The organism is Rhodococcus daqingensis (assembly GCF_042665615.1).
GTDB lineage: Bacteria > Actinomycetota > Actinomycetes > Mycobacteriales > Mycobacteriaceae > Rhodococcus_G > Rhodococcus_G daqingensis.
On sequence record NZ_JBHTCS010000001.1, the window covers coordinates 111902 to 168608 of the forward strand.

The 56707-nt window shown below is 69.0% G+C and carries 53 protein-coding genes and 1 pseudogene (1 of these 54 only partly in view); 22 read left to right on the forward strand and 32 right to left on the reverse strand.

What is annotated here, in order from left to right; genetic code table 11:
* Positions 1-11: 11 nt before the first annotated feature.
* From ACFQS9_RS00565 to ACFQS9_RS00575, 3 genes are read left to right on the forward strand one after another with little or no spacing between them, the layout of a single operon-like run.
* A complete protein-coding gene (locus ACFQS9_RS00565; protein ID WP_378400469.1) occupies positions 12-1451 on the forward strand; it encodes a purine-cytosine permease family protein in 1440 nt (479 codons plus the stop codon).
* The gene (locus ACFQS9_RS00570) at positions 1448-2536 is read left to right on the forward strand and encodes a C45 family autoproteolytic acyltransferase/hydolase (protein WP_378400472.1); all 1089 of its coding nucleotides are present in this window, start codon (positions 1448-1450) and stop codon (positions 2534-2536) included. Before ACFQS9_RS00565 ends, ACFQS9_RS00570 begins: the two co-directional genes overlap by 4 nt.
* A gap of 35 nt (positions 2537-2571) precedes the next feature.
* Positions 2572-4203, forward strand: a complete 1632-nt coding sequence (locus tag ACFQS9_RS00575; RefSeq protein ID WP_378400475.1) for an amidohydrolase — start codon at positions 2572-2574, stop codon at positions 4201-4203.
* Here ACFQS9_RS00575 and ACFQS9_RS00580 read toward each other — a convergent pair.
* Positions 4200-4823, reverse strand: a complete 624-nt coding sequence (locus ACFQS9_RS00580; protein ID WP_378400477.1) for a TetR/AcrR family transcriptional regulator C-terminal domain-containing protein — start codon at positions 4821-4823, stop codon at positions 4200-4202. The two genes, ACFQS9_RS00575 and ACFQS9_RS00580, sit on opposite strands and share 4 nt — an antisense overlap.
* A gap of 120 nt (positions 4824-4943) precedes the next feature.
* On the opposite strand from ACFQS9_RS00580, the gene ACFQS9_RS00585 reads away from it, so the two are divergent.
* The 3 genes from ACFQS9_RS00585 to ACFQS9_RS00595 all read left to right on the forward strand — a co-directional run bounded on the left by ACFQS9_RS00585 (position 4944) and on the right by ACFQS9_RS00595 (position 8420).
* On the forward strand, positions 4944-5927 hold the full coding sequence (locus ACFQS9_RS00585; RefSeq protein ID WP_378400479.1) for a nitrilase-related carbon-nitrogen hydrolase: 984 nt from the start codon (positions 4944-4946) through the stop codon (positions 5925-5927).
* Positions 5927-6949, forward strand: a complete 1023-nt coding sequence (locus ACFQS9_RS00590; protein ID WP_378400481.1) for an agmatine deiminase family protein — start codon at positions 5927-5929, stop codon at positions 6947-6949. Before ACFQS9_RS00585 ends, ACFQS9_RS00590 begins: the two co-directional genes overlap by 1 nt.
* A gap of 100 nt (positions 6950-7049) precedes the next feature.
* A complete protein-coding gene (locus tag ACFQS9_RS00595) occupies positions 7050-8420 on the forward strand; it encodes a flavin monoamine oxidase family protein (protein WP_378400483.1) in 1371 nt (456 codons plus the stop codon).
* Between the two features lie 52 nt (positions 8421-8472).
* Here ACFQS9_RS00595 and ACFQS9_RS00600 read toward each other — a convergent pair whose 3' ends face one another.
* Together ACFQS9_RS00600 and ACFQS9_RS00605 are read right to left on the reverse strand one after the other, a co-directional pair.
* Positions 8473-9039, reverse strand: coding sequence for a DUF6636 domain-containing protein (locus ACFQS9_RS00600; RefSeq protein WP_378400485.1), 567 nt, complete (start codon positions 9037-9039; stop codon positions 8473-8475).
* Between the two features lie 109 nt (positions 9040-9148).
* Positions 9149-9937: an SDR family oxidoreductase gene (locus ACFQS9_RS00605; RefSeq protein WP_378400487.1), complete on the reverse strand. Its 789-nt coding sequence runs from the start codon at positions 9935-9937 to the stop codon at positions 9149-9151.
* Positions 9938-9984: 47 nt separating this feature from the next.
* On the opposite strand from ACFQS9_RS00605, the gene ACFQS9_RS00610 reads away from it, so the two are divergent.
* A complete protein-coding gene (locus ACFQS9_RS00610; RefSeq protein WP_378400489.1) occupies positions 9985-10431 on the forward strand; it encodes a hypothetical protein in 447 nt (148 codons plus the stop codon).
* Between the two features lie 22 nt (positions 10432-10453).
* Here the strand turns inward: ACFQS9_RS00610 and ACFQS9_RS00615 are convergent, their stop codons facing one another.
* Complete coding sequence (locus ACFQS9_RS00615) at positions 10454-11158, reverse strand: lysoplasmalogenase (RefSeq protein WP_378400491.1); 705 nt, start codon at positions 11156-11158, stop codon at positions 10454-10456.
* Positions 11159-11461: 303 nt separating this feature from the next.
* Between ACFQS9_RS00615 and ACFQS9_RS00620 the strand changes: the two genes are divergently transcribed.
* A complete protein-coding gene (locus tag ACFQS9_RS00620) occupies positions 11462-11875 on the forward strand; it encodes a hypothetical protein (RefSeq protein WP_378400493.1) in 414 nt (137 codons plus the stop codon).
* A gap of 83 nt (positions 11876-11958) precedes the next feature.
* On the opposite strand, the gene ACFQS9_RS00625 is transcribed toward ACFQS9_RS00620, so the two are convergent.
* Together ACFQS9_RS00625 and ACFQS9_RS00630 are read right to left on the reverse strand one after the other, a co-directional pair.
* Positions 11959-13305: a hypothetical protein gene (locus ACFQS9_RS00625; RefSeq protein WP_378400494.1), complete on the reverse strand. Its 1347-nt coding sequence runs from the start codon at positions 13303-13305 to the stop codon at positions 11959-11961.
* Between the two features lie 248 nt (positions 13306-13553).
* Positions 13554-13739 (reverse strand): annotated as a pseudogene (locus tag ACFQS9_RS00630) (hypothetical protein); the annotation flags it as partial.
* A gap of 68 nt (positions 13740-13807) precedes the next feature.
* Between ACFQS9_RS00630 and ACFQS9_RS00635 the strand changes: the two are divergent.
* The gene (locus ACFQS9_RS00635; RefSeq protein WP_378400496.1) at positions 13808-15601 is read left to right on the forward strand and encodes an HNH endonuclease signature motif containing protein; all 1794 of its coding nucleotides are present in this window, start codon (positions 13808-13810) and stop codon (positions 15599-15601) included.
* 65 nt (positions 15602-15666) lie between these two features.
* Here ACFQS9_RS00635 and ACFQS9_RS00640 read toward each other — a convergent pair whose 3' ends face one another.
* The 3 genes from ACFQS9_RS00640 to ACFQS9_RS00650 are packed head-to-tail and all read right to left on the reverse strand — an operon-like array spanning position 15667 to position 17667.
* A complete protein-coding gene (locus ACFQS9_RS00640) occupies positions 15667-15909 on the reverse strand; it encodes a helix-turn-helix transcriptional regulator (RefSeq protein WP_378400498.1) in 243 nt (80 codons plus the stop codon).
* Complete coding sequence (locus tag ACFQS9_RS00645; protein ID WP_378400500.1) at positions 15899-16741, reverse strand: ABC transporter permease; 843 nt, start codon at positions 16739-16741, stop codon at positions 15899-15901. Before ACFQS9_RS00645 ends, ACFQS9_RS00640 begins: the two co-directional genes overlap by 11 nt.
* The gene (locus tag ACFQS9_RS00650) at positions 16738-17667 is read right to left on the reverse strand and encodes an ABC transporter ATP-binding protein (RefSeq protein ID WP_378400502.1); all 930 of its coding nucleotides are present in this window, start codon (positions 17665-17667) and stop codon (positions 16738-16740) included. The genes ACFQS9_RS00645 and ACFQS9_RS00650 overlap by 4 nt, the downstream gene beginning before the upstream one ends.
* 123 nt (positions 17668-17790) lie before the next feature.
* Between ACFQS9_RS00650 and ACFQS9_RS00655 the strand changes: the two genes are divergently transcribed.
* Complete coding sequence (locus tag ACFQS9_RS00655; RefSeq protein ID WP_378400504.1) at positions 17791-18390, forward strand: phosphoribosylanthranilate isomerase; 600 nt, start codon at positions 17791-17793, stop codon at positions 18388-18390.
* A 26-nt stretch (positions 18391-18416) separates the two neighbouring features.
* Here the strand turns inward: ACFQS9_RS00655 and ACFQS9_RS00660 are convergent, their stop codons facing one another.
* From ACFQS9_RS00660 to ACFQS9_RS00670, 3 genes are read right to left on the reverse strand one after another with little or no spacing between them, the layout of a single operon-like run.
* Complete coding sequence (locus tag ACFQS9_RS00660) at positions 18417-20462, reverse strand: serine/threonine-protein kinase (RefSeq protein WP_378400506.1); 2046 nt, start codon at positions 20460-20462, stop codon at positions 18417-18419.
* Positions 20463-20471: 9 nt separating this feature from the next.
* Positions 20472-21380, reverse strand: a complete 909-nt coding sequence (locus ACFQS9_RS00665; protein WP_378400509.1) for a hypothetical protein — start codon at positions 21378-21380, stop codon at positions 20472-20474.
* Positions 21381-21396: 16 nt separating this feature from the next.
* Positions 21397-23133, reverse strand: a complete 1737-nt coding sequence (locus ACFQS9_RS00670; protein WP_378400511.1) for a hypothetical protein — start codon at positions 23131-23133, stop codon at positions 21397-21399.
* A gap of 234 nt (positions 23134-23367) precedes the next feature.
* Between ACFQS9_RS00670 and ACFQS9_RS00675 the strand changes: the two genes are divergently transcribed.
* A complete protein-coding gene (locus ACFQS9_RS00675; protein ID WP_378400513.1) occupies positions 23368-23985 on the forward strand; it encodes an FHA domain-containing protein in 618 nt (205 codons plus the stop codon).
* A 147-nt stretch (positions 23986-24132) separates the two neighbouring features.
* Positions 24133-24645: a hypothetical protein gene (locus tag ACFQS9_RS00680; RefSeq protein ID WP_378400515.1), complete on the forward strand. Its 513-nt coding sequence runs from the start codon at positions 24133-24135 to the stop codon at positions 24643-24645.
* 50 nt (positions 24646-24695) lie between these two features.
* Here ACFQS9_RS00680 and galK read toward each other — a convergent pair whose 3' ends face one another.
* Both galK and galT read right to left on the reverse strand, forming a co-directional pair.
* Positions 24696-25907 carry a galactokinase gene (galK, locus tag ACFQS9_RS00685; protein ID WP_378400517.1) on the reverse strand — a complete coding sequence of 404 codons (1212 nt, stop codon included), beginning with the start codon at positions 25905-25907 and terminating at the stop codon, positions 24696-24698.
* Complete coding sequence (gene galT / locus ACFQS9_RS00690; protein ID WP_378400519.1) at positions 25904-27046, reverse strand: galactose-1-phosphate uridylyltransferase; 1143 nt, start codon at positions 27044-27046, stop codon at positions 25904-25906. Before galT ends, galK begins: the two co-directional genes overlap by 4 nt.
* Positions 27047-27235: 189 nt before the next feature.
* On the opposite strand from galT, the gene ACFQS9_RS00695 reads away from it, so the two are divergent.
* On the forward strand, positions 27236-28060 hold the full coding sequence (locus tag ACFQS9_RS00695; protein WP_378400521.1) for a DUF5602 domain-containing protein: 825 nt from the start codon (positions 27236-27238) through the stop codon (positions 28058-28060).
* A 9-nt stretch (positions 28061-28069) separates the two neighbouring features.
* Here ACFQS9_RS00695 and pyrE read toward each other — a convergent pair whose 3' ends face one another.
* The 5 genes from pyrE to ACFQS9_RS00720 form a co-directional block, all read right to left on the reverse strand.
* On the reverse strand, positions 28070-28600 hold the full coding sequence (pyrE, locus tag ACFQS9_RS00700; protein WP_378400523.1) for an orotate phosphoribosyltransferase: 531 nt from the start codon (positions 28598-28600) through the stop codon (positions 28070-28072).
* 46 nt (positions 28601-28646) lie between these two features.
* Positions 28647-29255: a LemA family protein gene (locus ACFQS9_RS00705; protein WP_378400525.1), complete on the reverse strand. Its 609-nt coding sequence runs from the start codon at positions 29253-29255 to the stop codon at positions 28647-28649.
* A 136-nt stretch (positions 29256-29391) separates the two neighbouring features.
* Positions 29392-30198, reverse strand: coding sequence for a type III secretion system chaperone family protein (locus tag ACFQS9_RS00710; protein WP_378400527.1), 807 nt, complete (start codon positions 30196-30198; stop codon positions 29392-29394).
* A 79-nt stretch (positions 30199-30277) separates the two neighbouring features.
* A complete protein-coding gene (locus ACFQS9_RS00715) occupies positions 30278-31288 on the reverse strand; it encodes a DUF5666 domain-containing protein (protein ID WP_378400529.1) in 1011 nt (336 codons plus the stop codon).
* Between the two features lie 108 nt (positions 31289-31396).
* Complete coding sequence (locus ACFQS9_RS00720) at positions 31397-32134, reverse strand: FadR/GntR family transcriptional regulator (protein WP_378400531.1); 738 nt, start codon at positions 32132-32134, stop codon at positions 31397-31399.
* Positions 32135-32437: 303 nt separating this feature from the next.
* Between ACFQS9_RS00720 and ACFQS9_RS00725 the strand changes: the two genes are divergently transcribed.
* Both ACFQS9_RS00725 and ACFQS9_RS00730 read left to right on the forward strand, forming a co-directional pair.
* Positions 32438-33130, forward strand: a complete 693-nt coding sequence (locus tag ACFQS9_RS00725; protein WP_378400534.1) for an MspA family porin — start codon at positions 32438-32440, stop codon at positions 33128-33130.
* A gap of 98 nt (positions 33131-33228) precedes the next feature.
* Complete coding sequence (locus tag ACFQS9_RS00730) at positions 33229-33897, forward strand: MspA family porin (protein WP_378400536.1); 669 nt, start codon at positions 33229-33231, stop codon at positions 33895-33897.
* 193 nt (positions 33898-34090) lie between these two features.
* Here ACFQS9_RS00730 and clpB read toward each other — a convergent pair whose 3' ends face one another.
* The 3 genes from clpB to ACFQS9_RS00745 all read right to left on the reverse strand — a co-directional run bounded on the left by clpB (position 34091) and on the right by ACFQS9_RS00745 (position 38192).
* Entirely contained in the window at positions 34091-36646 is a 2556-nt protein-coding gene (gene clpB / locus ACFQS9_RS00735; protein WP_378400538.1) for an ATP-dependent chaperone ClpB, read from the reverse strand.
* 168 nt (positions 36647-36814) lie between these two features.
* Positions 36815-37510 carry an alpha/beta hydrolase gene (locus tag ACFQS9_RS00740; protein WP_378400540.1) on the reverse strand — a complete coding sequence of 232 codons (696 nt, stop codon included), beginning with the start codon at positions 37508-37510 and terminating at the stop codon, positions 36815-36817.
* Positions 37511-37544: 34 nt separating this feature from the next.
* Positions 37545-38192 (reverse strand): TetR/AcrR family transcriptional regulator, encoded by a 648-nt coding sequence (locus ACFQS9_RS00745; RefSeq protein WP_378400542.1) that lies wholly within the window; start codon positions 38190-38192, stop codon positions 37545-37547.
* Positions 38193-38316: 124 nt separating this feature from the next.
* On the opposite strand from ACFQS9_RS00745, the gene ACFQS9_RS00750 reads away from it, so the two are divergent.
* Genes ACFQS9_RS00750 through ACFQS9_RS00765 form a run of 4 tightly spaced genes read left to right on the forward strand, consistent with a single transcriptional unit; the run spans position 38317 to position 42393 of the window.
* Positions 38317-39597, forward strand: a complete 1281-nt coding sequence (locus tag ACFQS9_RS00750) for a flavin-containing monooxygenase (RefSeq protein ID WP_378400544.1) — start codon at positions 38317-38319, stop codon at positions 39595-39597.
* Positions 39594-40394, forward strand: coding sequence for an SDR family NAD(P)-dependent oxidoreductase (locus ACFQS9_RS00755; protein ID WP_378400546.1), 801 nt, complete (start codon positions 39594-39596; stop codon positions 40392-40394). The genes ACFQS9_RS00750 and ACFQS9_RS00755 overlap by 4 nt, the downstream gene beginning before the upstream one ends.
* Complete coding sequence (locus ACFQS9_RS00760) at positions 40394-41167, forward strand: acetoacetate decarboxylase family protein (RefSeq protein WP_378400548.1); 774 nt, start codon at positions 40394-40396, stop codon at positions 41165-41167. The genes ACFQS9_RS00755 and ACFQS9_RS00760 overlap by 1 nt, the downstream gene beginning before the upstream one ends.
* Positions 41168-41169: 2 nt before the next feature.
* Positions 41170-42393, forward strand: coding sequence for an NADH:flavin oxidoreductase/NADH oxidase family protein (locus tag ACFQS9_RS00765; RefSeq protein ID WP_378400550.1), 1224 nt, complete (start codon positions 41170-41172; stop codon positions 42391-42393).
* A gap of 76 nt (positions 42394-42469) precedes the next feature.
* On the opposite strand, the gene ACFQS9_RS00770 is transcribed toward ACFQS9_RS00765, so the two are convergent.
* Complete coding sequence (locus tag ACFQS9_RS00770) at positions 42470-44047, reverse strand: AMP-binding protein (RefSeq protein ID WP_378400552.1); 1578 nt, start codon at positions 44045-44047, stop codon at positions 42470-42472.
* Between the two features lie 144 nt (positions 44048-44191).
* On the opposite strand from ACFQS9_RS00770, the gene ACFQS9_RS00775 reads away from it, so the two are divergent.
* The gene (locus tag ACFQS9_RS00775) at positions 44192-44947 is read left to right on the forward strand and encodes an FAD-binding oxidoreductase (RefSeq protein ID WP_378400554.1); all 756 of its coding nucleotides are present in this window, start codon (positions 44192-44194) and stop codon (positions 44945-44947) included.
* Between the two features lie 68 nt (positions 44948-45015).
* Here ACFQS9_RS00775 and ACFQS9_RS00780 read toward each other — a convergent pair whose 3' ends face one another.
* Both ACFQS9_RS00780 and ACFQS9_RS00785 read right to left on the reverse strand, forming a co-directional pair.
* Complete coding sequence (locus ACFQS9_RS00780) at positions 45016-45870, reverse strand: mycofactocin-coupled SDR family oxidoreductase (RefSeq protein WP_378400556.1); 855 nt, start codon at positions 45868-45870, stop codon at positions 45016-45018.
* Positions 45871-45872: 2 nt separating this feature from the next.
* Entirely contained in the window at positions 45873-46673 is an 801-nt protein-coding gene (locus tag ACFQS9_RS00785; RefSeq protein ID WP_378400558.1) for a mycofactocin-coupled SDR family oxidoreductase, read from the reverse strand.
* A 131-nt stretch (positions 46674-46804) separates the two neighbouring features.
* Between ACFQS9_RS00785 and ACFQS9_RS00790 the strand changes: the two genes are divergently transcribed.
* Both ACFQS9_RS00790 and ACFQS9_RS00795 read left to right on the forward strand, forming a co-directional pair.
* Positions 46805-47089 (forward strand): putative quinol monooxygenase, encoded by a 285-nt coding sequence (locus tag ACFQS9_RS00790; protein WP_378400560.1) that lies wholly within the window; start codon positions 46805-46807, stop codon positions 47087-47089.
* A gap of 189 nt (positions 47090-47278) precedes the next feature.
* A complete protein-coding gene (locus ACFQS9_RS00795; RefSeq protein WP_378400562.1) occupies positions 47279-48172 on the forward strand; it encodes a tyrosine-protein phosphatase in 894 nt (297 codons plus the stop codon).
* A gap of 58 nt (positions 48173-48230) precedes the next feature.
* Here ACFQS9_RS00795 and ACFQS9_RS00800 read toward each other — a convergent pair whose 3' ends face one another.
* From ACFQS9_RS00800 to ACFQS9_RS00830, 7 genes are all read right to left on the reverse strand, one after another.
* Entirely contained in the window at positions 48231-48722 is a 492-nt protein-coding gene (locus tag ACFQS9_RS00800) for a nuclear transport factor 2 family protein (protein ID WP_378400564.1), read from the reverse strand.
* 99 nt (positions 48723-48821) lie between these two features.
* Positions 48822-49556, reverse strand: a complete 735-nt coding sequence (locus tag ACFQS9_RS00805; protein WP_378400567.1) for an ABC transporter ATP-binding protein — start codon at positions 49554-49556, stop codon at positions 48822-48824.
* Entirely contained in the window at positions 49553-51412 is a 1860-nt protein-coding gene (locus tag ACFQS9_RS00810; protein WP_378400569.1) for a branched-chain amino acid ABC transporter ATP-binding protein/permease, read from the reverse strand. The genes ACFQS9_RS00805 and ACFQS9_RS00810 overlap by 4 nt, the downstream gene beginning before the upstream one ends.
* Position 51413: 1 nt before the next feature.
* Positions 51414-52271 (reverse strand): branched-chain amino acid ABC transporter permease, encoded by an 858-nt coding sequence (locus ACFQS9_RS00815; RefSeq protein ID WP_378400571.1) that lies wholly within the window; start codon positions 52269-52271, stop codon positions 51414-51416.
* A 78-nt stretch (positions 52272-52349) separates the two neighbouring features.
* Complete coding sequence (locus ACFQS9_RS00820) at positions 52350-53567, reverse strand: ABC transporter substrate-binding protein (protein WP_378400572.1); 1218 nt, start codon at positions 53565-53567, stop codon at positions 52350-52352.
* Positions 53568-53804: 237 nt separating this feature from the next.
* Complete coding sequence (locus ACFQS9_RS00825) at positions 53805-55391, reverse strand: flavin-containing monooxygenase (RefSeq protein WP_378400574.1); 1587 nt, start codon at positions 55389-55391, stop codon at positions 53805-53807.
* A 178-nt stretch (positions 55392-55569) separates the two neighbouring features.
* On the reverse strand, positions 55570-56707 hold the 3' portion of the coding sequence (locus ACFQS9_RS00830) for a globin domain-containing protein (protein WP_378400576.1). It continues 26 nt past the right edge of the window; 1138 of the gene's 1164 nt are visible here — the last part of the coding sequence; its start codon lies off the right edge, out of view — the gene reads right to left on this strand; the stop codon is at positions 55570-55572.

Consider the following 56707-nt stretch of genomic DNA (forward strand, 5'->3'; position numbering starts at 1 on the left):
CCGGAGAACCCATGGCACCCACGACCGCAGACCCTCGGGCGACGGCCCCCGAGATCCCGCCGTCCGCCGACCGAGCCGGGCGGGTGGAAGCCCACGGCATCGACTACATCCCAGAGACCGAGCGGCACGGTCGTGCCAGGGAGCTGTTCGCCGTCTGGGCCGCGCCCAACGTCAGCTACCTGGCCCTGGTCGTGGGCGGCGCGTTGATCCTGATGGGCCTGAGCTTCTGGCAGGCCCTGGCGGTGATCGTGATCGGCAACCTGTTCTCGATCCTCACCGGGATCGTCGCCGCCAGCGGACCCGCGTCGGGCACGCCCAGCGAGGTGGTCACCCGGGCGATCTTCGGCATCCGGGGCAATCGGGTGAACATCCTCGTGACCAGCTGGTTCATCAGCATCTGCTACCTGGCACTGAACTGGGCCGCGGCCTCCTACACCGCCTTCCGCCTGGCCGAGCGGTTCGGGATCGAGGCCACCACACCCGTCAAGGTCGTGCTGATCCTCGCGGTCGCCGCGATCACGCTGGTCATCGGCGTGTACGGGCATGCCACCATCGTGCGGCTCTACCAGCCGCTCGCAGTGGTGCTGACACTGGTCTTCGTGGTGATGGCCGGCTACGTGCTCGGCAACGCCGACTGGGGGTACCGCCCCGAGCAGTCGCTGCACGGGATCGACCTGGTGGCGACCGTGGCCGCGGGGCTCGCGATCGTGGCCTCGGCGCCGCTCTCGTACACGAACAGCGCGGACTTCGCCCGCTACCTGCCGCGCACCACGTCGCCGGTCTCGGTCGGGGCCTGGACGGCGCTCGGCGCCTTCGTCCCCAGCGTGCTGTTCACCGGGCTCGGCGCGCTCGCCGGTACCGCCCTCGACATGGCCGATCCGCAGACCGCTCTCGAGGCGATCCTGCCGTCGTGGTTCACCCCGGTCTTCCTGATCGCCGTCATCGTCGGCACCATCGCGAACAATTCCATGACCGCCTACAGCTCCGGTCTCGCCCTGCAGGCGATCGGACTCCGGCTGCGCCGATCGCGCAGCGTCCTGCTGGACGGCTCGATCGGTATCGCGATGACGATGTACGCGCTGCTCGTCTCGAACTTCCTCGATACCGTCAGCAACATGATGCAGCTCGTCGTCACGGTGATGGGCCCCGTGATGGCGGTCTACGTCGCCGACGTGCTCTGGCGCCGCAACCGCTACGACGGCCTCGGGCTCAGCAACGAGACCGCCAGCAGCCCGTACTGGTACACCGGCGGAGTCAACTGGGCCGGCACGATCGCCGTGTTCACCGGAATCGCCGCCAGCCTGCTGTGTGTCGCCGCCGAGGTCTACACCGGCCCGATCGCGCGCGCCCTCGGCGGAGTGGATCTGTCGCTGCCGGTCGGCCTCCTCCTCTCCGCCGGTCTCTACCTCGGGCTGATGAGCCGGTACGCCGCCGCCGAGGCCTCCCGATGAGCGAGCACGCGATCATCCGGCTCGACGAGACGGACCCGCGGGCACGGGGCCGCGCGCGCGGCGAGCAGCTGCGCGCCGACCTGCCCGCCGCCACCGAGCTGTACCTGCGCCTGTTTCACGCCGTCGGCGTGAGCGAGGCGATCGTCCGCGCGGACGCCCAGCGGATCGCCGACGTCGTCGATGCCTGGGACGCCCGCCTCGTCGAGGAGATCGAGGGCATCGCCGCCGGCGCCGGCCTGGACACCTGGCAGGTGGCGGCGGTCAACGCGCGCACCGAGATCCTCGCCCAGGCACTCGGGACCCGCCCCGGTGAGTGCTCCACGATCGCCCACACGCCCGCGACGGGTGCCCCGTTCGGCATCCAGACCTGGGACTGGCACGAGGAGATGGACCCGTTCTGGCATCTCCAGGACGTGCACGGCACCCGGCACAGCCACGTCGGCCTCACCGAGCACGGCATCCTGGGCAAGATCGGCATGAACAGCGCCGGGCTCGGGGTGTTCTTCAACATTCTCGGTCACCGCGACGACGCGCCCACCGGAGTGCCGATGCACCTGCTGGCCGCCGCTGTCCTCGGCAACGCCGGCACCGTCGAGGAGGCGTTGGAGCTGCTGCGATCGGCGCCGATCGCCACCTCGAGCGCGCTGACGTTGCTCGACACCGACACCGCGGTGTGCGCCGAGCTGAGCCCGAAGGGCGTTGCGGCACTGGTGCCGCGGGGCGGATTCCTCCCGCACACCAACCACTTCCTCGACGAGCGCAACACCCCATTCGAGAAGCCGGGCCTCTACGACCCCGATTCGCAGGAGAGACTGCAACTCGTCGCCTCGCGGCTGGATCGGCATTCCGCACCGACCGAGGCCGACCACCTGATCGAGTTCCTGTACTCCGATCCGGGGCAGCCCCCACTGTGCTGTGCCCCCGAACCGGGCGCACCCTTCGGTCGGCGCTGGGCGACGCTGGCGACGGTCCTGCTGGAGCCCGCGCACCGGCGCGCCCGCGTCCTCGCCGGCACGCCACTGGACGCCCGCCGCGGACCCTGGACGACGCTCGTCGCCGAGCGGGCGCCCGTCACGGTTCGCTGACCTCGGCCGATTTCGACTGCTATGAAAGGGGAAACGTGAACGCCACACCTGCCCTCGACAACGAGGTCGTCCACTACCGCGGGGGGCGGATCTTCACCGCCGCGCAACCGCAGTGGGCCCAATCGCTGGTCACCCGGGGAGGCCGGTTGGCCTACGTCGGCGACACCGCCACCGCCGACGCCACGGGCGGCATCACCCGCACGGTCGAGCTGGACGGCGCCCTCGTGCTCCCCGGCTTCGTCGACGCGCACACGCACCTGGTGTCGATGGGCATGTCCCTGCAACAGGTGGACCTCTTCGACGCCGTCGACCTGGCCGACCTGCAGGACCGGATCGGCGCGGCCGCGCAGGCCGACCCGACGGCACCGCGCATCCTCGGCCGGAGCTGGCTGTTCGCCCCGCTGGCCGGACGGAGCCCGGACCGGCACATGCTGGACGAGGTGGTGCCCGACCGGCCCGTGTACCTCACCTCCAACGACGTGCACTCGGCCTGGGTCAATACCGCGGCGCTGCGCGAGCTGGGCATCGACGCCCACACACCGGACCCGATCGGCGGCCGGATCGAACGCGATCCCGAATCCGGCGAGGCCACCGGAATGCTCTACGAGAACGCGGCATTGGGCCTGATGCGGTCGTTCCTCGAACAGACGGTGACCGACCGGCAGCGCGACCGCGCGCTCGCCGCGACGTTCGAGCACTACCTGGCCGCGGGCGTCACCGGCGCGGTCGACATGGGCCTCGGCGAGGAGGAGCTGGCCACCCTCGAGCGGGCGCTCGACGCCCGGGGCGGCACGCTGCCGTTGCGGGTGGCCGGACACTGGGTGGTCGACCGGACCTCGTCGCCGGCCGACGACCTCGCGCAGGTGCACACGGCCGCGGAACTGAGCCTCCGGTTGCAGGGTCCGTGGTTGCGCGTCACCGGCATCAAGATCTTCGTCGACGGCGTCATCGACAGCTGTACCGCCGCGATGAAGGAACCGTTCGCCGACGGCAGTCACCCGGATCCGATCTGGGACCTGCAATCGCTCGCGCCGGTCGTCGCGGCCGCCGACGCCGCCGGACTACAGGTGGCGATGCACGCGATCGGTGACGAGGCCTCCGACATCGCGCTGTCCGCGCTCGAGCACGCGATCGAGGTCAATGGGGTGCTCGACCGCCGCCATCGCATCGAACACCTGGAAACGGTGACCGAGGCCAACGTGCGGCGGCTGGCCCGACTGGGCGTCGTCGCCTCGATGCAGCCGGTGCACGCGGACCCGGCCATCCAAGACAACTGGCGGGCCATGCTCGGCGACCACCGCGTCGAGCGCGGCTATCCCTGGCCCGAGATCACCAGTGCCGGTGCGACTCTCGCGTTCGGCTCGGACGCACCGACCGCGCCGTACCCGCCCCTGCCCAACATGTACATCGCGACCACCCGCAGGTCGGCAACCGCCCCCGACCTCGAACCGAACCTCCCGGACTACGCGTTGCCACTCGCGGACGCGCTCGCGCACGCCACCCGCGATGCCGCCTACTCGTGCCGATGGGAGGGGCTGACGGGACAACTCGTCACCGGCAAGGCGGCCGACTTCGTCGTTCTCGACGAAGATCCGTTCACCGCCGGCAACGACTCCCTGCTGAGAGCGCAGGTGCGCACGACGGTCGTCGGCGGATGTGAACGCTAGGCGCTACCCGACGACGCCTCGGCACGCAGCCCGGCGATGAGCACGCGCAGGCCGAACTCGAAGGCGTCGTCGGCACGATTCGGCGCGCCGCCCGCCGCCGCGAGCGCCGCCCGCATCGGCTCGTTCGCGCGCGGGGTGCTCGCCCACACCTCTCGGGGCGCAGCCAGATCCAGCGCCGAACCGAGCACGAAACTGTCGAGCGCGGTGATGGCGTGTAGCACCTCGGCCGGGGAGAATCCGCCCGCGGTGAAGGCCGTCGCCAGCGCGTTGTACATCCCGAAGGCGACGTCGGTCTGCACCGTGTGCGCGGTGAGCAGCGGGATCAGACGGGGGTGCTTCGAGTAGCTGAGCCGGTACTCCCGAGCCAGCGACGCCACGGTGTCGATCCAGCCGTTGGGGGCAGCGCCGTGCTCGTCGAGACGGATCGATGCCATCGCCTGGGCCCGCATCAACTCGATGATCTCGGCGCGGCCCGAGACGTGGTTGTACAGCGACGAGGGCCGCACATTCAGGCGCTCGGCCAGCCCCGGCATCGTGAAATCGCCTGCGGCATCGACCATCTTCAGCGCCGCATCGACGATGATCTGCGCCGACAGCAGGCGCCGCGGCGGGCGCGGCATCCGTCCTCCTTCTCCGGCCGCGTGTGGCCGATTGCACCGTCCCCCTTGTCACCGGGGCAGGAAACCACCATACTTAACGAATCCCATTCGTTTTAACCCCGGATCACACCCAGGACACCGATGTTGACCATCACCGCACTCACACCCCCGAACTCCCCCGCCCGCGTGCAGGAGCCCTCCCGCCCGCCCTTGCGCGTGGCCCTCGTCCAGCACCGCTGGAATGAGGACGAAGACGCGCTGCGCGCCGAACTGCAGGGCGGCATCGCCGAGGCCGCCCGCCACGGCGCGCGGGTGGTGTTCCTGCCCGAGCTGACGCTGAGCCGCTATCCGGCCTTCACCCCGGGCGGCGACAGCCCGGGTGATCACGCCGAGGACCTGCTCACCGGGCCGACCTTCGCCTTTGCCGCGCAGGCGGCCGCCGAGCACGGCGTGCTGGTGCACGCCTCGCTCTACGAGCGCAGTAGCGAGGAGAACGGCACCCGCTACACCGACGGACTGGGCTTCAACACGGCGATCCTCGTCGCGCCGAGCGGCGAACTCGTCGCCCGCACCCGCAAGCTGCACATCCCGGTGACCGCCGGATACTACGAGGACACCTACTTCCGCGGCGGCCCGGCGACCGACGAGGCGTACGCCGTCCACGCCCCCGAACAGCTCGACGGCACCCGCATCGGCATGCCGACCTGCTGGGACGAGTGGTTCCCCGAGGTCGCGCGGATGTACTCGCTGCGCGGCGCGGAAATCATCGTCTACCCCACCGCCATCGGCTCAGAACCTGATCACCCGGACTTCGACACCCAGCCGTTGTGGCAGCAGGTGATCGTCGGCAACGGCATCGCCAACGGCACCTTCATGGTGGCCCCCAACCGATACGGCGACGAGGGCCTGATCACCTTCTACGGCTCCTCGTTCATCTCCGACCCGTACGGCCGGATCCTGGTACAGGCACCCCGCGACGAGTCGGCGGTCCTGGTGGCCGACCTGGACCTCGACCAGCGCGGCGACTGGCTGACCCTGTTCCCGTTCCTCGCCACCCGGCGCCCGGACACCTACGGCCGCCTCACCGCGCCGGTCGAGACCGCCCACCCGCTGGGGAGGTCGTGATGGGCTGGCGGATGCCCGCGGAGCGGGAGCCACACGCGCGCACCTGGATGGCGTACCCGAGCGAGGGCTACTCGCTCGGCGATACCGCCGAGGAACACCACGAGGCACGGTCGGCCTGGGCCGCGGTCGCGAACGCGGTCGCCGAGTTCGAGCCGGTCACGGTGGTCGTCGACCCGGCCGAGGTGGCCGCGGCCACGCGGTACCTGAGCGGGGCCGTCGAGATCGTCGAGGCACCACTGAACGACGCCTGGATGCGCGACATCGGTCCGACCTTCGTCGTCTCGGACGACGGCCGCGTCGGCGGGGTGAACTGGGTCTTCAACGGCTGGGGCGGCCAGGACTGGGCCCGCTGGGACCGGGACTCGAAGATCGGCGCGTTCGTCGCGGACCGGGCAGGCGTGGAGCTGATCGACTCACCGCTGGTGAACGAGGGCGGCGGCATCCAGGTCGACGGCGAGGGGACCGTGCTGGTCACCGAGACCGTGCAGCTGGACCCCGGCCGCAACCCCGGCCTGACCAAGGCCGACGTCGAGGCGGAACTCGCCCGCACCATCGGCGCCACCACGGTGATCTGGCTGCCGCGCGGGCTCACCCGCGACCACGAGCGTTACGGCACCCGGGGTCACGTCGACATCGTCGCCGCGATCGCGTCACCCGGCGTCCTGCTGGTGCACGACCAGCGCTCGCCGCAGCACCCCGACCATGCGGTCAGCCGCGAGATCGTCGAGCTTCTCGGCCGGACCAGCGACGCGGCCGGTCGGCCGTGGCAGATCGTTCCCGTGCCTGCGCCCCGGACACTCACGGACTCAGAGGGTTTCGTCGACTACAGCTATCTCAACCACTACGTGGTCAACGGCGCCGTCATCGCGTGCGCGTTCGGCGACGAGAACGACGCCGAGGCGGCGGCGGTCCTGGCCGACGCGTACCCCGGCCGACAGGTGATCAGCATCGACGCCCGCCCGATCTTCGAGCGCGGCGGCGGCATCCACTGCATCACCCAGAACCAGCCCAGCGCGCCATAGTGGCGCGCGCGCGGACGCCAGATTCGACGCATCGGCACCAGCAAGATGTGTGCCGTGGGCCACAGAATCGAACCAATCACCCTGCGACGAAGGAGTTCTCTTGCCCGCAATCACCCGTGATGTCGTGATCGTCGGCGCCGGGCCGTCCGGCCTCACCGCCGCCACCGAACTGACGAAGGCCGGGCTCACCGTTGCGGTTCTCGAGGCCAGGGACCGCGTCGGCGGGCGGACGTGGACCGACACCGTCGACGGCGCGATGCTCGAGATCGGCGGGCAGTGGGTCTCCCCCGACCAGTCGGCCCTCTACGCCACCCTGGAGACGTTGGGGCTCAAGACCTTCGACCGTTACCGCGACGGCGAGTCGGTCTACATCGCCCCGAACGGCGAGCGCACCGTGTACTCGGGTGACAGCTTTCCGGTCAGCGACCACACCCGCGCCGAGATGGACCGGCTCGTCGCGATCCTGGACGAGCTCGCCGCCGAGATCGGCGCCGAGGAGCCGTGGGCGCACCCGCGCGCCCGGGAACTGGACACCGTCTCGTTCCGGCAGTGGCTGGCCGGCCTCAGCGACGACCAGGAGGCGCGCGACAACATCAGCCTGTTCGTCGCGGGCGGCATGCTGACCAAGCCGGCGCACGCGTTCTCGGCGCTGCAGGCGGTGCTGATGGCTGCGTCCGCCGGTTCGTTCAGCAACCTCGTGAACGAGGACTTCATCCTCGACCGGCGGGTGATCGGCGGCATGCAGCAGGTCTCGCTCGGCCTGGCGGAGACATTGGGCGACGACGTCCACCTGAACTCGCCGGTCCGCACGATCAGGTGGGGCGCCGACGGGGTCACCGTCCTCGCCGACGGCGACCTGCAGGTCGAGGCCCGCCGCGTCGTGCTGGCGGTGCCGCCGAACCTCTACCCGCGGGTCTCGTTCGACCCGCCGCTGCCGCGCAGGCAGCACCAGATGCACCAGCACCAGTCCCTCGGCCTCGTCATCAAGGTCCACGCGGTCTACGAGACGCCGTTCTGGCGCACGGAGGGGCTGTCCGGCACCGGGTTCAGCGCCGGGGAGGTGGTGCAGGAGGTCTACGACAACACCAACTACGGCGACAGCCGCGGCACCCTCGTCGCCTTCGTCTCGGACGAGAAGGCCGACGCCATGTTCGAGCTGCCGGCGGACGAGCGCCGGGCGCGGATCCTGGAGTCCATCGCACGCTTCCTCGGACCCGAGGCCGCCGAGCCGGTGGTCTACTACGAATCCGACTGGGGCTCCGAGGAATGGACCCGCGGCGCCTACGCCGCCAGCTTCGATCTCGGCGGCCTGCACCGGTACGGGCGCGACCAGCGCGCCCCCGTCGGGCCGATCCACTTCTCCTGCTCGGACATCGCCGGCGCCGGATACCAGCACGTGGACGGTGCCATCCGGATGGGCAGGCGGACCGCAGGGGACATCGTCGACGCGTTGGGCGTCGCCGCGCACTGAGCGCGACCGAACTCGACGGAGCCGGGGAGGGACACCTCCCCGGCTCCGTCGCTCAGAACGTGTCGTTGGAGTCGGTCGCGATCCGGAACCCGTGGCCGGTGTCGTCCTTCACACAGGTCACGCCCTTCGCCTCGGACTTGCAGGTGAACCCGAACGCGCTCACCTTGTCCCCGATCGGGAGCACGGCCTCCGCCGCCGAGACGCCGGAGGTGTAGACCGGCCCGCCGGAGCACAGGAACTCCCCGGGGCCGTTGCCCGTCACCCGGATCCCGTTGCCCCAGTTCACCATGCAGTTGTCCGGCCGGGCCGGGATCGGGGTGGTGGCGCCCTGACAGCCGGCCTCGGTCCGGGTCGGCAGCGAGATGATGCCGCACTCGAAGCCGCCCGTCGGCGAGCTGAAGTAGACCGCCTCGTTGCGCGCGTACTCGGCGGCGGTGGTCGAGGGAGGCGCCGTGGTGGTCGTCGTCGGGGGGACGGTGGTGGTCGTGGTCGGCGCGAGGGTGGTGGTGACCGGCGTCGACGTCGTGGTCGCGGGAGCGGCGGTGCTGGTCAGCGGGGTCTCGTCGGCCCCAGACGTACCGCAGGCGGCCGCACCGAACACCACTCCGACTCCGAACACCGCTGCCACAATCCGACCTGAACGCACACGCACACCCTTCCTCGACGGTCGCCACAGAACTCTAGTGGCCGACCGAGGAGGACCGCCGAACGGGATTTGAGTGCCCGCTCTAGCTGTGACTGATCCGCCGGTTGACCTCCCTGCTCAACCAGGCGGGCGAGAACCGGGCCGCCAGCATCATCAGCCCGGCCTGCCTGCCCACCGGATAGTGCACCTTCGCCAGCATCCGGTGCGAACGTCGGGTGGCCTTGACGACGACCTTCGCCACGTCCGACGCCGTCAGCTTGATGCCGAGGGAGTCGACCGCGCGCATGTCCATGTCCCCCGTCATCGCGGTGTTCACGAACAGTGGCCAGACCGCGAGCACCCGAATCCGGTGCCGCCGCCATTCCAGTTCCAGAGCCTCGGTCAACCCTCGGATCGCGAACTTGGTGGCGCTGTAGGTGGCGAGCTCGGGCTGGCCGTAGATCGCCGAGGCAGAACAGAGGTTCACCACCTGCGAACCGGGTGTCGCCTGCAGGTAAGGGAAGGCGGCCCGGCAGCCCAGCACGACGCCGCCGACGTTGATGTCGACCATCCGCTGGTGCTCGGCGAGGGAGATGTCCTCGAACGGGCCCGACGAGAGCACACCCGCGTTGTTCACCAGGATGTCGAGACGATGCGTGGCCACCTCGGCGAACTCGCCGAGCCGCGCGTCCCACTGCTCGGCGTCGGTGACGTCGAGCAGGCCCGTCGAGACCTCGCCGCCTGCCGCGCGGATCTCCTGCGCGAGATCCGCGAGTCCGGGCTCGTCGATGTCGAAGGCCCCGACGAGATATCCGGCCCGCGCGAACTCCAGCGCGGTCGCCCTGCCGATCCCGGCCGCCGCCCCGGTGATGACCACTGCCTTCTTCGCCATGTCGGCCAGGGTAGGCGCTGGGCCTACCCTGGTGGGTGGAGGATTCGATGTTTCACGAGCGCATCGTCCGCACGGTGCTGACCATCACCGTCGGCTACCTGATCGTCCTGGCGATCTGGTTGGGGTGGCTGGTCCAGCACACGCCGCCGGCCACGATCCCCTACCAGATCGGCGGGCTGCTGGCCGCGTTCGGTTCGGCGCTCGGGCTCGGGATGATCTGGGCGGACCGGCCGACCCGGGCGGACCGGAAGCTGGAGAAGCGTGGCCTCGAGGGCTGGGCCCGGATCGAGAGCGCGCAGCGGCTCGCCGAAACCGCCGACCACGGGCAACTGACCGAGCTGCGGCTCGCGCTGACGGTCCCGGGCGAGGAGTCCTACTCGGGCCGGGTGGTCTACGAGGTCCCCGAGTCCATGCGCGAGCGCTTCGAACCCGGCAAGACGGTGCCGATCCGGGTCGATCCCCACAACCGCGACCGGATCGTGCTCTGCCCCTGATCGGGGTTCAGCGGCCCGCGTCCTACCTGGTGCGGTTCTTCCTGCCGAGCGCGAGCATGCCTTCGACCAGGAGGAACTGCGCGGCCGCGTAGCTCGCGAGGATCACGCCCTCGGCGGCCCGACGGCCCGACTCCTTGCGGATGAACAGCCGCCGCACCACGATCAGGCCGTCCGAGCCGGTGAACAGCAGCCCACCCAGCCCGAGCCAGCTCCGCCGGTCCGCGTTCGGCAGTGCCAGACCCGCGGTGGTCGTGGCGCCGGGGGCCAGCGCCGGGTCGGCCGAGAGCGTGGACGTCGTGGCCAGTGCGGCACCGTACGCGGTGAGCGGGGTGGAGACCGTACGTGCCTTCGCCCGCAGCAGCCCGGCCGCGCCGAGCCAGCCCAGCTTCCGCGGGATCACGGCGGGCGCGGTGGGGCGCGCACCGCGCCGTAGCAGCAGCGTCGTGTAGGCGGCCTGCATGACGGCGAACGACGAGGCGCCGCGCACCAGCCTGGCATCGTTGTCGGGGTCGATCATGAAGACGTCGCCGACGGTGGCGGCGGCGAGACCGGTGACGAGCAGGGCGGTGTCGGCGGCGTCCGTCTCGGAGCGCTCGCGCAGCACCCGGGCCGCGAGGGCGGGCGCGATCAGCGGCTTGGCGACCTGCTGCAGCCTCTCGTTTCCGACGACCGCACCGAGCACCGTGGCTCCGGTCGCGCCGAGGAACACCGCATGCTCGAGCCGCATCTCTACCTCTTTCGGTGACGGTTGACGTGTGTGACCCGAGCGTATCGGGTGATCTGAATGCCGGTCGCGAGACGATGATCCGGCTCTGGACCGAGGACGCAGCGTGCGGGGTGGTGTTCTCCACCGCTCGTCGTGGCATCCACCACGTCTGGACGTCGATCCCATTCGTAGACGAGCATTTCATGGTGGTGCCGGAGCCGTTCGCATCACATCGTCCCGGTCCGATGGAACCGATGGTCTCGGACCATCCCGTGGGCGGTATCCAATGTCAACTTCGATCGTCGGACCGTTTCGGTCTGGGGCGTGGAAACGTTGACGGAGGATATCGAGTATCTCGCGCAACGGTTCTGGTCGGGGTTCACGCTCGAGCGGTGGTATGGCCGGCTCGAGGAGCACAACGCCGTGCTGGGCGCCGTGCTCATCGTCCGGAAGTTCGACTGTGCGGGGTTCGCGCGAATGGTCGAGCGCATCGCGACCGGGAATCTGCCGGAGAACCGGACCAATCCGGGCGAGGCCATCGTGTCCTGGTTGACCCGGAACGGGGTGCCCGTTGCGTTGTCACCGGCGACCGCCGCGCATCGACCGGTGGCGCCCGAAGAGGGCGGCGAGGCCACCCTGGCCGCGTTCGTCGACCTGTTCGACGCCGTCCTGTTGGACACTGTGGGTGTGCCGCCACCGGTGCGCGTGATCCTGCCCGACGGGAGTTTGAGCAGGTGAAGCCTCCCGTCGGGCAGCATGTGCAGGGAGCCGGTCGGGTGGGGTTGTCGGCGTCCGCCGCATGGGAGTGGATGGCCAACGTGTTATCCAGATCGGCGGTGGCTCTCGGCGAACTGCAGAATGCGCGGCGCAAGACGATGGAACGGCGGAATACCGATGCGGCGTGTGAAACCGGGACCGGTTTGTAGACAGTACATGCCCTGCCGACCGTCGAACCGGCCAATGAGTTCCCTGATCGTAGCGGCGTCCTCGGTGACATTCGGATACATGATCTCGTCCAGCGTGTCCTGAAGCTCGCCGAGCTCGGGTTGCACCGCTTTGATCATGTCCAGGACGCTCGGATCAGATGCCATTGCCTCCAGCTGGCCACGGTTGAGCCACTTCTTCCGCGACGCTTTGGTGAACTCCAGTATGTACTCGCGGTCCATGTCGACGTTCACCGTAGGCTCTCCGTCCATCCGTGCGGTGAACTGGTACTTGAATGCATTGATATCGCCGTGCAGCAGGGCGTCGCGCAGTTCGCCCAGCCAGCGATACTCGAACGAGTCGTGCCTGAGGTTGTTGAAGAGCGCCTGGACTGCTTGCACTTCTGGCGTGTTGCGACCGAAGGTGCTTCTTGCGGCACGGACGGTTTGATCCTCGTGAATCTGCAGCGCAGTGGTGAACGAGATCAGCGCCGAGCGAAGTTTGCGCCTACGCTCATCCATCGCGTCCTCATCGGTGATTGAGATGCGGTGGTCCCGTAGGTCCTGGAGGATGCCGATCAGCACGTCACACAGCACATCGTGCTCGTCCGAGATGTGGCGGAACAGCTCGCTGTCGGTCATCTGCCGAAGCCGTTCGTACGCATCCAGATAGCGGCGGTGCTCTTCGTCTGTGAACGAACATACCTTGGTGAAGATGACCTTCGCGTCAAGGTTCGGGTCGTGATAGCCCAGGACAGCGCCGTAGCGGTCTGCCTCAGCCTCGGCATCCTGCTTGTCGAGGTTGGCATTCCGCTTCTTGAGCACTACTTCCATCTCCTTGATGTCCGCCCCCACGGCCGAGGTCCGCTGTTTGATCTGGTCTAGCGACGGCATCCCCTCGGACGACCACCGGTGACAAGCGTCCACGATGGCATTCAGCGCGTCTTCGGCCAGCCGCTGGGCACCATCGCGCGTCAGTCGATCCCGGACATCAGGTGTGTCCTGCCAATCGATCGTCACCGTGGTCATAACTTTCATCAGAGCGTTCAAGGGCTCCAAGGCAATCAGGATTACTGGACTGGTCCTCGGAGGCAGTTCTGCCAGAGCGAGGTGTTGCCATGCCTCGAATGCGTGCTCGCAGAAGCTGATGGCCGTATCGCCGTCGATGTCATCCAATGCCGAAGCGAACGCTTCCAGCCGACTTGTCCAGTCGTGTGCGCGTTCGGAATCTTCCCGTCCTGTCATTGTTCTTAGCTTTCTGACGTGCTCTCACATGCCGTGTGGCTTCCGTCGGATGGGAAGCCGACCAGGATCGCACAATCGCGACTGAACCGCGCGAATCGATGCGGGTGTGTCGCCAACCACGACGGGACTCCGTGCGGTACTGGCTCGTCTCCGCGGTGCCAGCGATCATGTAATTCCCCCCAAGGGGTGCGTCGCTCGGGATGCTGTCAGAGCTCCGGTCGCATAGGCATACGCCAGATCCCAAGAACCAGCTCCGCGTACGAGATGAAGCCGCGGTCGGCGCCGCGGCGGCCCTTCGATCCCTTCGACAGCAGCAGGTGTTCGAGCACCCGCTGCGTCGCCTCGTTGGCCAGGCCCACCTCGTCGATCAGCGCGGTCGACTCCGGCTTGAACAAGTCGGCGCGCAGCGGCTGGAACTCCAGGCCCGGTGCCGGATATCGTCCGCGACGTCAGACCTCGACGACATCCAAGACTGTCGGCCCACTCCGATATACTCGTACACATGTTCGATAGCGGGTCGGCATCGGGGCTGCTCGACGGCGTGCCGGATTGTGAACAACCGGCCACGCTGCGACAACACCACGCCCGCATCGCCCGCGAACAGTTTCACGAGATCCAGGCCGTCGCCACCCTCTATCTCGCCCGCTGCGAGGAAGACGCCCGACGCGGCAAGAACGAGGCCCACCAGGGCGAATTCGCACACGTTGAGATTGCCGCGATCTTGCATATCACCGAACGCGCCGCCACCGCGATGATCGACCTCGGCTGCGACCTGCGCTGGCGCCTGCACCGGGTGTCGGCCGCGCTCGAGGCAGGAGAGCTCGACCTCGCCCAAACCCGGGCGATCGCCGACGCGTTGGCGAACGTCTCCGACGACAAACTCGACGACATCGAGAAGCGCCTGCTCGACGGCGCGGGACGGCACTCCTCCACCAAGCTCAAGCAACGCGCCCGCCGCCTGATCGCCCGCCTGGATCCCGACGGGGTCCGCCGTCGCCGCGAACGCGCCGAAGAGGACCGCGACGTCCGCACCCACGCCGCCGACGACGGCATGTCAACCCTCGACGGACTCTTGCCCAGCACTGGCGCGCAACGACTCTCCATGCGACTACGCGAAATGTCGCTACAGGTATGCGCCGACGACCCCCGCACCCATGCCCAACGCCGGGCCGACGCCCTGATCGCCCTCGTCGACGGCGCCAACCACCTGCCCTGCCAATGCGGACACGAGCACTGCCCCGCGATGAACGGAAAGCCCCGCGCCGCCGACGACACCAGCACAGGCCACTCCGACACTGCCGAAGACCACACGACCGCCAAGGCACCTCAACCCAAAGCGACTATCCTGGTAGGTGTCTCGGTCACCACCCTGCTCGGCCTCGACGACCTCCCCGGCTACCTCCACGGCTACGGCGCCATCGATGCAGACCTCGCCCGTGACCTCGCCGCCGACGGCACGTGGAAGCAGGTCCTGACACTGTCCGACAAGGACCGGCAACGTCTCATCGACACCCTCATCGACGAGCTCCGCACCGGCTCACCCGAACTGTTCACCAGCACAACAGAAACCGGGACCGGCGAACCATGGGTCTCGGGTCGCCGCATCGACATCCACCCCCATGGACCTATCCTCGGCGTCGGCAAAGCCCTCAAGGCCGCGGGTATCGCCCCGTCCGCCATCCTGGGCCGCACCAAGACCTCCCGCGAAGCCCTCACCTACCAACCCAGCAAACGCCTCGCCGAGATCATCCGAACTCGAGACGGCACCTGCCGCTTCCCCAACTGCACTGCGCGAGCCCAGGATTGCGACATCGACCACACGATCCCGTTCAACCACGCCGACCCCGCACTCGGCGGGCTGACCATCGAACAGAACCTGGCCTGCCTGTGCCGAAAACACCATCGCCTCAAGACCGAGGGCTACTGGACCGTCAAGCAAATCGGCGCCGGCCGGCTGGAATGGACCGACCCCCACGGCACCCGCACCATCACCGAACCCGCCGGACCCTTCACCGACCCCGGCGGATCCTTCACCGATCCCAACGACCTTGACACCCAAAGCAACCCGCGGTGCGGCGGGATTGAGAGTGATGCCCCCAACTCGCCTGCCACCGATCCCGACCCCGCCAACGAAGGCGCCCTCCGCAACATCGCGGACCGCAACCGTGGGTGCGGGGCTGAGGACGACCTTGCCTACCTCCTCGACACACTGTCACCCGACTGGAGACGCCTCAAACCCCGCGAACCCGCCCGACCGATTCTCGCCATCGACCTGGACCAAGCACCGCCCTTCTGAGCGAGGTGCACGACCCGCGGTCTACCGACGTAGTCGCGGACATGCCTCGGGCAGCCCGCACGAGGTCACGCAGTCTCGGTGCCCGACCCCAGCCGGGGAAAGGGATCGGTGGAGAACACGACCTCCACCGCCACCTCGAAGTGCGCGGCGATCCGCAACGCCAGATGCAGGCTGGGACTGTATTCGCCGCGTTCGAGATAGCCGACCGTCTGATAGTGGACGCCAAGAGCTTCGGCCAGCTCCCGCCGCGAGATGCCACGCTCGGCGCGCAGCATCGCGATGCGGTTGTAGATGACCTCAGAAGGCACGCTGCATCGCCTTGTCCCGCCGCGCCGCCATCGTGGCGCCGGATTCGTGCCGGGCCATGCGCCGCAACACGATGGGCGCGACGAGCAGGCCCGCGATGGCCCACACCCCCAGCACCGAAGCGGTTTCGAGATGACGCCACGACTGATCGATCTCGATGGTGACCGCATCGGCGGGCAGCAGCGCCGAGCGCATGCCGAGTCCGATCCAGTACATCGGGAACACCTGGCCGAGCGCCTGCAGCCAGCCCGGCAGGGCGGTGATCGGATAGAAGATGCCCGAGATGGCGATCAAACCCATCAACGGCATCGTCAGCAGGAAGGCCGACCGAGTGTCGAGCACACTGCCCAGGATCGCGCCGACGGGCAGCGCGGCCAGCAGGCCGAGCGCCACCACCCACGTGAAGGTCGCCCACGCACCCGGTCCGGACAGCGAGGAGCCGCCGATGATCACCATGCCCACACCGAGCACGATAGCCACCTGCACGATCACCGAACCGGCGGTGGCCACGATCTTGCCGACGAAGTAGCCGACCATGCCCTTCGGAACCGCCTTCGCGCGCAGCAGCGTGCCGTCCTCCCGGTCCAGGACCAGCACATTGAGCAGCGCGTAGAGGCCGTTGAAGGCGATGATGCTGCCGAGCAGTCCGGGCAGTGCCAGCTCGGCGACGGACAGTCCGGGGTCGCCGTACATGCGGTTGCGCAGCAGGAACAGGACGCCGAGTGCGATGGCGGGAGTGAGGAACTGACCGATCAGATCGGGCCCGTTGCTGTACAGCTGCCGCAGTTCGATCCAGCCGCGGGCGAGACCGGCACGGGTGGCAGTGGCGCTCATCGGGTGACCTCCGCGAGGGTGTGGACGGCGTCGGCTTCGTCGCCGGATTCGGCGCGCCGGACCAGGGTCATATAGGTGTCTTCCAGCGAGGCGCGGCGCACCTCGAGCTCACTGATGCCGTCGCCGTGCTGCTTGAACAGCTCGTGCACGAACTTGGTCGACTGGGTGGTGGTGTGGACGAACCGCTGATCGTCCACCGTCCAGCTCACCTGGGCCTCACCGGCGATGGAGCGGGACAGCTCGTCGGGTGAGCCGTCGGCGATGATGCGACCGCCGGCCAGGATCAGGATCCGGTCGGCCAGCTTCTCGGCTTCGTCGAGGTCGTGCGTGGTGAGCAGCACGGTGGTGTCCTCGAGATCGGCGAGCCGGTGCACCAGATCGTGGAAGTCGCGCCTCGCGGCCGGGTCGAAACCGGCGGTCGGTTCATCCATGAACAGCAGTTCGGGCCTGCCGACGACGCCGATCGCTACGTCCAGCCTGCGCCGCTGGCCACCGGACAGGGTGGAGATCTTGGCGCCCGCCTGTTCGGTGAGGCCGACCAGCGCGATGAGTTCATCTGTGTCCCAAGGTCGTTGGACCCTGCCGGTGGAGTAGGGGCGGTAGAAGGCACCCAGATGGTCGAGCAGTTCGCGCACCCGCCACTTCGCGTGGTCACGCCAGGACTGCAGCACGACGCCGATCCGTGCACGCCACAGTTCGTCTCCGTGTTCGGGATCGGACCCGAGCACGTCGACGCGACCGGCAGACCTCCTGCGAAACCCCTCGAGGATCTCGATCGTGGTGGTCTTGCCCGCGCCGTTGGGCCCGAGCATCACCAGCACCTCCCCGCATCCGGCCTGAAATGTCACGTCGTGCAGGACATCGGTGTCGTCGTACCGCATCCGCAGTTGTGCGACATCGAGAACAACCCCGTTGCTCGAAGCCATGAGCCCTCCCAATCATCAACCTTCGATTGTTTGTAGCATAACTACTACATTTCGACGCGGCAATACTTCGTTCCGCGTCCCCTATCCTCGAGTGGACGAACACCCGGACGATCGGCGATCCCAATGACATTCATCAAGATGTGTGGCCTGCGCGACGAGGCGACGGTGGACCGCGCCGTGGCCCTCGGCGTCGACGCGGTGGGATTCGTGCTGGCCCGGAGCCCGCGTCAGGTGACCCCGGAAACAGCCGCACAGCTGCGACAGCACGTCCCCGATGGCGTCCTGGCGATCGGGGTGTTCACCGGAATCGGGATCGCCGACATCGTCTCCGCGGCCGCCACCGCGGGACTCGACGTCGTGCAGGTGCACGACCTGCGGTCCGCCGACGAGGTCTCTGCCCTGCACGACGCCGGGCTGCGCGTCGTGCGGGCGGTGAACACCGGCAGCGCGGGCGACCCCGCGGCGAGCTTCGGCGAGGATCTCCTGCTCATCGACGGCGCCGTGGCCGGGGCCGGGATCACCTGGGACTGGCAGGACCGGTCGCTACTGCCGAGCGGTCGGTGGATCCTCGCCGGCGGCCTCGCCCCCGACAATGTCGCACGCGCCCTGGACGCCAGCGGGGCCTGGGGTGTCGACGTCTCCAGCGGCATCGAGTCGAGCCGCGGCGTCAAGGACCCCGAACTGATGGCGGCCTTCGTGACCGCCGTGCGCGGACGCGGATAGCGAGCGACTCGGGGATCCCACGCCCGTCAGCGGACGGCTGCGCGCCGGGCCCGCCGTTGATCGGCCCGACGATCCTCCTCCCACTGCGCCCGGCGGTAGCGGCGACGCCGTCCGACCCGCGCAGCACCGATCGCCGCGGCCACCCCGGCCAGAACCCCGAGCACCGCGCACACCACGACGGTGGCGACGGTGGGCTGCCGGCCCAACACCACCCAGACGGCGCCGACGACGGCAACCGCGAGGACACCCACGCTCAACGGGAGACCGACGCTCCCGGAGATCCGTCGACGCCCCCGGCGCAACGAGCGGACGAACGATTCCACATACGCGATCCCGAACAGGAACAACGCCGCGACGCCGACGGCAACGGCCGTCGAGATCGCCGATTGCTCGGTACGCACGGGGAACTGCCAGGTCTGAGTCACCCGGCCCGCCTGCAGGAAGGACAGTTCACCGGTGAGTTGCCCCGCCACGAGATACTGACCGCCGAGCGACGGCAGAGTGGCCGCGACGCTGCCGTCCACGGGCACCAGCGGCGCAGTCCGCACCTGCTTCACCGGCTGACCGAAGGCCTTCAGGGTCATGCTCACCGAGTCGGCGGGCACCGGACCGGCCGCGGATACCGCCACGGGCTGCACGAGATCGATACGGACCGGATCGACGACCGCGGGGTCCACCCCCGCGACGGTCACGGCCCCGGGGGGCGGGGTCTGCCCGCCGACCGCCGATCCGAGACCCAGCAGCGCCACCGCCACAGCGATCGCCGCGATCGCGGCCGCGATGCGGTAGGGCACCCGCGGCGACGGGATGTCCACCACCGACCGCACCGGCACCAGATCCGCCTCCGCGACGTCGACCAGTCGCACGCCTCGAGCGTGCACGGAGATCGTCGGGCGCACCGTCGGCGACGTCGGCGACGACACGGGCGCGGTCCGCGGAGGAACCGACCCCGCCGCCGGCTCACCGACACCCGCGACCGTCGGCTCACCGACCCCGCCGACCGTCGGCTCGCCGACCCCGGCAACCGTCTGGCCCCCCTGCGCGATGGTCGGCGGCACGTCATCTCGCGCCGTCGACGCTCCGGTCGACGGCCTGGCCAGCGGCCGCGTCACCGGCAGCGGCTCCCCCTCCACCAGCGTCGGCGGCGGCGTGGTCCCCATCCCGGCGGCGGTCACGATCGTGTCCGCGCCCATCACCGGAATTCCCTCGGTGGCAAGCCAACCCGGCCCCCACCGCCCGGTGGAAGCCGCGGCGAGGGCGACCCCGAATTCCTCGGCCGTCGCATAGCGCTGCTGCGGATCCGTCGCCAATCCCCGCATCACCACCTCGGCGATCTGCTCCGGAATGGTCGGGGCGGTCTCGCTCAGCGGCGTCGGCTGATCGAAGGCGTGCATGAACAGGATCGCCATCGGCTCGTCCGCAGGCGGGAAGGGCAGCGAACCGGAGAGCAGTTCGTAGAGCATCGTCGCCATCGCGTAAACGTCGGTCGCCGGGGACAATTCACCGCCGCGGGCCTGCTCGGGCGCGATATAGGACGGGGTTCCGATGACGTCGCCCTCCCTCGTTGCGAGCGTCTCGTCGCCGCCGACGACCTTCGCGATCCCGAAATCTGTCACCTTGACCGCACCCGACGCGGCGAACATCAGGTTCTCGGGCTTCACGTCCCGGTGCAGGATCCCCCGATCGTGCGCGGCCTTGAGACCGGCCGCGCAGGCGAGCACCACGGCGACGGCCGAGTGCGCGTTCAGTCCGGTGCCGGCGAACCGGTTCCACACCGTCCCGCCGGGCAGCAGCTCCATCACCAGCAGGCAGAGACCGTCGCGCTCGACGTAGTCGTACACCGGAACGACGTGTGGATGATCCAACGACGCGAGCAGTCGACCCTCGGCCGTAAAGCGGTGCCGGACAGCCGGATCGGACGCGAACGCCGGTGGCAGTTGCTTGATGGCCACCGGCCGCCCGAGCGCACGGTGACGGCCCGAGAGCACGACTCCCCAGCCGCCCCGCCCGAGTTCTCCGCCAATGTCGTAGGCGGGCAGGGATTCGCTGACCCGGTCGGTGTCGGGGTCCATGGCTGCGACTCACTTCCGGTTCGTGTCGCGGAGCGTGGCCTGTGCCAATTGTGTGGGCACCGTGGGCCGGGATGCTGGTGTGGGGTGGGCCGGACCGGTAGGCTCGCGCCACTCCACCGCGTCCAACTCGCCCTCGTAGTCCTCTTCGTCCTCGCCCAATTCGTCCTCCCCCAATTCGTCCTCGTCCAGAGGCGTCGGCGTGAGATAGCCGAGGAAGAAGAACCCCACCGCGAAGGCGGCCGCGACGACGAGCCAACGCTCGGTCGTCGGCACCCAGACCCGCAACGCGGACAGGGTGAACACGAGCACCAGTCCGATGCCAATCCCCGGAGTCAGGAACCGCAGACCGCGCCGCCATCGGTTGTGCGGCATCCGGTTTCGGGCGATGGCCAGCACGGTGTCGAGCAGCGCGAGAACGGTGAGGAGAGCAAGGGCGAGCCCGAACAGTCCGTAGACGGACATCAGCGAACCGCGCACATCGGTGACGATCGGTATGTCGACGATCACCTCGCCGCTGCCGTCGAGCATGGTCAGCGAGCCGTTGATGAGTCCGGTGGCCTGGCCATCCAGACCGGACAGGTCGACCGAGTAGGCGATCGTCTGGGTCTCCCCAGGCTGGGCGGTGACGCCCATCGAGCTGTGATAGTCGAAGAAGCTCAGCCCGAGCACGTGACCTGACAGGTCGACCCCGCTGACGCTCACGGCCTCCGCCGAGTTGTTGATCAGCACGATCTCGACCTCCGCCGCGCCCGCCGGATCGAGGCGGACCGGGTGGTCCTGGTCAACGGACGCGACGTCCTGTCCGTTCACGCTCGCTGCCACCCCCACCACCGATTCCGTCTGTGCGACGGCGGAGGTCACCGAGAGTCCGACGATACCGAGAATTGCAATCGGCACCGCGATCAGCCAGGTCTTCATCAGTGCTCCTCAGACTTCAGTTGGATACGGGAAGCAGTCGTCGCCGGTAGATCAGCAGGCCCAACGCCAGGAAGAACACGATGATGACCGCACTGGATGTGGACCCACCCGCCTGGCTGACGAGCACCACCTCGAGCGGCGGCGCGGTCAGCACCGGTCCGCAGTCGGCCGCGACCTCGTAGCGCCCGGCCTCGGTGCCGGACGTCAGCGGCACCCGGAACTCCCCGGCAGGGTCGGACACGGCCTCGCCGGCAGGAACGCCTCCGACGGAAACCCGAACCACGGATCCGGGCGGGCATCCCGCCCCCATCAGGGTCACCGGTTCACCGGGTGCGGCAACGGGGACACTGAACTGCAGGCCGGGTGATGGTGGCTGTTCGGGGGCGCCCGGAATCTGCGGTTGCTGCGGGTCGCCGGGCGTTGTGGGGAGCTGCGCGGGGATGGGCGCCGGCAATCCCGGGACACCGGGAAGGTCAGGAAGGCCGGGAAGGTCAGGAAGACTGGGATCCGGTTGGCCACCGGTGTCCTCGCGGGGGATCGTCGGACCGGGCGGGCACTCCGACGGGACCAGCGGGCACCCCATCGGCAGGAAGTCGATTATGGGGGGAATCCGTGGGGTGGGATCCAGACACTCCGGAGCCTCGGGGGGCCCGATTGTTTGCGTTACGTCCGGTGTACACACCGGCGGCTTCGGCAGCGGAATCGGCTTCGGCCAGCACGGAAACGCTTCGGGTCCGCTCCGGACGCCGGCCCCGGTGGTCGCGCCCACCGGCGGCAGCAGATCACAGCGCTCACCCTTGGCGCGCTCGGGCATCGAGATCACCTTGTATATGCCCTTCGTCACCTCGTATAAGCCCTCCGTCGCCTCGTCCTTCGCCGGCCACTCGTCCTTCGCCGACCCACCCACCTTCGCCGGCCCGCCGTCCTTCGTCACAAAGTCAGTGCAGTGCTTGATCCCGGCGTGCTGGCACGCGGTCGATGACGGGAAACTCTTGATACTCGTATTCGTCTGCTGCTGCTGCTGCGGCGGCTTTATCGGGGTGTATACGGGCGCGGACTCGACCGGTGGCACCTCAACCGGCGGAACATCTCGCGGCACCTCGACCGGCGGGACCTCAACCGGCGGAACATCCCGCGGCACCTCAACCGGCGGAACATCCCGCGGCACCTCAACCGGCGGAACATCCCGCGGCACCTCAACCGGCGGAACATCCCGCGGCACCTCGACCGGCGGGACCTCAACCGGCGGAACATCCGGCGGCGCCTCGTACGGCGGGACCTCAACCGGCGGAACATCCGGCGGCGCCTCGTACGGCGGGACCTCAACCGGCGGAACATCCGGCGGAACATCCGGCGGAACATCCGGCGGCGCCTCGTACGGCGGCACCTCGACCGGCGGAACATCCGGCGGCGCCTCGTACGGCGGCACCTCGACCGGCGGAACATCCGGCGGCGCCTCGTACGGCGGCACCTCGACCGGCGGAACATCCGGCGGCGCCTCGTACGGCGGCACATACGGCGGCGGCTCGACCGGCGGAACATACGGCGGCGGCTGGATCGGCGGCTGCGGGATCGGCCCCGGCGCGATCGGGAACTGCACTTGCGCGAACCCCGGAGCGGCGGCAACTACCTGCCCCGCGGCCTGTGCGGATGTGGTCGGCACCGTCGGGCCGACCAGCCCGACCCATCCGACCGCGATCGACAGGCTCAGGACAGCGCGTATTGCCCGACGTTTGCGTGTTGGTCGGGGCATCCGGACCACTTCCTCAGCTCCACGCTCGACTCATCCAGTCTCCCCTCACTGGGAGGGCGGGACAATAGATCCCACTGGGCTCTCCACCATTCTTGCTGGTAGAACGCCAGAAACCAGCCACCCTGGGGTGGAATGGCTTCACCCCTTCGGCCCATCGGCGCCGGATCGGAACTAGACTGATCAAGCCAAGGGCAAATTTCGTCAGTACCCACCAAGGCGCGCATTGGGGTGGCCGTGACCCAACTGGATGGGCCCCGTCTGAGCTACACCGACGATGACGGGAATCAACGCGAACTCGCGCTGGTCGAGGACTCGCCACGGATCACCGTGGGACGGTCGCGGCAGGCCGATATCGCCCTGGCGTCCGACCACAACGTGTCCCGTCTGCACGCCGCGATCGAGTGGATGGGCACCCACTGGACCATCATCGACGACGGGCTCTCCCGCAACGGCACCTTCGTCAACGGCGAGCGGCTGAGCGGGCGCAGGCGCCTGCAATCGGGCGACAGCATCCGGATCGGGTCCTCGGTGCTGACGTTCCACTACACGCCTCCCAGCGGCGACCTGACGGGGATCGCCGACGCCATGCCGACCCGCGCCGCCCTGACGCCCGCACAGCAGGCGATCGTCGTCGAACTCTGCCGCCCGTACAAGCACAAGGCCGCGTTCGCGAACCCGGCCTCCAACCAGCAGATCGCCGAACGCCTGTTCGTCAGCGTCGAAACGGTGAAAACCCACCTGCGGACGCTGTTCGCGAAGTTCGGCGTGGAGGATCTGCCACAGAACCAGAAGCGCGCCCAGCTCGCGAAACGCGCGATGCAGAGTGGCGTCGTCACCGACAAGGATCTCTGAACAGCATCGCTGCTCGGACCGCCCACAGACCGCCTAGTTGGTTTCGGGGCGGTCACGTGTGACAGCATGGTCGGCGGCCGCTCCGTGGCACTTCGGTGCCCGCGTCGCTGCCGGGGGACTACACACATCACCAAACGGGGGATTCACATGAGTATTCGTAGCTTTGCCGTGCGCGCGATCGGTGCAGGCACCGTCGCCGCGGCCGCCCTGGTCGGCCTGGCCGGTCCGGCATCAGCCGCGCCCGCACCGGCGCCCATTCTGCACCTGGGCTTCAACGGACCGGTTATGCCGGTGCTCGGGCAGAACGCCTTCTGCAACGGGGTCATCGACACCTTCGTCGAGACCGATCCGGCCCGCCCGGGACTCGCCACGGTGGCGTTCACCTCGCGCGGCATGCACGGGGTCGGCCCGGAGTGGGCGGCCAATCCGGTCTGCCGCATCAAGGCCGATATCGTGTGGAACCTCGGCGTGTTCGCGAACCAGGTCAAGACCGTCGAGCTCAACTTCGGCGAACGCCCCGGTGAGACGGTCCGGACGGAGATCAACCCGGGACCCGGTGTTGCCGCGATCAGCGTCCAGGCCCTCTACGTCAACCCTTACTACAACGAGCTCCGGCCGCAGGTGTCGATGGGGGTTATGGGCTACGCGATCATCCCCTGATCCGCGTCGCTCGCTGAACACTCGCTGAACGGGGGTTCGGCGGCCAGGTTTCACGCGAAACCGGCCGCCGGCCCCCGTTCAGCGTGTGAGGGGACGCGACGGGCCGGACCGGCACAGGCGTTCAGGGTCAGGAAGCGCGGTTCGGTGAGCCCGCGGGACCGCGCGGCACCGAGCACCTCGGCCGCCACCTGCTCCGCCGCACCGGCGTCGATGAGCGCGATGGCCGATCCACCGAACCCGCCGCCGGTCATCCGCGCGCCGTACGCCCCGGCCGCGAGCGCCGCGTCCACCGCGCAGTCCAGCTCCGGGCAGGACACCTCGTAGTCGTCGCGCAGCGACACATGCGAGGCGGTCAGCAGCGGACCGATCTCGCGGTGGCGGCCGGAGTCCATGAGCGACAACACCTCCCGCACCCGGCCGATCTCCGAGACGACGTGCCGAGCGCGGCGCCGCAACACCGGATCGGCCAGCGCGGACACATCGTCGACCTCACGCAGCGACGCGCCCAGGGTGGCGGCCGCCTCCTCCACCGACACCCGTCGCTGCGCGTACTGGCCGTCGACCAACTGGTGCGGGGCGCGGGTGTCGATCACCAGCAGCGCCAGCCCCTCCCCCGCCAGGTCGAATCGCACCGGCGCGACCGCACCGTCCCTCGAATCGACGAGCAGGGCGTGACCGGCCTCGGCGCGCAACGAGACGGCCTGGTCCATGCCGCCGGTGGGGGCCAGCGCGATCTCGTTCTCCGCGCGGACGCAGCTGCGGGCGAGCGCGGCGCGGCCGGCGTCGTCAGTCGGCGCCCCGGTCAGGTCCGCCAGCGCGAGCGCCAGCGCGCATTCGAGCGCGGCCGAGCTGGACAGACCCGCGCCGATCGGCACCGATGACTCGACCACGACGTCTCCGCCACCGAAACCGCTGTCCAGCAGCCCTTCTCGACGCTGTGCCCACACCACACCCGCGAGGTACGCCGCCCAACCGGTCGGGTTGCCCGGAGTGATCTCGTCGACCCGACCGGTCCAGGCGCCCAGGCCGGAGCGGCATCGGAGGATCCCGTCGCTACGGCGCCCCACCGCGACGACGGTGCTGTGCGGCAACGCGATCGGCAGCGACAGGCCCTGAGCATAGTCGACGTGCTCGCCGATGAGATTGACCCGCCCCGGCGCTGCCCACACGCCCGCCGGCTCCGCGCCGAACTCGCTCCGGAACCGATCGACGGCGGCGGAGGCCAGGGCCGAATCCGTTACGGGCTCCACCCATTCGCTCACGGCGCGATCTCGCTCGTCGGCTCCGGCGCAATGTCACGGAAGCGCGCCGCGATCCGCTCCGGCGTGGTGTCGCTGATCCAGGCCCCCATCCCGGACTCGGACCCGGCGAGGAACTTCATCCGGTGCGGGGACCGCATCAGCGAGAACAGCTGCAGGTGCAGCCGTCCCAGCTCGCGTCGTTCTCCCGTCGGCGCCTGATGCCAGCCCGCGATGTACGGAAGCCGTTCCACCCCTTCGAAGAATCTGTCGAGCCGACCGAGGATGTCGAGGTAGACGTGGGCCAACTCGTCCAGCTCGGCCTCGTCCAGCGCGGCGAGGTCCGGGACGTCCCGGTGCGGCGCCAGGTGCAGCTCCACCGGCCACCGCGCGGCCGCGGGGACGTAGGCCGTCCAGTGCTCGGCCTCGAGCACGATCCGGCTGCCCACCCGCCGCTCGGCCTCGAGCACGTCGCGCAGCAGCGAGCGCCCCGTCCGCCGCAGGTGCTGCTCGGACTGTCGCAGCAGCGCACCGGTGTTCGCGGGCAGCGTCGGGTACGCGTAGATCTGGCCGTGGGGGTGCGCCAACGTCACACCGATCTCCTCGCCCCGGTTCTCGAAGCAGTAGACCTGCTCGATACCCGGCAGCGCGGACAGTGCGCGGGTCCGGTCGGCCAGGGCACCGAGCACCGTGCGGACCCGGCGGACCGGCAGCTCCGCGAAGCTGCGCCCGTGGTCGCTGGTGAAGCAGACGACCTCGCAGCGCCCGGCCGCGGCCCGTTGCGGCCAGAGGGGCTCGTCGTCCACGTTCTCGGTCGGCGGCGCGACCGCGCTCGTGGCCAGGGAGGGAAACCTGTTCTCGAAGACGGCGACGTCGTAGTCCTCGGCGGGAATCTCCGTCGGCTCCCGGCCGGGACCGGTCGGACACAGCGGGCATGCGTCGGCCGCGGGCAGGAACGTGCGGTCCATCCGATGGGAGGCCATCGTGACCCACTCGCCGGAGAGCACGTCGTACCGCATGGTCGACTCCACCCGGGTCCGCGGCAGGTCCCTGGTGTCGCACAGCTGCCGGGTTGCCGCGCCGCTCAGGAACGGCTCGGAGTCGTCGAAGTAGATCAGCTCGCGGCCATCGGCGAGCACCGTCGTCGTCTTCCGGATCGTCATCGGATCTCGCTCCGCCCCTCACCCCGTGTTGACCGCCGAACAGATTGTGCCCCACCCGTCGCACGGGCATGACCGGCCACCAGGTTCACGCACACAGTTGGCGGGACGCGCCGGAAAGCTCCGGTGTCCGAGGGACGACGGCACTAGCATCGACGGATACGCGAATCACCACGGAAGCCGAGGTGCACGATGCGTCCACACCGCCCGGTTCTGCGCGCCGGCCTGATCGTCGCGTGCGCGACCCTGACGATGGCGGGCGGCACCCGCACACCGGTCGACCACGTCGCCCCCGCAGCGGACGTCGGCGTGTTCTACGGCCCGACACAGCAGGTCGGCGACGGGACCGCCCGCAGCTTCGTGACCCTCGACTCCACGGGGACCCCCACCGAGGTGGGGATGCGCCTGTCCGAGGGTGCGATGTACGACCTGCCCTCGACCCACGACGGTGCGGCGACCTTCGAACTCGATCTCCCCGAGCAGGCCTCGGCGACGGTCTTCGACCACGCCACCCTCGACTGGAACGATCACGGGCACGGACCCACGGGGATGTTCGACAAACCGCACTTCGACATGCACTTCTACATGGCCGACAAGGCCGCGGTTGCCGAGATCGACCCGGCGAGTCCGGATTTCGAGGCAAAGGGTGCGCGCCTGCCGGACCCGAGGCATCTACCGCCGCACTACATTCCGCTGCTCGGGCCGAAGCTCGTTCCGCAGGCCTCCCCGAACATGGGCGTGCACTGGATCGACGTCACCGACGGGGTGATCCCCGGCCCCTTTCAGTTCACGCAGGCGTTCCTCAACGGGACCTGGGACGGCGGCTACACATTCATGGAACCGATGGCGACCCGCGAGTGGCTGCTTACCAAACCGAACACGGTGCGGACCATCGCGCAGCCACAGGCCTACCAGCGCAGCGGGTACCACCCCACGACCTTCGCCATCACCTTCGACGACGCCGCGGACGAATACGTCGTGACGATGGGCGGCATGGTGCTGCGCCAGGCCTCGTGAGGGCGTGCCCTAGAGGCCGAGGTCCTCGAGCCCGAGCAGCGATCGGTACTCCACGCCCTCCGCGGCGATGATCTCGTCGGCTCCGGTCGCGCGGTCCACCACGGTCGCGACGCCGACGACGATCGCGCCTGCCTCGCGCAGCGCGCGCACCGCCGTCAGCGGTGAGTTACCGGTGGTGGTGGTGTCCTCGACGACCAGCACCCGCTTGCCCACCACGTCGGGGCCCTCGATCTGGCGCTGCATGCCGTGCGCCTTGGCCGCCTTGCGCACCACGAAGGCGTCGATCGGCCGGCCCTCGGCATGCATGATCGCCATGGCCACCGGATCCGCACCCATCGTCAGGCCGCCGACGGAATCGAAGTCCCAGTCCGCGACGAGCTCACGCAGCAGCTTGCCGATCAGCGGCGCGGCGCGATGGTGCAGCGTCGCGCGGCGCAGGTCCACGTAGTAGTCGGCCTCCTTGCCCGAGGACAAGGTCACCTTGCCGTGGACCACAGCCAACTCGCGTACGAGCCCTGCGAGCTCCGCCTTCTCCGTCATCGACCGCTCCTCTTCGCGTCCAGGTTCGACGCCCTAGCGTAGTCCGCTAGAGGAGGGCGCCGGGAACGCCCGCGTCCCGGTCTGCCAGGGCGACCGTGTCGTCATGGAATGGCGCCTGCGGGACGACCTCGTGCCGGGCAGGCACCTCGGTCATCTCGGCCTCGTCGGAGCCCACCGGCAACTCGACCACCGTCGCCTCGAACAGCGGCACCTCGCGCCCTCCCATCATCCGCGCAATGAGCCCGGCGGGGATCGCGCGCACCAGCCGGTTCACCGCGGCCGCGCTGTCGTTGTATACCCGGGCCGCGCCGATGATCCGCTGTTCGGTCACCTTGAGCTCGAGCGCGGGTCGCTGAATAGCCCAGTCGTGCTTGACATTCGGGTTGCATTCCACCTCGAACATCAGCCGGTGCAGCGCGACCGACAGCGCGTTCTCGGAGCCGGCCTGCTCGCCGAGGCTCATGCCCTGCTCGCGCAACGCGACGGCCAGCGATCGAGCGCCGACCAACGGGGCCAGGATCTCGGACGGCATCGCGGCGGCCCTGGCCGCCGCGATCAGCTCCGGCGCCTGATCGCACCGCCGTTTGAGTTCCACATCCAGTAGTGCCCGGCTCGCGGTGAGGTTTCCCTCGAATCGACGCAGACGTCGAGACACGGACACCGCCCACACCAGGAGAAGAACAACAGCAACGACCGCCACAACCGTCACAAGAGTCACAGGCGTGCAATCTACTCACACGCTGGGGCGCTCGCACACCGGGTCCACCCTGGGTCCGCGCGCCGGGGCCGATTCAGCCGCGCGGGTCCCGCTCGGCGCCGCCCTCGTGCGGGTACGGCCGGCCGGGATCGTGATTTACGGTGCGCGCCAGCGGAACAACGTTCGGCGCCGAGGGTTCGTCGGAATCCTGCGTCGAGTACGGCGACCGCTCCCAGTCCGGCCTCTCGCGGGCGGCGGGCGCGGCAAGCGGCGGCATGTCGGGCGCGGCATCGGCGACCGGGGGGAGCACGTGCAGGATGCCGGAGAGGCGGGCCACCGCGTCGATCGCGGCATCCCACTCACGACCGTTGCTGGTGACCGGGATCGAGCCGAGAGTCCACTCCCCCTCGCTCCACAGCATCTGGACATGCGGGGGAACGGACTCCGTGAAGTGCACCATGCGCTGATCGCACACGCGACGCGCGATCTCCAGATCGGTGGCGAACACCACCCGCGGCCCGATCGAGCCGAGCAGGTTCATGTCCGCGTCCTTCGGCGGCGGTGTCGACCGGAGCCGGAGGTCGATGTCCACGTCCGACCCGACCGTGCGCTGGACCGCGACGATCGTCGTCGTCTCCTCCAGGTCGAACAGCACGAAGTTCTCGCCGCGCCGGATGCCGTGCACCACGTCGACCGCGCCGAGATACTCCTGCTTGGCGAGCGCGGCCCGGTGCCACTGCGAGGGCAGTCGCTCATCCGACTCGTTGTAGGTGTAGCCCTGCGCCTTCGCCCAGATCTGCCGGACGCGACCGAACTGGTCGCGCCTGCTGCGATCGATGGACAGGAGCACGATCGCGCCCACGAGCGCGATCGCTGAGAGTCCGAACCAGATAAGCGTCATCGCCAGCCACAATATCGACTGAACGGTCCCCGCGCGGCACTCGGCTCGCACGGGGACCAATTCATTTCCGGATCGGCCGTCAGTTTCCGAAGTTGCCGAGGTCCGGGATCGTGGTGCTCACGATCACCCTGGCCAGGACCGACCCGTCGTCACCCTTCTCGCCCTGGACCACGACGGTGTCACCGGCCTTGAGGTCGCTCACCTTGGCGCCGCCCAGCGAGATGACCCGGGTGGACGCGTCGGTGACGACGGTGACCGCGGAACCGCCGATTCCGTCGAGGATCAGGGTCGACCCGTCGTTGGAGGTGATCGTCCCGACGGCCGCACCCGCCGCGCCGATCGCCTCCCCGACACCACCCGGGATCTGCGACAGGTCCGGGCCTGTGGTGGCCGGCGGTTCGGTGGTACGCGGCGCGGTGCTGGGCCGGGGCAGGGTGGGGGTGCTGGTCACCGGACCGGAGGCGCTGCTCGGGGAGTCGGGGCCACCGCCGATCAGCATGACACCGAGGCCGACGACAGCCGCGAGGAGCAGTCCCGCCACGACCAGCGCGACCGCGAGAACGCCCTTGCCGGGGCCCTTCTTCTGCTCGCCGTCGAGGTACGGGGACGCACCGGTCGGCGGTTGCACAGGCGGCTGATCGGCGCCGTACCCCTGGTATGTCGGGTACGCCTGCGTCGCGTTCGGCGGCTGGTTCGGGTCGTACCCCTGATACGTCGGATACGCCTGCGTCGCGCTCGGCGGCTGGTTCGGGTCGTACCCCTGATACGTCGGATACGCCTGCGTCGCGCTCGGCGGCTGGTTCGGGTCGTACCCCTGATACGTCGGATACGCCTGCGTCGCGTTCGGCGGGACCTGGCCATAAGCCTGGTGCGGATCGGTGGTGTAGTGCGGCGTCGACGGTTCGACCGGCCGGTCGAACTGCTGCGTCGCCTGATCGGCGCCGCGGGCCCAGACCTCGGTCGGCTGGTCCGTCGAGGCGTCCTGGGCAGTCGGCTTCCACTCGGCGGTGGGGTCCGGGCCGGCGTCGAACGGCTCGGTGCCGTCGGGAAGGTGCTCCTGGGCCGCGCGCGGATCGTCCGTGTTGCTCATGTCTCGGGCCTGCTCTCTGCGCGGGTGATCGGTATCCCGCCACTGGTCAATTCAGTCCGACCCGCCAGGATAGAGGCGGAACCTGAGACCGCGCTGAAGAGACGGTGGCTACCGCATCACATTCCAGGCGATGGGCCGCGACAGCTCGTCGGGGAACTTCTCCCGCAGGTACGACGTCCACTGCGATACGTGCGCGCGCATCGCACCCTCGGCCGCGTCAGGGTCACCGTCCGCGATCGCGGTGTAGATCGCGAGGTCGTCCTCGACCACCTTGGCCCGTATCCGCTGTGGGTACGCGACCCCGAGCCCGGCCCCGACGAAGACTCCGTCCATCGCGTCGACGAGATGGCCGAACAGTGCATTGCCCGACGCCCACGCAATGGTGTTGTGGAACCGCCGGTTCGCCGCCAGGAACACCTCGAGATCGTCGAGGCGCTCCTCCATGGCGCGCACCGCCTCGGCCAGGCCGAGGCGATGTTCCTCGGTTCGGCGCTCGGCAGCCATCCGCGCCATGAGCGGTTCGAGGCCGACGCGCGCCTCGACGATCGTGCCGAACGGGGACTCCTCGAACTGCAGCAACAGGCCGAGTCCCGTCATCAGGTGGGAGCCGTCGGGTTTCTGCACGGTCGGCCCGCCGCCGGGTCCGGGCTTGATCGAGAGCGCACCGGACAACTCGAGGTAGCGGAGCGATTCGCGCAGCGTGCCCCTGCCGACCTGGTATTGCTCGAGCATCACCCGCTCCGGCGGCAGCCGGTCACCGGGCCGGAGCCCCTCCCGCTCGATGTCCGCAATGATCCGCCGGGCGATGATCATCGCCGTCTTCTGCGGTCGCTCAGCCCTGTCCACCAACACCGCTCCGCCCCCTGCATGCCCGACCCTCCCGTGTACACCCCGGGCCGCCGAATCTTACTGACTGCACGCAGGCTCGGGGACGCAATCCGCGGAGAAGCCCCCTCCCGCCGGTCCCGCCCCACGGGAAACCCACGGTGTGAGATGAGTCTCATTTCCGTAGTGGTGTGGTCCATTGCATTCAATCGAATGATGCGGATAGTTTCTGGTGCACCATTCGGAAGCCAAGCTCACGATCTGACCGGCCTCCGCGCGATGCACTGCTTCCGATCACCAATGACCACCTCTCTAGGGGAACGAATGAGCGAGATCCGCAAGTCAGGCCTGCGCCGTGGCACCCACAGCGCCCGCGCAACGTGTTTCAGTGCAAGCGTCGGCGCAGCCGCGGCACTGGCGATCGGCCTGATGTCGACCGGTGTGGCGCATGCCGACACCTTCGTGCCGCTGCCCGACGGGCAGAAGGCCGGGCCGGGAGCGGTGATCTCGCGAACCGGTGAGAGCGCCCTGATCTCCCCGTCGCTGGCCGCCAACGGCGCCGGCCGCACCGCGTGGGTCTCGGGCACCGTCACCGCCGACGTCAAGGGCATCACCAAGGAAGGCGAGGTGGGGCCGTTCAACGGTGCCACCAACGACAAGGGCACCAACAACTCGTCCACGCACGGGGTCTCGCGGATCAGCACCGGCTACATCGTCGGCTGCCAGGTCGACATCACCGGTCTGGGCGGCTCCATCGGTGCCGGCATCGACCTCTCGGGCCCCTCGATCTCCGGCTCGCTGACCGTTCCGGTCTCGGCCGGCCAGGTCAAGTTCGTGAACGTCGCGGGCAAGGACATCAAGAAGAACGGCAAGTACTCGGTGCAGTACCAGGACACCCAGCTCGAGATCCAGAGCTGCGGCGGCTTCGCCCAGGCCCGTTCGTACACGGTGGTCGAGATCGTCGGCAACGACTACTCGAAGACCACCCTGTACGGCCAGCCGTTCAGCATCGGATAAGAGCGGCTGCGCCGCACATGCGCGATCCGCACCCCCATGCGGGTACCGATCGCGCAGTCCACACCTGACTTGAAACCTTGACCCTCAGAGGGGAATTCATGAACGTCTCCACGATCGGCCTGCGTCGCGGCCTCAAGACCGCCGCCGCCGGCAGCGCCGCCGCCATCGCCCTCGGCTTCTTCTCCGCCGGCGCCGCGAACGCCGACACCTTCGTCCCGCTGCCCGGCGGCACCATCACCAAGACCCTCGCCGACGGCACCGTCGTCACCGTCACCATGACCGGCGAATCCGCGAACATCTCCGGCTCCATGGGCGCGACCCCGCTGCACCGCAACGTGTGGGTCTCCGGCTCCGCGAAGGTCGAGACCTCCGGGGGCGCGAGCGGCACCATCCAGCCCGGCTACATCGTCGCCTGCCAGCTCACCCTCGGCGGCAAGGGCGGCGCCGACACCGGAATGTCCTCCAACTGGGAGGGCGAGGGCGTCAAGCAGACCGCCAAGAGCGCGGGCAACATGTCCATCGGCCCCGGCCAGGCCGTGGACTACAAGATCCTCGACCTCGAGAAGGCCGACGACTTCGGTGCAGAGCAGCACCGGGCGGCCAACCCGTACAAGGGCAACGGCAGCGTCACCTGGGCCGACTCCACCCTCGGCGTGAGCGGCTGCGCCGGCTACGCCCAGGCCCGCTCCTACGTCAAGGTCACCGTCAGCACCGCCACCGTGACCAGCAACGTCACCCTGTGGGGACAGCCCTTCAGCATCGGCTGATCCCCACCCCAGAACGCACCCGGCCTCCCGGCCGCGCCCCTCACGCGACCGGGCCCGGGTGGCGCCGTACTCGTCGGCGCCTCGGCTCGTGGCCTGCCCCCCGGCCCACGAATCGCGGCACCCGCGACGCGGCAACAACGCGACTGTGCGCGAGGTTCTCCACGAACCTCGCGCACAGTCGTCTCTCACGCACCTACCCCAGCACCAGCGAATCTCCGTCGACCGAGACGTTCACGGGCACGGTGTCACCATCGTGAATCTCCCCGGCCAGCAATAGCTTCGCGAGCTGATCACCGATAGCCTGCTGGATCAGCCTGCGCAGCGGGCGCGCCCCGTACAGCGGGTCGTACCCGCGATGCGCCAGCCACTGCTTCGCCGGCCCCGACACCTCGAGGCTCAGCCTGCGGGCCGCGAGCCGCTTCGCCAACTGCCCGAGCTGGATGTCGACGATCGACTCCAACTGCTTCTCCGAGAGCGGATCGAAGATCACCACGTCGTCGAGCCGGTTGATGAACTCCGGCTTGAACGCGTGCCGCACCGCGTCCATCACCTGCTCCCGGGTGCCACCGGCACCCAGGTTCGACGTGAGGATCAAGATGGTGTTGCGGAAATCGACCGTCCTGCCCTGACCGTCCGTCAGACGTCCCTCGTCCAGCACCGCCAGCAGGATGTCGAACACATCCGGGTGGGCCTTCTCGACCTCGTCGAACAGCACCACCGTGTACGGGCGCCTGCGGACCGCCTCGGTGAGCTGACCGCCCTGGTCGTAGCCGACGTATCCCGGGGGCGCACCGACGAGCCTCGCCACCGAGTGCTTCTCGCTGTACTCGCTCATGTCGATTCGGACCATCGCGCGTTCGTCGTCGAACAGGAAGTCCGCCAACGCCTTTGCCAACTCGGTCTTGCCGACGCCGGTCGGTCCCAGGAACAGGAACGAGCCGGTCGGCCGGTTCGGGTCGGCGACCCCGGCCCTGGCGCGACGGACGGCATCGGACACCGCGATCACCGCTTCGTCCTGCCCGACGACCCGCTTGCCGAGCTCCGACTCCATCCGGAGCAGCTTGGCGGTCTCGCCCTCCATCATCCGGCCCGCCGGGATGCCGGTCCACGCGGACACCACGTCCGCGACGTCGTCGGGCCCGACCTCCTCCTTGAGCATTACATCGGAGTCACTGCCGTTGCTGCCGGAGGCCTCGACCGCGGCATCGAGCTTTCGCTCGAGCTCGGGGATCCGGCCGTACCGCAGCTCGGCGGCCTTGCCCAGGTCACCGTCCCGCTCGGCCCGATCCGACTCGCCGCGAAGCGATTCGAGCTGTTCCTTGATCTCGCGGACCGAGTCGATGGCCTGCTTCTCGTTCTGCCACCTGGTGCTGAGCTGGCCCAGCTTCTCGCGGTCGTCGGCGAGTTCCTGGCGCAGCTTGACCAGCCGAGCCTTGGACGCCTCGTCGGTCTCCTTCTCGAGCGCCATCTCCTCGATCTCGAGCCGCCGCACTGTGCGCTCGACCTCGTCGATCTCGACCGGCCGCGAGTCGATCTCCATGCGCAGCCGCGACGCGGCCTCGTCGACCAGGTCGATCGCCTTGTCCGGCAGGAACCGGGAGGTGATATAGCGATCCGAGAGTGTCGCGGCCGCAACGAGAGCCGAGTCGGTGATGCGCACACCGTGGTGCACCTCGTAGCGCTCCTTCAGGCCGCGCAGGATGCCGACGGTGTCCTCCACCGACGGCTCCCCGACGAGCACCTGCTGAAAGCGGCGCTCCAGGGCGGCGTCCTTCTCGATGTACTTGCGGTACTCCTCGAGGGTGGTGGCGCCGACCATCCGCAGCTCGCCGCGGGCGAGCATCGGCTTGATCATATTGCCCGCGTCCATCGCGGACTCGCCGGTCGCGCCCGCGCCGACGATCGTGTGCAGCTCGTCGATGAAGGTGATCACCTGACCGGCCGAGTTCTTGATGTCGTCGAGGACAGCCTTGAGACGCTCCTCGAACTCGCCGCGGAACTTCGCGCCCGCGACCATCGAACCGAGGTCGAGCGAGACGACGGTCTTACCGCGCAACGATTCCGGGACATCGCCCGCGACGATGCGCTGGGCGAGCCCCTCCACGATGGCGGTCTTGCCCACGCCGGGCTCGCCGATCAGCACCGGGTTGTTCTTGGTACGCCGGCTGAGAACCTGGACCACACGGCGGATCTCGGTGTCGCGTCCGATGACGGGATCGAGCTTGCCGTTGCGGGCGGCCTCGGTGAGGTCGGTGCTGTACTTCTCGAGCGCCTGATAGGTGCCCTCCGGGTCGGGGCTGGTCACCCGGGCGCTCCCGCGGACCGCGGTGAAGGCGTCGCGCAGCGCCTGGGGGGTGGCGCCATGGCCGACAAGGAGTTTCGCGACGTCGGAGTCGCCGGAGGCCAGCCCGACCAGGACATGCTCGGTGGAGACGTACTCGTCGTCGAGCTCGGTGGCCAGGTGCTGCGCGGCGGTGAGCGCGGCGAGCGCCTCGCGGCCGAGCTGCGGCGTGGTGGTCGCGCCGGTCGTCTGCGGCAGCCGGTCCACGATCGCCTGGGCCTCGCGGTGCACGGCGGTCGGATCCACCCCCACCGCCTTGAGCAGCGGGGCCGCGATGCCGTCGGTCTGGTCGAGCAGCGCCGCCAACAGGTGCGCAGGCCGGATGTCCGGGTTGCCCGCGGCGGATGCAGACTGCAGAGCGGCGGTCAGTGCCGCCTGAGTCTTGGTGGTCGGAGAGAACGAGTCCACTGGTCACCCCTTCGGAAGACATAGGTCGTCGGCTGCGAGCGCAGCGACGGGGACGTCATTGCCGAGCCTATGCAGGGCCACTCGGCGTTGTCACTCGTACCAACGCCCGAAAGGTTGAGTCTGTTCCGCTCAAGTTTGAGAAACATGGATCCGCTGTGGTGGCGCTGATCACAGTCCGATCCCCGAGCGGTACCGCTCGAGCCGCTCCACCAGCTCCGCCGGGTGCGCCAGCGCGGGCAGGTGGCCGCTGTCCATCTCGTCGCGCGTGATCCCCAGCCGTTCGCGCACCACCCGACGCTGGAACTCCGCGGGGAAGAAGCGGTCCTGCCGGCACAGCAGGAACCGCGTCGGCACGTCCGGCCACGCGGGCAGCGGCCACGGCTTGCGGAACGGTGTCTCGGACTGTTCCCGCACCCCGCCCGCCATCACCGCCTGGATCAGCTCCCGCGGCACGTCGTGCAGGAACATCGTCACCGGATCGAACTCGGCGTCGGGGTCGCGGCCGTCCGCCACGTCCTGCGCGCGGCGGGCGGCCTCCTGCCCCGTGTTCTCCCACCAGTCGCCCGGCGCCTCCCCCGGGGCCGGGACCATCGCCGCGACCAACACCATCAGCGCCACCGGCACCCGCTCGCACACCAGCGGCGCGGTGAACCCTGCCATCGACTGCGCCACCAGGATCACTCCGGTGCGGTCGCCGATCGCGTCGACCACCACGTCGGTGTACTCCGCGAGCCCGGCTGAGTCGTCCTCGCACGGCAGGTCCGGCGTCACCACGTCGTGCCCGCGCTCGCGGAGCAGCGGCGTGACGAACTGCCAATAGGACGAGTCGGATCCGGCGCCGGGGATCAGCACATAGGTGGCCATGACGTCAGTCTGCTCGACGCTCGGCGCCCGCACATCAGGCGAGCGGATATCGCAGCAAGAGCGTCTCGACCAGGAACCGGGCGAAGTCGGTGAGCCGCTCGGGCGTGTTCACGTCGGGGTCCCGGAGCAGTTGCCTGCCGCCCTCCTGCAACCCGCCGAGCAGGAAGCGCACGAGCAAGTCGACATCCACCTCGGCCGCACCCTCGCGACCGGCGAGATACCACCGGGTGATCTCGGCGAACCGGGCCAGGATGAGTTCCTCGGTCCGATCCTTGAACCTGCGCACCGGCTCGGGCGCTCCGCCGTCGACCGGAAGCAGAATCGACTGCCAGCGACTCGGGCATTCCACCACGGCGGCGAAGAAGCCGCGGGCAGCGAGCGTGAACGTCTCCACCGGATCGGTGCCGGAGAGGTCGTCGGGCAGCGAGGCGACGATCTGTGCCAGCGCCCGCTCCCCCTCACGTTCGAGCAGGGCACGAAGGATGTGGTCGGCGTCGTCGAACTGGCCATAGACGACGGGACGGGTGACACCGACCGCCTTGGCGACCGAGTCCACCGAGACCGCGGCGACCCCACCCGCATTGATCAGATCGAGGGCGGCATCGAGCAGTTGTTCCCGGCGCTGCTCGGCCGGAACGCGCGGGGCATAGGGCCGCCGAGCGGAGGTCGTGACGCGAGCCATCGTGCAAGCCTAACCACCCACCAGGACCAGCACAGACACCGGCCCACTTGAAAAGCTACAGATGTGTATATACGGTCGTCTCACGCAATAGCTACACAACTGTAGTAATCGCGAGGGGCAGATCATGACGGACCGCTACTGCATCATCGGCGCGGGCTACGCGGGCAACGGGGTGGCGCGGGCGCTCGCACAAGCAGGCATCCCCTACGACCACCTCGAAGCCACCGATCACATCGGCGGGAACTGGGCACACGGCGTCTACGACTCCACCCACCTGATCAGCTCGAAGATCTCGACGCAGTACCCCGAGTACCCCATGCCCGAGCATTACCCGACCTTCCCCAGCCGGTCGCAGATGCTGCAGTACCTGAACGACTACGTCGACCATTTCGGGCTCCGCCGGCACATCGAGTTCAACGCCGAGGTCGTGTGCGTCGAGCCGATCGACCGCACCGGCATGGCCGGGTGGCGGGTGCTCCTCGCCGACGGAGAGGAGCGCGAGTACACGGGGGTGATCGTCGCCAACGGGCACTACTGGGAACGCAACGTGCCGGAGTATCCGGGCACCTTCACAGGGCGCCAACTGCATTCGAAGGATTACAAGCGGCCACAGGACTTCGGCGACGGCCGGGTGCTCGTCGTCGGTGGCGGCAACTCGGCGAGCGACCTCGCGGTCGAGGCGTCGGCGACCTTTGGTTCGGCCGACGTCTCGATGCGCAGCGGATACTGGTTCATTCCGAAGACGATGTTCGGCATCCCGAGCTCGGAGTGGGACCGAGTGTGGGTTCCGCTCGCGGTGCAACGGTTCGCCTTCAAACGCATGCTGCGGCTGTCCTACGGCAGCTACACGCGTTACGGACTCGAGCCGCCGAACCACAAGCTGTTCACCAAGGACGTCACCGTCAACTCGTCCCTGATGTACGCGCTGCAACACGGGAAGGTCAGGCGCCGAAGCCAGATCGACCGGTTCGAGGGCAACACCGTCCATTTCAGCGACGGGTCGTCGTCCGAATACGACACCGTGGTGTGGGCCACCGGGTACCGCACCCGGTTCCCTTTCCTCGACGAGTCCATGTTCATCTGGGAGAACGGCCAGCCGCTGCTCGTCGAGCACGTGTTGGTCCCCCGCTACGCCAACATCTACATCTGGGGACTCGTCGCACCCCGCTCCGGTGCGGGGAAGATCATCTCCTGCGGCGCCGACATGATCGCCGAAGCCCTGCCGATGCAGCCAATGCTGTCGGTCCCGCTGTCGGACCTGGCCGCCCGGCACGTCCGGGCCCGCAGCTCCATGCTCGCCGGATCGGCGGAGATCCTCGGCCGGATCCGGTTGCTGCGCCACGGTCTGCGCATCTACTCCCGCCGCCACGCCAAAACCTCTGTCAGTCAGGAGATCTCCGCATGAGCCTGCCCCCACCCACCGCACACAACCGGGCCGTCGTCACCGGAGCCTCGTCCGGCATCGGTGCAGCCCTCGCCGAGCGACTGGCGGCCCGCGGGTATTCCCTGATCATCATCGCGCGCCGGGAAGACCGGCTCCACACGCTTGCACAGCAACTCGGCGCGCACCACCGAGTCGCGGTCGATGTGCGCCCCTGCGACCTCGCCGACCGCTCATCTCGCGCGGAGCTCATCGAGGAACTCGCCGGACAGGACGTCGCCGTTCTCGCCAACAATGCCGGCTTCGCCACCTACGGGCCGCTGGCGACCGCGAACACCGACCGTGAACGGCACCAGGTGGAGCTCGATGTCGTTGCCGTGCACGATCTCACCCTCGCGGTGCTGCCCGGCATGCTCGAACGACGAGCGGGCGCGATCCTGGTCACCGGCTCGACGGCGGGAAACCAGCCCGGGCCCAACAACGCCACCTACGCCGGGTCGAAGGCATTCGCGAACACCTTCGCCGAGTCCTTGCACTACGAACTCAAGGGCACCGGGGTCTTGTGCACCCTGCTCGCGCCCGGTCCGGTGCGGACCGAATTCGCTCAGGTCGCAGAGCTTTCGGCACTCGACAGGCTGGTCCCCGCACCCCTGTGGGTGACCGCGGACCAGGCAGCGGAGGCGGCCATGACCGGACTCGCCAGGGGCAAACGCCGTGTCGTACCCGGGCCGTTCGCCAAGGCGCAGACGCTCAGCGGTCAGTACGGCCCACGCGGCGTCTCCGGGCCCGTGCTGCGGGCAGTCTACGAAAGGGCCCAGTGATGGGGTGGGAGCCGCTCGTCCGCACCGACGGCCGGGGGCTGCGCGGTGACCTGCGCAGGGCGCTGACCCTCGGCACGCCCCGCGGCACCCTCTACCGCAACGCGCACTACTTCACCGCCACCGTCGAGGTGGACCCGGTCGCGATGAGGCCGTGGCTGCCCCCGGGCATTCGGCTGGCCCGACCCGCCAGGTGCGAGGTCTTCACCGCGTACTTCCCGGACTGCAACTACGGCTCCGTCTATCACGAGGCGGGACTGTTCGTGCACATCAAGGCGGGACGCCGGACGGGCATCCACTGCCCCTGGATGATTCTCGACGACGACGTCGCCCTCATCCTGGGCCGGGAACTGCTCGGCTATCCGAAGAAGCTGGGCGAGATCGACTGGGCCCTCGAGGGAGACTCCATCGCCGCCACCGCTCGTCGCCGCGGTACCCCCCTGCTGTCGATGGCCGGCACCCTCGGCGACGTCATCTCCGATGCGCCGCCCATCCTCGGCCGACCCCACCGCAACGTCGCCGGGCTGATCGGGGCCGCGCTCCCCCGCGTCGTCGCCTTCACGCCGGGAGAACGACCGATCGAGGTGCGCCGGGTCGAAGACCTCACCCTGACGATCGGCGGCTCGGAACGCGATCCGATCGACCAGATGGGACTCGGGCGCGTGATCGAGGCGCGCCTGCACCGGGTCGATCTCACCGCGGCCAGACCCCCGATCCCGATCCGACCGCTCACCCCGCTGTTCACCGCCGCCCGTCTCCGACCGAGAGTGCTCTGACCATGACCGAGACAAGGACCTCCGTCCTCGCCGAACCCGTCGTCCTGCCCTGCGGCGCGACGCTGCCCAATCGACTGGCCAAGGCCGGGATGAGCGAACAGCTCGCCACCCGCGACGGCCGACCCACCCCGGAGCTGAACCGGCTCTACGCGACCTGGGGTCGCGGCGGCGCCGGCCTGCTCGTCACCGGCAACGTGATGATCGACCGAGCAGCCCTCGTCGAGCCCCGAAACATCATCCTCGACGACGAACGTGCACTACCCCAGATCCGCGCCTGGTCCGACGCCGGGCGGGCGGCCGGCAGCGCTGTGTGGATGCAGATCAACCACCCGGGACGGGTGGCCACCGTCCCGTTCACCCGACGCCCTGTCGGCCCCTACGCGAGTCGGGAACCGGTGCCCGGCTTCAACTTCCGCAAACCTCGCGAGCTCACCGGCGCGGATATCGAGTCCCTCATCCGGCGCTACGTCAGGACCGCGGAACTCGCGATCGCGGGCGGGTTCGACGGCGTGCAGATCCACGCCGCGCACGGGTACCTGCTCGCGCAGTTCCTGTCCCCGCTGGCGAATACCCGCGGCGACCGCTACGGGCGCGACGCGGCCGGCAGGCGGCGACTGTTGCTGGAGGTGGTCGCGGCGGTCCGCGCCGCCCTCGGCCCTCACGTCCCGATCTCGGTCAAGTTGAACTCCAAGGACTTCCAGCGCGGCGGCCTCGACGAGTCCGAGTCTCTCGACGTCGCGGTCGCCCTCGCCGACGCCGGAATCGACGTGCTGGAGATCTCGGGCGGCAACTACGCCGCACCCGCCATGACCGGGGTGCACCACCGTTCTCGCGAGGCCTACTTCCTCGACTACGGCACGCGGGTGCGCCGCCTGATCTCGACACCCCTGATGCTCACCGGCGGCCTGCGCAGCCGCGACACCATGGAGCGAATCGTGCACGAGGGCGCAGTGGACATCATCGGGATGGCCAGACCGATGGCAATCGTGCCCGACTACCCGGCCCGAATCCTCGCGGGCGAGCCCGAGCCGCAGCTACCGACCGGACCGCTGCACCTGGGCTACCGCCCCGCGGACGGCTACATACAGCTCGCCGCGCACGCCGCCCAGCTCCATCGGATCGGCGCCGGCCTGTCGCCGCTGGACGGTGCCGGGCTCGGCGCCCTGGCGCGATCCCTCGGGAGGCTCTCGTTGGCGGCCTTGACCCAGGCCACCGTTCCGCGCTGAGCACCACGGCGCGCCGTCGACCCACGCTGTCTGGGCTCGAGGTCGACGGCGCGCGTGCGTGGCACCGTTCGAGGCGCTACACCGCCCGGCTCGCGCCCTCCCAGTAGCGCGCCCGCAGCGCCTTCTTGTCCAGCTTGCCGAGCGGGGTCAGCGGGAGCGAGTCGACGAAGTCGATCGTCTTGGGCGCGTGCACCGCGCCCTTCGCGGACTTCACCCGCTCGACCAGCTCGGCCACCTCCACCGTCGCGCCGTCACGCAGCACGACGCAGGCCTTGACGGCCTCGCCCCACTTCTCGTCCGGCACACCGACAACGGCGACCGACGCGACCGCGGGATGGCCGGAGATGACGTCCTCGATCTCCCGGGGGAAGACGTTGAAGCCGCCGGTGATGATCATGTCCTTCTTGCGGTCGACGATGAACAGGAAGCCGTCCTTGTCCGCACGGGCGACGTCGCCGGTGTGCAGCCACCCGCCGCGCAACGCCTCGGCGGTCTCCTCCGGCTTCTTCCAGTAGCCCTGCATCACCAGCGGGCCGCGCACGCAGATCTCACCGAGCTCGCCGCGCGGCACCTCGTTCAGGTCGTCGTCGAGCAGCCGCACGTCCAGCCACGGCACCGGACGCCCGCAGGAGGCCAGCCGCTCGACATTCGCGGGGTCGTGTTCATCCTTGCGCATCACGGTGATGGTCATGCCGCACTCCGACTGCCCGAAGTACTGGAAGAAGATCGGGCCCAGCTTCTCGATGCCCTCGACCAGCCGCGCGGGCGACATGGCGGCCGCACCGTAGTACAGCGTCTGCAGGCTCGAGAGGTCCCGCTTGGCCAGGTCCGGATGGTCGAGCAGCATGTAGATCATCGTGGGCACGAGCATCGTCACGGTGATCTTGTGCTTCTCGATCGCCTCGAGGACGGCGCCGGGCTCGAAGGCGGGGAGCACGACCAGCGAGCCTCCGCGCATCAGCGTCGGCACGAAGAAGGCCATGCCCGCGTGCGAGAGCGGGGTGCAGGCGAGGAAGCGCATCTCCTCGGGCCACTGCCACTCGGCCATCTGGATCTGGGGCAGCGTGACGCCGGACTGGAAGGTGTTGATCACGCCCTTCGGCTTGCCGGTGGTGCCGCCGGTGTAGACGATGCTGCTCGGGTCGGTGCCTGCCACCTTCGCGGCGACCAGAGGCCCGGGGACGAAGTCGCCCACCAGGGCCAGCAGGTCGACACCCACCTCGGACGGGCCGAGCGAGAAGAGGTTCTTCAGCGACGGCAGCGACTCCTTGAGCTCCGCGGCGCGCCCCTCGAACGCGGTGGGATCGAAGATCAGCGTCTCGATCTCGGCGTCCTCGAGGATGTAGCGGTGATCGTCGAGCGATCCCATCGGCGCCAACGCGGTGTTGCGGCAGCCGAGGATCATCGTGGAACCGACGCTGATGAGCACCTCGGGACGGTTCTTCGAGAGCATCGCGACCGTGGAACCCTTGCCGATCCCCAGGGACTGCAGGGCCTGCACGAAACAGCTGATCTGGTCGCGCATCTGCCCGCCGGTGAGCACCACGTCGCCGAGGTAGAGGGCGGGACGGTCGGCGTTGCGCTCGAGCGCCGTGATCAGCAGGTCCGCCGTGTACTGCGGGCGGTGCAGGTCGGCGAGCTCGTCGGTGGTCATGTTTTCTCCGCTCTGACTGGGGGTCACGGCTGCCGGGCCGCGGCCGTGCGCGTGGCACGCCTCACATTAGAACGCAAACTGACACATGTTCTAGTGGCAATTGCATTTGTGCAGGTGCCAACCCCGCCGCGATACCCTCTGAGCATGCAGAACACGGGTGTCGAACAGCAGGTGTGGACCGCGACGGTGGTGGAGCACCATCGGCTGCGCACCGATCTCGCGGTGGTGCGATTGGAGGGTGAGTTCGTTCCGTTCAGCGCGGGGCAGTCGGTGTCGGTGACCGTGCCACAGAATCCGCGGGTCTCGCGGCGCTACTCCCCCGCCCTGCCGCCCTCGCTCGACGGCAAGCTCGAGTTCCACGTCAGGACGGTGCCCGCCGGCTGGATCAGCGGCGCGATCGTCGGCGACACCGCCCCGGGCGACCAGTGGCAGATCAGCGAACCGAGCGGGCACCTGGCCGTGGACGACTCCGGCCGGGACGTCGTGATGATCGCGGGCGGCACCGGACTCGCCCCGTTCCGCTCGATCCTGCTCGAGCTCGCGCGGCGCCCGAAGCCGCCCCGGGTGTACCTGTTCATCGGCGGCCGTCACCCGCGCGACCTCTACGGCTCCGACATGCTGTGGATCCTGGCCCAGCAACTCGACTGGCTCACCGTGGTGCCGGTCGTCGAGAACGTGCGGGACCCCGAGTGGGCCGACGAATGGTACGAGGCCACCCGGGTCGACATCGGCTTCGGCCCCGACGACATCATCGCGGGCACCCTGGCCGAGGTCGTCAGCTCGTACGGCGCCTACACCGACCACCAGGTGCTGGTCTGCGGCTCCCCCGCCATGGTGCGCTTCACCCTGCGCGCACTGATCGACAGCGGAACCCCCGCGGGCGCAATCCAGTTCGAATAGGCGCTCCGCGCCCGTGCGCGGTTGAAGAGTCCAGGGACTCGTCAACCGCGCACGGGCGGCGGAGCCGCCTACCGCCGGGTGCTGCCCGCGTCGACCGGGAGCGACACCGAGGTGATGTAGCGCGCCTCGTCGGACGCCAGGAACAGCGCGGCATTCGCGACGTCCACCGGCTCCACCCACGGGATCGAGAGCAGGTTCATCGTCGCGGCCGACTCGGCGAACTCCTCGCGCGTCGGCGGCCGGTCCAGGTCGGGGCGGAACTTCGTGCGCACGGCGTCGTTCTGGATCATCGGGGTGTCCACGTTGGTCGGGTGCACCGTGTTGACCCGAACCCCGTGCGGCGCCAGTTCCTTTGCCATCGAACGCATCAACCCGACGACCCCGTGCTTGGCCGCGGTGTAGTGCGCGACGCCGACCAGTCCGCGCAGCCCGGCGATCGAGCTGGTGAGGATCATCGCCCCGCCGCCCCGTTCGATCAGGTGCGGCGCAGACACGGCGCAGGTCTGCCACACGCCGGTGAGGTTCACGTCGAGCATGGTGTTCCAGGCCTGCTCGGTGAGCTCGAGGGCGGGCGCCGAGGAGGTGATCCCCGCGGTGGCACAGACGATGTCGAGGCCACCGAACGCCGCGACTCCCGCGTCCACCGCAGCGGACAGCGCCGCCCGGTCGCGCACGTCGACCTCGAAAGTCTCTATCCGCCCACCCGTTTCGCGCACGAGCGCCGCGGTCTCGGCGAGGTCCGCCGCGCTCGACGGCGGCGTGACCACCGTGTCGACCGGCCCGCAGAGGTCGACGGCGATCACGTCGGCGCCCTCCTGCGCGAACCGCAGTGCCTGTGCGCGCCCGATGCCGCGGGCCGCTCCGGTCACCAGCGCGACCTTGCCTGCCACCCGTCCGCTGGGAGTGGTCTCCGCTCGCGTCATCGTCACACCTTCTGCGTCAGGCCGGCGTCGACCACCAGCTCGGTTCCGGTGATGTACCGGGCTTCGTCGGATACCAGGAAGAGCAGGGCGTTGCTGACGTCGACCGATTCCACCCACGGCACCGGCAGCAGATGGTTGCGCGCGAGCACCTCCATCACGTCCTCCGCGGTGGGGTCCGCCAGGTCGGGCCGCAGCCGGGCGAAGGTCGCGGGGTTCAGCGTCATCGCGGTGCCGACCGCGCCGGGCAGCAGCGCGTTGACGCGAATCGACCTCGGCCCCAACTCGTTCGCGAGAGTGCGCATGAGTCCGATGACCGCATGCTTGCTCGCCGAGTAGTGGGCGGCGCCGGCAACGGCCTTCACGCCCGCGGTCGAGCTGACGATGACGACCGACCCGCCGTCGGCGCCGATCGCCGGGGCCGCGGCCTTGATCGTGTGCCAGACGCCGGTCAGGTTGATGTCCAGGGAGCGCTGCCACACCGGCGCTTCGATGGTCCACGCCGGGCCCGGGTTGTCGCAGACGCCCGCGTTCGCGACCACGACGTCGAGCCGGCCCAACTCGGCCACGCCCGCGTCCACCCCCGCCTGCACGGCGGCGAGGTCACGCACGTCCGCCCCGGCCACCGCCGCACGCCGGCCCGTCGCGGCCACCAGCCGTGCGGTCTCCGCCAGGTCGGCCGCCGCACCGGGGAGGTCCATCGCGATGATGTCCGCGCCCTCCTCGGCAAGACGGACCGCATGGGTGCGCCCCATTCCGTTGCCGGCGCCGGTGATGAGCGCGACCTTGCCCGCCATACGAGACATCGGTGTCCCCTTCCACGTGTGCACCCGACGCTAGGTGGGCACGCCGCACGGCTGACACAAGCTCTCCCGCGCAGCGGGAGATCCTCACGAACCCCTCCCTTCGCGCCGGTTGCCCGGGGCACTATTCGACCGTGCATACAGCTTTCATCCGAGTGAAGGTCGACCCCGCCGCCGCAGACCGGGCGGCCTTCGCCATGCTCGCGCTGGTCGAGCCCACCCTTGCCGAGCCCGGCTGCGTCACCTATGAGTTCTACCGGGATCACGACGATCCGTCGCTGTTCCTGTGCTTCGAGCACTGGCAGTCGCGTCAGGCGCTCGACGATCACGGCTCCACTCCCCATGTCACGGCATTCCTGACCGAGTTCGGACCGGTCATCGAACGCTGGGAGTCCAACCACGCCTCCGCACTGACCTGACGGATCGAGCGCCCGGGTTGCCACCTCGGTGACCACGGGCGCCGTTAGGGACCGACGATCCGCCCGGTGGCGCAGCAGAATCTCCGCCTCGACGGAAGTGGCCGTTCCACCTCGCGGGATGCCATGCGTCCCTATTATGTTTCATGCTTGAACGTAATTTAATCCGTTCACCTCAGTAAGGAGTTCGTCGTGGCACGTCATCTCCCCCGCGCAGCAGTCACTTCTCTCGTGTGCGCCTCGTTGTTCGCCGCACCGATGGCGGGCGTCGCCCTCGCCGATCCGGCGCCCGCCGCGCCCACGGGTTTCTCGTGGAGCCCCGGCCAGGTCGCCGACGCGCCCCGCCTGTCCAGCATGGACAACTTCCGCGACGTCGCCGGAACCGGCGCCGGCTACACGGGTTTCGGCGGCGAACACCTGAACAAGGGCGTGTTCTACCGAGCCAACGCGTTCACACCGAACGACGCCGACCTCGCCACCCTCGGCGGTCTCGGTCTGAAGAAGGTGTACGACCTGCGGACGGACCCCGAGGTCGCGGCGAAGCCCGACCGGCTGCCCGCCGGCGCGGAGTACGTTCGCGTCCCGATCATCTCGGGCGACATCACCAACGCGGCCCGCAAGCTCCGTTCGCCCGCCGAGGCCGTCGCGTTCATGGAGAACATGAACCGCAGCTTCGTCACCGGCGAGGCCGAACGCGCCGGCTTCAAGAAGCTGCTCACTGATCTCGCGAACTCGGCTGGGCCGCAGGCCTTCCACTGCACCTCCGGTAAGGACCGCACCGGGTGGACGTCCTACCTGCTGCTCAGCCTCGTCGGCGTCTCCCGCGACACCATCATGTCCGACTACCTGCTCACCAACGAGTACTCGGCCGGCTCGATCGCGGCCATGCGGGCGCAGATCGCGCAGGCCTACGGCGAGCAGGCGGCCATCATCTTCACCCCGCTGCTCGGCGTGCAGGCGAGCTACCTGAACGCCGGGATCACCGCGCTCGAGCAGCAGTACGGCTCGGTGCGCAACTACCTCAAGACCGGCCTGGGCCTGAACGACGCGACCCTCGCGAAGCTGGCCCTGCGCATGCTGGACTAGCGCGCACCGCCGGTGGCCGTGCAGAGGGGGGCGGCCACCGGCACCCGTGCAGCTCAGCTCAGTACGAGTAGAAGAACCCGCGGTCGCGGCGCACGGCCTGCTCACGACGACGGCCGATCCGCCAACCGTCGGCCGTGCGCCGGTACTCGACCGTGTAGTGGCCGGCGACGTGGGCGTGCAGCGTCTGGGACTCGGACCGGGAACCTGACCGGAACTCGAAATGCACACGGGCCGAGGCGGTGTCGCCGTCGAGCGTGATCGACGGCGGGCTCAGCAGGTGGATTCCCGTGGTGTGTGCGGTGAACTCGGTGCAGAACCGGCTCAGTTCGGAGTGTCCCCGGATCGTGAGCGCGGGGGCGTCGCCGACCGCGACCACCTCGAACACCCCGTCCTCGCAGAACAGTTCGGCCCAGGCCGGTCCGTCCCCGGCGTCCCAGGACGGCGCGTAGGCACCCTCGAGGCGGAGGATGGCGAGGGTGTCCTCGACGGCGCCGAGTCGCTCCTCGAGCGACCCGGTGGCCGGCACCGGCGGGGCGAGAAACGTCTGCACTTCACGACCTCCTGTATGTGTGCGAAACGGCGAACGGGAGTTCATGGCTCGCTTCGGATCCGAAAGTGAGCCATGAACTCCCGTTCACCCCATCAATGGTCAGACGCGACCGAAGTACGCGTCCCGCAGCACCGCGAGGTCGTCGATGTCGCCCGCGTCGGCGTCCATCACCACCTTGCCGATGTCGAGCACGGTGACGTGGTCGGCGACGCTCATCGCCGCCTCGACCGCCTGCTCGACCAGCAGCACCGCCAGCCCGGCCTCCTTGAGCACCTGGACCCGCTCCATCACCTCGTTGACGATCACCGGGGCGAGGCCGCCGGACGGCTCGTCGAGCAGCAGCAGCGACGGCTCGGCCATCAGGGCCTGACCGATCGCCAGCATCTGCTGCTGGCCACCCGACATCGACCCGGCCAGCAGCCCGCGCTTCTCCCCGAGGATCGGGAACAGGTCGTAGATGCGCGCCACCTCCTGCTTGAGCGCGGACCGCCGCATCTTCCGGACGTACCCGCCGAGGATGAGGTTCTGCTCGACGGTCTGCCGGTGGAAGACGCGTTTGCCCTCCTGCACGTACGCCATTCCCCGGCGCACCCGCTGGTGCGCGGGGAGCTTGGCGATGTCCTGGCCGTCGAACTCGACCGATCCGGCCGAGACCTTGTTCAGCCCGGAGATCGCGCGCAGGGTGCTGGTCTTGCCGGCCCCATTGCGGCCGAGCAGCGCGGTGACCTTGCCGGGCCACACGTCCAGCGACACATCCCAGACCACCCGCAGGTCGCCATAGCCGGATTCCAGGTTCCGCACGCTCAGAAGCGGTTTGGTGGTAGTGACGCTCATGACTTCACCTCTGTCGACAGTGCGGCCTCTTCGTCGGCGATGGTCCGCGCGCCGGTCTCCTCGACGCTGACGCCGAGGTACTCGCTGAGCACCCGCGGGTTGTGCTCGATCTCCTCCGGGCTCCCGTCCGCGATCACGGCACCCTGGGCGAGCACCACGATGCGGTTCGCGAGCTCGAGGACGAGTCGGAAGTTGTGCTCCACCAACACCACCGTGGCACCGGCGTCGCGCAGGTCGCGGATCAGATCCGCGAGCCGCCCCACCTCGTCCTCGTCCAGTCCGGACGCCACCTCGTCGAGCAGCAACACCCGCGGCTCGGACACCACGGACCGTGCCACCTCGAGCAGCCTGCGCATGCCGAGCGGCAGCGCGGTTGCCGTCTCGTCCCTCAGGTGCGACATGCCGACCATCGCGAGGGCGCGCTCGGCCTCGGCCAGGTCGGCGGCGCGCACCTTGCGGTAGCGCGGCAACCGCAGCACGGTCTCGATCATCGACACCCGGTCGGTGCTGTACCGGCCGGAGGCAACGGCCTCCAGAACGGTGACGTGCTCCGGGATGTTCGGGGTCTGGAAGGTGCGGGCCACACCCACGCGGGCCACCCGATCCGGCGACAGACCCTGAACCTCCGCGTCGCCGATGAGGATCCGGCCGGAGTCCGGCTTGTAGAAGCCGCAGATCATGTTCAGGGTGGTGGTCTTGCCGGAACCGTTCGGCCCGATCAGCGCGGTCACCTGTCCGGGTTCCGCGCTCAGTACCACCTCGCTCAGCGCCTGGTTGCCGCCGAACGCCTTGGAGATGCCGTCCACCACCAGACGCTGGCCCGCCATCGGTTCCATCGCCGGGCGCGGCCCGCCCGCGGCCGGGTCCGCCGCCCGCGCACCGGTCAGGCCGGCCGCCCGGTCCAGCCGAGTCAGTGCCGCCTTCCCGATTTTTGCCAGACCACCGCTGAGCAGCACCCCGCCGACGATGAGGAACCCACCGTAGAAAACCAGCGCGTACTCCTGGAAGTCCGCGGCCTGGTTGGGGCCGAACTGGATGATCGCCGCGCCGACCACCGCGCCGTAGACGCTCGCCGCGCCGCCGAGGATGCAGGCGGCGAGAACCGCGGTGGCGAAGGTGAACCCGAACGCCTCGGGCGAGATGAACATGTCGATGTTCGCGAACAGCGCGCCCGCGAGCCCGGCCGGGAGCGCACCGATCGCGTACCCGAGCAACTTCATCCGGAACACCGAGACACCCACCGAGGAGGCCAGCAAGGGGCTCTGCTTGAGGGTGCGGAAGGCGATGCCGTGCCGGGACACGACGAGATTGCGCATCACCGCGAACCACGCGATCGTCACCACCACGACCACCAGGTAGAACTCGTTGTTCTCCGGGTCGAGCACATGACCGAACAACGTGGCGGGCTCGATGCCGGTGAGCCCGCTGCGACCACCCGTGCTGTCGCCGAACACGGCGATGATGTCGGGAACGAGCAGCACCAGGAAGAACGACGTCATCGCCAGCGACCAACTGCCCAGCCGCAGACCGGGGATGCCGGTGACGATGCCGACCGCCAGTGCGACCAGGCCCGCTGCGACGAGCTGCAGCACGATGTCGGTGTAGCCCGCGATGGACATCAGGCCGGCCGTGTAGGCGCCTGCCGCGTACATCGCGGCCTGGCCGAGCGCGAGTTCGCCGGCATAGCCCAGGCTCAGGCTCAGCCCGCTGACCACCAGCGCGAGGATGCAGGCGAGCTGCACCTGCCTGGTGGTCGCGAAGTCGAGCCCCAGCGCGGGCAGGAAGAGCACGAGGACGGCGAGGGCGAGCGGATAGCTCCAACTCGGGACCGCCCGAAGGGAACGCCAGATCTGCATGTCACACCACCCGTTCCCGTACCCGGCCGAACAGGCCGGCCGGCCGAACCATGAGGATCGCGATCAGCACCACGAACACCGCGATGTTGCTGTACTGGCTGCCCAGTTCCAGCGCGGCGAACGACTCGACCAGGCCGACAGTGAGGCCGCCGACCAGCGCACCGGGCAGTGAGCCGAACCCGCCGATCGCCAGGGCGACGAAGCCCTTGATCGCGAGCGCGGATCCGAGCGTCGCCACCGCAAACGTCTTGGGACCCACGAAGAGACCGAGGAACCCGGCCAGCGCACCGGAGGCCGCGAACGCGCCGAGCGCGAGCGCCCGGACGTTGACCCCGCGCAGCATGGCCGCCTCGCGGTCCTCCGAGATACCCAGCAGCGCAAGCCCGGTCACGGTCCTCTTGCTGATCTGACTGAGCAGCACGACGAGCACGATCGCCAGGATCAGCAGGGCGATCTCGACCGGGTAGGTGCGGCCACCGAGCAGCGTGATGGGTTCGTTGGAACCGAAGAACGGCACGGTCAGCGGCTCGCTGCCCCAGATCAGCTGCGTCGCACCGTTGATCAGGGTCGCCACACCCAGCGTGGTGACCAGTTGGTTCTGGTGGTCGTGCACCGGCCGGACGGCGATCACTTCCTCGAGTCCGGCGAGGATCATCACCGTGACTGTCGCTATCACCGCGACGACGAGGACCGGGAGCTTCAGCGTCACCAGACCGGTGTACGCGACGAAGGTGCCCACCATCATCAGCTGCGCCTGCGCGAAGTTGAAGGTGTTGGACGAGATGAAAACAATGTTGTAGCCGATCGCCACCAGCGTGTAGACAGCGCCGAGTGCGAGGCCCGACCAGACTATGGTCACCGCGAACTCCTCCTTCGGAGGTGGTGCGGTCGCGTCACGCGGCCGCACCACCGCCGTTGTCAGTCAGGACAGTTGGTCTCAGGCGCCCGGGTTGCCGTACTGCCCGTTGAGCAGCTTGCTCGGCGGCGCGAAGCGGTAGTCCTCGTTGTCCAGGTTCGGGGCGTGCGATTGCGCCGAGTAGTGGTAGCGGGGCAGGAACGCGGTCTTGGCGCTGTCGAGGACCTCCTGGTTCTCCAGCGCGTCGGCCAGTGCCTCCGGATCATCGGAGCCGCCGGCCTTCTCCGCGGCGGCCGCGACCAGACCGAACGGGTCGTAGTTGTCGGCCAAGATCAGCGTCGAGGGGATCTGCCCCTGCGAGGCCATCGTCTCGACCATCGCGTTGACCGCCCCGTCGTTCGCGTCGTAAACGGTGCTGGGGAACATCTGCATGACCAGGTTCGCGGTAACCGGGGTGCCGAGCACACCGTCCGGCGCCGGCTTGGCGACCAGCGCGGTGCCGGAGACCGAGGTGTTGCCGATCAGCGGGATGTTCCAGTCCAGCCGCTGCAGGCTGGTGAGCAGGTAACCCAGCGGGGCACCGTACGCGTCGACGACCAGGGCCTGGGTGCCCTTGTTCTTCAGGGACTGGAGCTGGGCGGTCATGTCCAGCGCCGCGACGTCGTACTCCTCCGAGCCGGACGCGCTGACGCCCTCGGCCGCGAGGGACGAGTCCATTGCCTTGCCGAACGCCTCACCGTAGGCGCTGCTGCCGTGGATGACGCCGACCTGCTGATAGCCCTTGCCCTTCGCGTAGTGCGCGATGGACGCCGCGTACTCGGCGGGCGAGGGCGAGAGGTCGAAGTTGAGTGGGAATTCCTCAGCGTCGGAGGAGTTCTCGGTCGGCCCGACGTTGAACGAGAGGATCTTGTTCTGCTTGAGGATCGGCAGGGTCGCGGCGGACACCGTCGACGGGCCCGAGTTGAGGTACAGGTCGGGCTTCGTGCCGGAGGCGATGGCCTCACGCAGGTTCGAGACCGCCTTCGTGGCGTCGCCGCCGTCGTCGACGACGGTGAGCTCGACCTGGCGACCGCCGATTCCGCCGTTCTTGTTGACCGCCTCGGCGCCGGCCTTCGCCGCGAGGATCGAGGTCTGGGAGTTGGCGGCCAGGGCGCCCTGGCCACTGACCGCGCCGGTGACGAGCACCCGGTATGGACCGTCCGATCCGCTCTCCGCGCCGGAACTCGATCCGGAGCAGCCGGCGAGGGCGACCGCGGATACGGCGAGCGCGGCTGTGAGGGCAGAGTGCCGATACTTCATGCAGGACTCCTCAAGTTGAATAAGCAAGCAGTTGCTTGGGGAGCAGCGTAAGGGTGTGATCTAGGTAACGTCAATCGCAATCCCGTGAGCCGGAATGCGTAAAAGTGTTAATTTGCAACATGTTTCAGTTCTCGTGACGCAGAGACGACTGAACGCTGGGCGCCTATCCCCTGGCGCCCAGCGTGTTTCGGTGTCGCGGCTCCCCGAAGGGGACCGATCAGTTGTGGACCGGACCGATCATTCGCCCGCCTCGATGACGTCAAATCCCTTGTAGCCGGCCGCCGCAACGTCGGCGATGATCTCACCGTAGGCGCCGAATCCGCCGATGAACGGCATGAACACGCGCGGCTTCCCGGGGATGTTCGCACCCATGTACCACGAGTTCGCGGTCGGCAGCAGCGTCTGCGCGGCCCGGTCGGAGCACTCCTGCACCCAGGAGGCGGCCGCCTCGGGGGTGGCCTCCAGCGCCACCGCACCCCGCTCGTCGAGGTGGGCGATGGCATCCGCCACCCAGTTCACGTGCAGCTCCGAGTGCAGCACCATGTTCGCCAGCACGGACACGCTGCCCGGGCCGGTCATGTTGAACAGGTTCGGGAAGCCGGCCACGCCGAGGCCGAGGTAGGTCTTCGGGCCCTCGGCCCACGCCTGCTTGAGGGTCTGGCCGTCGCGGCCGACGATGTTCAGCTTCTCCATCGACCCGGTCATCGCGTCGAACCCGGTCGCGAGGATCAGCGCATCGATCTCGTAGTGCTCGTCCGCGGTGCGCACACCCGCCGCGTCGATGCTCTCGATCGGCGTCGCCTTGAGGTTCACCAGCGTGACGTTGTCACGGTTGTAGGTCTGGTAGTAGTTGGCGTCCGTGCAGATCCGCTTGGTGCCGATCGCGTGGTCCTTCGGGACGAGCAGCTCCGCGATCTCCGGATCGTCGATCACCGCGCGGACCTTCTCCTCCCAGAAGGCGCGGGCGGTGTCGTTGGACTCGGCATTGGTCACCTGGTCCGGGAAGGTCTTGCTGTACAGCACGCCGCCGAGCTGCCAGCGCTTCTCGTAGGCCTCGCGCCGCTCCTCCTCCGACGCCTCCAGCGCCGGCTTCGGATGCGCCTGGTGCGGCGAGCCGCCGCCGCTGAGGAACGAGAGCCGACGACGCTCGCGGTAGTTCGCCTTCTGCGCGGCGCGGTCCTCGTCGCTGAGCGGCACGTTGCCTGCCGGCACGCTGTAGTTGGCGCTGCGCTGGAACACGTAGAGCTGCTCGGCCTGCTTGGCGACCTCGGGGATGGTCTGGATGCCGGAGGAGCCGGTGCCGATCACGCCGACCCGCTTGCCGGTGAAGTCGACGCTCTCGTGCGGCCAGTGTGCGGTGTGATAGACGCCGCCGTCGAAGGAATCGAGGCCCTCGATCGCGGGAATGTTCGCGTTCGACAGCGGACCGACCGCGAGGATGACGAAGCGGGCGGACACGGCGTCGCCTGCGTCGGTGCGGATCTCCCACCGCAGCGTCTGCTCGTCGAGCGCGATGTCGGTGACCCGGGTGCCGAACCGGATGTCGCGACGCAGGTCGTACCGGTCCGCGACGTGGTTGACGTACTCCAGGATCTCCGGCTGGGTGGCGTACTTCTCGCTCCAGTTCCACTCCTGCTCGAGCTCGGGGTCGAAGGAGTAGGAGTAGTCGACGCTCTCGACATCGCAGCGCGCGCCCGGGTAGCGGTTCCAGTACCAGACGCCGCCCACCCCGTCGCCCGCCTCGAACACCCGCACCGACAGCCCGTCGCTGCGGAGCTTGTGGAGCGCATAGAGCCCCGCGAAGCCCGCGCCGACGACGACCACGTCGACCTCGGCTCCTGTGTCGGCCTGAGGGGATGGGGTCCCTGCGGACGAAGCTGACTGGGCGTTCACGGTGACTGCCTTTCGCTGGAGACTCTCTCTCCAGCGACGCTATTTCGGCGACGTCACCGGGGCCTACCGCCCCTCCCGCTGACCGGGCACTGCGTTGCCCGCGGGTGGATCAGTACAGCGGGTCGTGCCGCATGTTCTCGACCGGGACACCCCTGGCCTGGAGCCGGAACTTGGCGGTCTGGATCGTCGAGGCGGACCCGACGATCTGCACGTCGTGGTTCGACCAGTCACCGAAATCGGCAGCGACCGCGCTGACCTTGCCGGTCATCCGCTTGTACATGCCTGCGGGCGGCGACGGGATCGGGTCGAGGTGCCACCACGGGTTGGTGTCCTCCTCGGAGACCGGGACGACCGTGAGCCACGGGTTGGTCAGCGACAGCTGCCAGAGGGTCTCGATGTCGTACAGGTCGCACGGGTAGTTGCCGCCCACGAACACGTGCACGTTCGGGTTGTTCGCGCGCATCGCCATCTCCATCAGCTGCGCGCGCAGCGGGGCGATGCCCGTGCCCGACCCGATCATCAGCATGTCGCGGTTCTGGGTGCGGTCCACGCCGAGCGCGCCGAGCGGGGAACCCATCGTCCAGGTGTCGCCGAGGTTGGTCTGGCCGACCATCGCCGGGCTCACCCAGCCGCTCGAGACGCGTCGGACGTGGAACTCGATCTGCCCCTCGGGATTCGCGGGAATGGCGGGCGAGAGGTAGCGCCACATCCGGGGGCGGCCGGGGACGGTGACACTCACGTACTGCCCCGCGCCGTACTCCATCGGCCGGTCGAGCTGCAGCCGGACCACCGCGACATCCTGGAGCACCTGCTTGTGTTCGACGACGGTGCCGTTCCAGGTCGCCGGCCCGGTCTCGGCGTTCGCGGCCTCCATCATCACCGAGGCGATCAGGGCGATGGCCTCGCGCCAGGCGTTGTCGACCTCGTCGGTCCACAACTCGTTGCCCGCGAAGTTCTTGAGCGCGAAGATCAGCGCGTTACCGACCGCGGTGTAGTGCGCGTCGACCACGCCGTACTTGCGGTGGTCGCGGCCGAGCTGGGCGAGGAACAGGAGGACCGGTTCCGGGTCGTCGAGCTGGTCGATGACGTAGGCGATCGCGTGGACGAGTCGCTCTCGCTGGGCCTCCATCGCGGCGGGGAAGAACGCGCGGACCTCCGGGTTGTTCGCGAACAAGACGGAGTAGAACGACTGGGTCAGTCGAGCTGGTCCGTCCTCGATCGCCGCCACGGCCTTGAAGGTCGTCCGG

Bases quoted from the DNA above. Each gene is read 5' to 3' on its own strand.
- ACFQS9_RS00565 (WP_378400469.1), top strand. From the start codon at position 12: ATGGCACCCACGACCGCAGACCCTCGGGCGACGGCCCCCGAGATCCCG.
- ACFQS9_RS00570 (WP_378400472.1), top strand. From the start codon at position 1,448: ATGAGCGAGCACGCGATCATCCGGCTCGACGAGACGGACCCGCGGGCA.
- ACFQS9_RS00580 (WP_378400477.1), bottom strand. From the start codon at position 4,823: ATGCCGCGCCCGCCGCGGCGCCTGCTGTCGGCGCAGATCATCGTCGAT.
- ACFQS9_RS00585 (WP_378400479.1), top strand. From the start codon at position 4,944: ATGTTGACCATCACCGCACTCACACCCCCGAACTCCCCCGCCCGCGTG.
- ACFQS9_RS00590 (WP_378400481.1), top strand. From the start codon at position 5,927: ATGGGCTGGCGGATGCCCGCGGAGCGGGAGCCACACGCGCGCACCTGG.
- ACFQS9_RS00605 (WP_378400487.1), bottom strand. From the start codon at position 9,937: ATGGCGAAGAAGGCAGTGGTCATCACCGGGGCGGCGGCCGGGATCGGC.
- ACFQS9_RS00610 (WP_378400489.1), top strand. From the start codon at position 9,985: ATGTTTCACGAGCGCATCGTCCGCACGGTGCTGACCATCACCGTCGGC.
- ACFQS9_RS00615 (WP_378400491.1), bottom strand. From the start codon at position 11,158: ATGCGGCTCGAGCATGCGGTGTTCCTCGGCGCGACCGGAGCCACGGTG.
- ACFQS9_RS00625 (WP_378400494.1), bottom strand. From the start codon at position 13,305: ATGACAGGACGGGAAGATTCCGAACGCGCACACGACTGGACAAGTCGG.
- ACFQS9_RS00635 (WP_378400496.1), top strand. From the start codon at position 13,808: ATGTTCGATAGCGGGTCGGCATCGGGGCTGCTCGACGGCGTGCCGGAT.
- ACFQS9_RS00645 (WP_378400500.1), bottom strand. From the start codon at position 16,741: ATGAGCGCCACTGCCACCCGTGCCGGTCTCGCCCGCGGCTGGATCGAA.
- ACFQS9_RS00650 (WP_378400502.1), bottom strand. From the start codon at position 17,667: ATGGCTTCGAGCAACGGGGTTGTTCTCGATGTCGCACAACTGCGGATG.
- ACFQS9_RS00655 (WP_378400504.1), top strand. From the start codon at position 17,791: ATGACATTCATCAAGATGTGTGGCCTGCGCGACGAGGCGACGGTGGAC.
- ACFQS9_RS00660 (WP_378400506.1), bottom strand. From the start codon at position 20,462: ATGGACCCCGACACCGACCGGGTCAGCGAATCCCTGCCCGCCTACGAC.
- ACFQS9_RS00665 (WP_378400509.1), bottom strand. From the start codon at position 21,380: ATGAAGACCTGGCTGATCGCGGTGCCGATTGCAATTCTCGGTATCGTC.
- ACFQS9_RS00670 (WP_378400511.1), bottom strand. From the start codon at position 23,133: ATGCCCCGACCAACACGCAAACGTCGGGCAATACGCGCTGTCCTGAGC.
- ACFQS9_RS00680 (WP_378400515.1), top strand. From the start codon at position 24,133: ATGAGTATTCGTAGCTTTGCCGTGCGCGCGATCGGTGCAGGCACCGTC.
- galT (WP_378400519.1), bottom strand. From the start codon at position 27,046: ATGACGATCCGGAAGACGACGACGGTGCTCGCCGATGGCCGCGAGCTG.
- ACFQS9_RS00695 (WP_378400521.1), top strand. From the start codon at position 27,236: ATGCGTCCACACCGCCCGGTTCTGCGCGCCGGCCTGATCGTCGCGTGC.
- pyrE (WP_378400523.1), bottom strand. From the start codon at position 28,600: ATGACGGAGAAGGCGGAGCTCGCAGGGCTCGTACGCGAGTTGGCTGTG.
- ACFQS9_RS00710 (WP_378400527.1), bottom strand. From the start codon at position 30,198: ATGACGCTTATCTGGTTCGGACTCTCAGCGATCGCGCTCGTGGGCGCG.
- ACFQS9_RS00715 (WP_378400529.1), bottom strand. From the start codon at position 31,288: ATGAGCAACACGGACGATCCGCGCGCGGCCCAGGAGCACCTTCCCGAC.
- ACFQS9_RS00725 (WP_378400534.1), top strand. From the start codon at position 32,438: ATGAGCGAGATCCGCAAGTCAGGCCTGCGCCGTGGCACCCACAGCGCC.
- ACFQS9_RS00730 (WP_378400536.1), top strand. From the start codon at position 33,229: ATGAACGTCTCCACGATCGGCCTGCGTCGCGGCCTCAAGACCGCCGCC.
- ACFQS9_RS00740 (WP_378400540.1), bottom strand. From the start codon at position 37,510: ATGGCCACCTATGTGCTGATCCCCGGCGCCGGATCCGACTCGTCCTAT.
- ACFQS9_RS00745 (WP_378400542.1), bottom strand. From the start codon at position 38,192: ATGGCTCGCGTCACGACCTCCGCTCGGCGGCCCTATGCCCCGCGCGTT.
- ACFQS9_RS00750 (WP_378400544.1), top strand. From the start codon at position 38,317: ATGACGGACCGCTACTGCATCATCGGCGCGGGCTACGCGGGCAACGGG.
- ACFQS9_RS00755 (WP_378400546.1), top strand. From the start codon at position 39,594: ATGAGCCTGCCCCCACCCACCGCACACAACCGGGCCGTCGTCACCGGA.
- ACFQS9_RS00760 (WP_378400548.1), top strand. From the start codon at position 40,394: ATGGGGTGGGAGCCGCTCGTCCGCACCGACGGCCGGGGGCTGCGCGGT.
- ACFQS9_RS00765 (WP_378400550.1), top strand. From the start codon at position 41,170: ATGACCGAGACAAGGACCTCCGTCCTCGCCGAACCCGTCGTCCTGCCC.
- ACFQS9_RS00770 (WP_378400552.1), bottom strand. From the start codon at position 44,047: ATGACCACCGACGAGCTCGCCGACCTGCACCGCCCGCAGTACACGGCG.
- ACFQS9_RS00775 (WP_378400554.1), top strand. From the start codon at position 44,192: ATGCAGAACACGGGTGTCGAACAGCAGGTGTGGACCGCGACGGTGGTG.
- ACFQS9_RS00780 (WP_378400556.1), bottom strand. From the start codon at position 45,870: ATGACGCGAGCGGAGACCACTCCCAGCGGACGGGTGGCAGGCAAGGTC.
- ACFQS9_RS00785 (WP_378400558.1), bottom strand. From the start codon at position 46,673: ATGTCTCGTATGGCGGGCAAGGTCGCGCTCATCACCGGCGCCGGCAAC.
- ACFQS9_RS00805 (WP_378400567.1), bottom strand. From the start codon at position 49,556: ATGAGCGTCACTACCACCAAACCGCTTCTGAGCGTGCGGAACCTGGAA.
- ACFQS9_RS00810 (WP_378400569.1), bottom strand. From the start codon at position 51,412: ATGCAGATCTGGCGTTCCCTTCGGGCGGTCCCGAGTTGGAGCTATCCG.
- ACFQS9_RS00820 (WP_378400572.1), bottom strand. From the start codon at position 53,567: ATGAAGTATCGGCACTCTGCCCTCACAGCCGCGCTCGCCGTATCCGCG.